Origin of the sequence: Sphaerisporangium rufum (assembly GCF_016863395.1) — a bacterium.
In the GTDB taxonomy this organism is placed as follows: Bacteria; Actinomycetota; Actinomycetes; order Streptosporangiales; family Streptosporangiaceae; genus Sphaerisporangium; species Sphaerisporangium rufum.
Genome location: NZ_BOOU01000013.1, coordinates 1 through 55,926, shown reverse-complemented (window position 1 = coordinate 55,926; position 55,926 = coordinate 1). Strand labels below are relative to the sequence as shown.

54 protein-coding genes and 1 riboswitch (1 of these 55 only partly in view) are annotated in these 55,926 nt (G+C 74.8%); of the genes, 21 read left to right on the top strand and 33 right to left on the bottom strand.

Annotation, left to right across the window (positions count from 1 at the left end):
* Positions 1-2,196 carry the 3' portion of a molybdopterin cofactor-binding domain-containing protein gene (locus Sru01_RS04575; protein WP_203982575.1) on the top strand. It extends 72 nt beyond the left edge of the window, so the window shows 2,196 of its 2,268 coding nt (coding positions 73-2,268); its start codon lies beyond the left edge, outside the window; it ends in the stop codon at positions 2,194-2,196.
* Here Sru01_RS04575 and Sru01_RS04570 read toward each other — a convergent pair.
* Positions 2,189-3,523 (bottom strand): excalibur calcium-binding domain-containing protein, encoded by a 1,335-nt coding sequence (locus tag Sru01_RS04570; protein WP_203982574.1) that lies wholly within the window; start codon positions 3,521-3,523, stop codon positions 2,189-2,191. The two genes, Sru01_RS04575 and Sru01_RS04570, sit on opposite strands and share 8 nt — an antisense overlap.
* A 326-nt stretch (positions 3,524-3,849) precedes the next feature.
* Between Sru01_RS04570 and ald the strand changes: the two genes are divergently transcribed.
* The gene (gene ald / locus Sru01_RS04565) at positions 3,850-4,965 is read left to right on the top strand and encodes an alanine dehydrogenase (RefSeq protein ID WP_203982573.1); all 1,116 of its coding nucleotides are present in this window, start codon (positions 3,850-3,852) and stop codon (positions 4,963-4,965) included.
* A 45-nt stretch (positions 4,966-5,010) separates the two neighbouring features.
* Here the strand turns inward: ald and Sru01_RS04560 are convergent, their stop codons facing one another.
* Positions 5,011-5,715, bottom strand: coding sequence for a thioredoxin-like domain-containing protein (locus Sru01_RS04560; RefSeq protein ID WP_203982572.1), 705 nt, complete (start codon positions 5,713-5,715; stop codon positions 5,011-5,013).
* A gap of 120 nt (positions 5,716-5,835) precedes the next feature.
* On the opposite strand from Sru01_RS04560, the gene Sru01_RS04555 reads away from it, so the two are divergent.
* A complete protein-coding gene (locus Sru01_RS04555) occupies positions 5,836-6,462 on the top strand; it encodes a DUF305 domain-containing protein (RefSeq protein ID WP_203982571.1) in 627 nt (208 codons plus the stop codon).
* Positions 6,463-6,490: 28 nt separating this feature from the next.
* On the opposite strand, the gene Sru01_RS04550 is transcribed toward Sru01_RS04555, so the two are convergent.
* From Sru01_RS04550 to Sru01_RS04535, 4 genes are all read right to left on the bottom strand, one after another.
* Positions 6,491-7,552 carry a threonine aldolase family protein gene (locus tag Sru01_RS04550; protein ID WP_203982570.1) on the bottom strand — a complete coding sequence of 354 codons (1,062 nt, stop codon included), beginning with the start codon at positions 7,550-7,552 and terminating at the stop codon, positions 6,491-6,493.
* On the bottom strand, positions 7,549-8,211 hold the full coding sequence (locus Sru01_RS04545) for an SDR family oxidoreductase (RefSeq protein WP_203982569.1): 663 nt from the start codon (positions 8,209-8,211) through the stop codon (positions 7,549-7,551). Before Sru01_RS04545 ends, Sru01_RS04550 begins: the two co-directional genes overlap by 4 nt.
* Entirely contained in the window at positions 8,208-10,268 is a 2,061-nt protein-coding gene (locus Sru01_RS04540; RefSeq protein ID WP_203982568.1) for a DUF6421 family protein, read from the bottom strand. Before Sru01_RS04540 ends, Sru01_RS04545 begins: the two co-directional genes overlap by 4 nt.
* A 111-nt stretch (positions 10,269-10,379) precedes the next feature.
* Complete coding sequence (locus Sru01_RS04535; protein ID WP_203982567.1) at positions 10,380-11,552, bottom strand: MFS transporter; 1,173 nt, start codon at positions 11,550-11,552, stop codon at positions 10,380-10,382.
* 70 nt (positions 11,553-11,622) lie between these two features.
* Here Sru01_RS04535 and Sru01_RS04530 point away from each other — a divergent pair, with 70 nt between their 5' ends.
* Positions 11,623-12,597, top strand: coding sequence for an ArsR/SmtB family transcription factor (locus Sru01_RS04530; RefSeq protein ID WP_203982566.1), 975 nt, complete (start codon positions 11,623-11,625; stop codon positions 12,595-12,597).
* A 116-nt stretch (positions 12,598-12,713) separates the two neighbouring features.
* Here Sru01_RS04530 and Sru01_RS04525 read toward each other — a convergent pair whose 3' ends face one another.
* A complete protein-coding gene (locus Sru01_RS04525) occupies positions 12,714-13,565 on the bottom strand; it encodes an alpha/beta fold hydrolase (RefSeq protein WP_203982565.1) in 852 nt (283 codons plus the stop codon).
* Positions 13,566-13,668: 103 nt separating this feature from the next.
* Here Sru01_RS04525 and Sru01_RS04520 point away from each other — a divergent pair, with 103 nt between their 5' ends.
* Positions 13,669-14,757: a TetR/AcrR family transcriptional regulator C-terminal domain-containing protein gene (locus Sru01_RS04520; protein WP_373869481.1), complete on the top strand. Its 1,089-nt coding sequence runs from the start codon at positions 13,669-13,671 to the stop codon at positions 14,755-14,757.
* 63 nt (positions 14,758-14,820) lie between these two features.
* Here the strand turns inward: Sru01_RS04520 and Sru01_RS04515 are convergent, their stop codons facing one another.
* Both Sru01_RS04515 and Sru01_RS04510 read right to left on the bottom strand, forming a co-directional pair.
* The gene (locus Sru01_RS04515; RefSeq protein WP_203982564.1) at positions 14,821-15,051 is read right to left on the bottom strand and encodes a DUF397 domain-containing protein; all 231 of its coding nucleotides are present in this window, start codon (positions 15,049-15,051) and stop codon (positions 14,821-14,823) included.
* A complete protein-coding gene (locus Sru01_RS04510) occupies positions 15,033-15,860 on the bottom strand; it encodes a helix-turn-helix domain-containing protein (RefSeq protein ID WP_203982563.1) in 828 nt (275 codons plus the stop codon). Before Sru01_RS04510 ends, Sru01_RS04515 begins: the two co-directional genes overlap by 19 nt.
* A 410-nt stretch (positions 15,861-16,270) precedes the next feature.
* On the opposite strand from Sru01_RS04510, the gene Sru01_RS04505 reads away from it, so the two are divergent.
* On the top strand, positions 16,271-16,687 hold the full coding sequence (locus tag Sru01_RS04505; protein WP_203982562.1) for an ATP-binding protein: 417 nt from the start codon (positions 16,271-16,273) through the stop codon (positions 16,685-16,687).
* 235 nt (positions 16,688-16,922) lie between these two features.
* On the opposite strand, the gene Sru01_RS04500 is transcribed toward Sru01_RS04505, so the two are convergent.
* From Sru01_RS04500 to Sru01_RS04460, 9 genes are all read right to left on the bottom strand, one after another.
* A complete protein-coding gene (locus tag Sru01_RS04500; protein ID WP_203982561.1) occupies positions 16,923-17,513 on the bottom strand; it encodes a V-type ATP synthase subunit D in 591 nt (196 codons plus the stop codon).
* 85 nt (positions 17,514-17,598) lie between these two features.
* A complete protein-coding gene (locus tag Sru01_RS04495; protein ID WP_239136907.1) occupies positions 17,599-19,020 on the bottom strand; it encodes a V-type ATP synthase subunit B in 1,422 nt (473 codons plus the stop codon).
* 9 nt (positions 19,021-19,029) lie between these two features.
* Positions 19,030-20,655, bottom strand: a complete 1,626-nt coding sequence (locus Sru01_RS04490; RefSeq protein ID WP_203982560.1) for a V-type ATP synthase subunit A — start codon at positions 20,653-20,655, stop codon at positions 19,030-19,032.
* Complete coding sequence (locus tag Sru01_RS04485; RefSeq protein ID WP_203982559.1) at positions 20,643-21,176, bottom strand: V-type ATP synthase subunit E family protein; 534 nt, start codon at positions 21,174-21,176, stop codon at positions 20,643-20,645. The genes Sru01_RS04490 and Sru01_RS04485 overlap by 13 nt, the downstream gene beginning before the upstream one ends.
* Positions 21,173-21,502 (bottom strand): hypothetical protein, encoded by a 330-nt coding sequence (locus Sru01_RS04480; protein WP_203982558.1) that lies wholly within the window; start codon positions 21,500-21,502, stop codon positions 21,173-21,175. The genes Sru01_RS04485 and Sru01_RS04480 overlap by 4 nt, the downstream gene beginning before the upstream one ends.
* Positions 21,499-21,852, bottom strand: a complete 354-nt coding sequence (locus Sru01_RS04475) for an ATP synthase subunit C (RefSeq protein ID WP_203982557.1) — start codon at positions 21,850-21,852, stop codon at positions 21,499-21,501. Before Sru01_RS04475 ends, Sru01_RS04480 begins: the two co-directional genes overlap by 4 nt.
* A gap of 12 nt (positions 21,853-21,864) precedes the next feature.
* Positions 21,865-23,085, bottom strand: a complete 1,221-nt coding sequence (locus tag Sru01_RS04470) for a V-type ATPase 116kDa subunit family protein (RefSeq protein ID WP_203982556.1) — start codon at positions 23,083-23,085, stop codon at positions 21,865-21,867.
* Positions 23,072-24,112 carry a hypothetical protein gene (locus Sru01_RS04465; protein ID WP_203982555.1) on the bottom strand — a complete coding sequence of 347 codons (1,041 nt, stop codon included), beginning with the start codon at positions 24,110-24,112 and terminating at the stop codon, positions 23,072-23,074. The genes Sru01_RS04470 and Sru01_RS04465 overlap by 14 nt, the downstream gene beginning before the upstream one ends.
* 94 nt (positions 24,113-24,206) lie before the next feature.
* Positions 24,207-24,635, bottom strand: a complete 429-nt coding sequence (locus Sru01_RS04460; RefSeq protein WP_203982554.1) for a hypothetical protein — start codon at positions 24,633-24,635, stop codon at positions 24,207-24,209.
* A gap of 238 nt (positions 24,636-24,873) precedes the next feature.
* Here Sru01_RS04460 and Sru01_RS04455 point away from each other — a divergent pair, with 238 nt between their 5' ends.
* Positions 24,874-26,313, top strand: coding sequence for a hypothetical protein (locus tag Sru01_RS04455; RefSeq protein ID WP_203982553.1), 1,440 nt, complete (start codon positions 24,874-24,876; stop codon positions 26,311-26,313).
* Positions 26,310-28,166, top strand: a complete 1,857-nt coding sequence (locus tag Sru01_RS04450; RefSeq protein WP_239136905.1) for a serine/threonine-protein kinase — start codon at positions 26,310-26,312, stop codon at positions 28,164-28,166. Before Sru01_RS04455 ends, Sru01_RS04450 begins: the two co-directional genes overlap by 4 nt.
* Here the strand turns inward: Sru01_RS04450 and Sru01_RS04445 are convergent.
* The 5 genes from Sru01_RS04445 to Sru01_RS04425 all read right to left on the bottom strand — a co-directional run bounded on the left by Sru01_RS04445 (position 28,156) and on the right by Sru01_RS04425 (position 32,768).
* A complete protein-coding gene (locus tag Sru01_RS04445; RefSeq protein ID WP_239136903.1) occupies positions 28,156-28,833 on the bottom strand; it encodes an adenosylcobinamide amidohydrolase in 678 nt (225 codons plus the stop codon). The two genes, Sru01_RS04450 and Sru01_RS04445, sit on opposite strands and share 11 nt — an antisense overlap.
* Positions 28,821-29,642, bottom strand: a complete 822-nt coding sequence (locus tag Sru01_RS04440; protein ID WP_203982551.1) for an ABC transporter ATP-binding protein — start codon at positions 29,640-29,642, stop codon at positions 28,821-28,823. The genes Sru01_RS04445 and Sru01_RS04440 overlap by 13 nt, the downstream gene beginning before the upstream one ends.
* Positions 29,639-30,634, bottom strand: a complete 996-nt coding sequence (locus Sru01_RS04435; protein ID WP_203982550.1) for a FecCD family ABC transporter permease — start codon at positions 30,632-30,634, stop codon at positions 29,639-29,641. Before Sru01_RS04435 ends, Sru01_RS04440 begins: the two co-directional genes overlap by 4 nt.
* A gap of 98 nt (positions 30,635-30,732) precedes the next feature.
* Complete coding sequence (locus tag Sru01_RS04430; protein ID WP_203982549.1) at positions 30,733-31,692, bottom strand: ABC transporter substrate-binding protein; 960 nt, start codon at positions 31,690-31,692, stop codon at positions 30,733-30,735.
* A gap of 68 nt (positions 31,693-31,760) precedes the next feature.
* Positions 31,761-31,897, bottom strand: a riboswitch (cobalamin riboswitch).
* A 34-nt stretch (positions 31,898-31,931) separates the two neighbouring features.
* A complete protein-coding gene (locus tag Sru01_RS04425) occupies positions 31,932-32,768 on the bottom strand; it encodes a Gfo/Idh/MocA family protein (protein WP_239136901.1) in 837 nt (278 codons plus the stop codon).
* Positions 32,769-33,261: 493 nt separating this feature from the next.
* On the opposite strand from Sru01_RS04425, the gene Sru01_RS04420 reads away from it, so the two are divergent.
* From Sru01_RS04420 to Sru01_RS04390, 7 genes are all read left to right on the top strand, one after another.
* Complete coding sequence (locus Sru01_RS04420) at positions 33,262-34,635, top strand: cytochrome P450 (RefSeq protein ID WP_203982547.1); 1,374 nt, start codon at positions 33,262-33,264, stop codon at positions 34,633-34,635.
* Positions 34,632-35,510 carry a terpene synthase family protein gene (locus Sru01_RS04415; protein WP_239136899.1) on the top strand — a complete coding sequence of 293 codons (879 nt, stop codon included), beginning with the start codon at positions 34,632-34,634 and terminating at the stop codon, positions 35,508-35,510. The genes Sru01_RS04420 and Sru01_RS04415 overlap by 4 nt, the downstream gene beginning before the upstream one ends.
* Positions 35,507-37,180, top strand: a complete 1,674-nt coding sequence (locus tag Sru01_RS04410) for a prenyltransferase/squalene oxidase repeat-containing protein (protein ID WP_239136897.1) — start codon at positions 35,507-35,509, stop codon at positions 37,178-37,180. The genes Sru01_RS04415 and Sru01_RS04410 overlap by 4 nt, the downstream gene beginning before the upstream one ends.
* A 191-nt stretch (positions 37,181-37,371) precedes the next feature.
* On the top strand, positions 37,372-40,002 hold the full coding sequence (locus Sru01_RS04405; protein ID WP_203982546.1) for a sensor histidine kinase: 2,631 nt from the start codon (positions 37,372-37,374) through the stop codon (positions 40,000-40,002).
* A 50-nt stretch (positions 40,003-40,052) separates the two neighbouring features.
* The gene (locus Sru01_RS04400) at positions 40,053-40,484 is read left to right on the top strand and encodes a roadblock/LC7 domain-containing protein (RefSeq protein WP_203982545.1); all 432 of its coding nucleotides are present in this window, start codon (positions 40,053-40,055) and stop codon (positions 40,482-40,484) included.
* Positions 40,481-40,870, top strand: coding sequence for a DUF742 domain-containing protein (locus tag Sru01_RS04395; RefSeq protein ID WP_203982544.1), 390 nt, complete (start codon positions 40,481-40,483; stop codon positions 40,868-40,870). Before Sru01_RS04400 ends, Sru01_RS04395 begins: the two co-directional genes overlap by 4 nt.
* A complete protein-coding gene (locus tag Sru01_RS04390) occupies positions 40,851-41,465 on the top strand; it encodes a GTP-binding protein (RefSeq protein WP_203982543.1) in 615 nt (204 codons plus the stop codon). The genes Sru01_RS04395 and Sru01_RS04390 overlap by 20 nt, the downstream gene beginning before the upstream one ends.
* Before the next feature lie 31 nt (positions 41,466-41,496).
* On the opposite strand, the gene Sru01_RS04385 is transcribed toward Sru01_RS04390, so the two are convergent.
* Positions 41,497-41,700, bottom strand: coding sequence for a hypothetical protein (locus Sru01_RS04385; protein WP_203982542.1), 204 nt, complete (start codon positions 41,698-41,700; stop codon positions 41,497-41,499).
* Between the two features lie 213 nt (positions 41,701-41,913).
* Here Sru01_RS04385 and Sru01_RS04380 point away from each other — a divergent pair, with 213 nt between their 5' ends.
* Complete coding sequence (locus tag Sru01_RS04380) at positions 41,914-42,351, top strand: ATP-binding protein (RefSeq protein ID WP_203982541.1); 438 nt, start codon at positions 41,914-41,916, stop codon at positions 42,349-42,351.
* Between the two features lie 56 nt (positions 42,352-42,407).
* On the top strand, positions 42,408-43,016 hold the full coding sequence (locus Sru01_RS04375) for a histidine phosphatase family protein (protein WP_203982540.1): 609 nt from the start codon (positions 42,408-42,410) through the stop codon (positions 43,014-43,016).
* Between the two features lie 63 nt (positions 43,017-43,079).
* Here the strand turns inward: Sru01_RS04375 and Sru01_RS04370 are convergent, their stop codons facing one another.
* The 3 genes from Sru01_RS04370 to Sru01_RS04360 form a co-directional block, all read right to left on the bottom strand.
* Positions 43,080-43,349, bottom strand: a complete 270-nt coding sequence (locus Sru01_RS04370) for a hypothetical protein (RefSeq protein WP_239136895.1) — start codon at positions 43,347-43,349, stop codon at positions 43,080-43,082.
* Positions 43,350-43,482: 133 nt separating this feature from the next.
* Positions 43,483-43,719 carry a DUF397 domain-containing protein gene (locus tag Sru01_RS04365; RefSeq protein ID WP_203982539.1) on the bottom strand — a complete coding sequence of 79 codons (237 nt, stop codon included), beginning with the start codon at positions 43,717-43,719 and terminating at the stop codon, positions 43,483-43,485.
* Entirely contained in the window at positions 43,720-44,586 is an 867-nt protein-coding gene (locus Sru01_RS04360; protein ID WP_507763311.1) for a Sco1979 family transcriptional regulator, read from the bottom strand.
* Positions 44,587-44,684: 98 nt separating this feature from the next.
* Here Sru01_RS04360 and Sru01_RS04355 point away from each other — a divergent pair, with 98 nt between their 5' ends.
* Both Sru01_RS04355 and Sru01_RS04350 read left to right on the top strand, forming a co-directional pair.
* A complete protein-coding gene (locus tag Sru01_RS04355) occupies positions 44,685-45,263 on the top strand; it encodes an ATP-binding protein (protein WP_307811962.1) in 579 nt (192 codons plus the stop codon).
* A gap of 520 nt (positions 45,264-45,783) precedes the next feature.
* On the top strand, positions 45,784-48,159 hold the full coding sequence (locus Sru01_RS04350) for a helicase-associated domain-containing protein (protein WP_203982538.1): 2,376 nt from the start codon (positions 45,784-45,786) through the stop codon (positions 48,157-48,159).
* A gap of 6 nt (positions 48,160-48,165) precedes the next feature.
* On the opposite strand, the gene Sru01_RS04345 is transcribed toward Sru01_RS04350, so the two are convergent.
* From Sru01_RS04345 to Sru01_RS04330, 4 genes are all read right to left on the bottom strand, one after another.
* On the bottom strand, positions 48,166-50,940 hold the full coding sequence (locus Sru01_RS04345) for a penicillin acylase family protein (protein WP_203982537.1): 2,775 nt from the start codon (positions 50,938-50,940) through the stop codon (positions 48,166-48,168).
* 123 nt (positions 50,941-51,063) lie between these two features.
* The gene (locus tag Sru01_RS04340) at positions 51,064-51,408 is read right to left on the bottom strand and encodes an ArsR/SmtB family transcription factor (RefSeq protein ID WP_203982536.1); all 345 of its coding nucleotides are present in this window, start codon (positions 51,406-51,408) and stop codon (positions 51,064-51,066) included.
* 45 nt (positions 51,409-51,453) lie between these two features.
* Positions 51,454-52,269, bottom strand: a complete 816-nt coding sequence (locus Sru01_RS04335; protein ID WP_203982535.1) for an SAM-dependent methyltransferase — start codon at positions 52,267-52,269, stop codon at positions 51,454-51,456.
* A 182-nt stretch (positions 52,270-52,451) separates the two neighbouring features.
* Positions 52,452-53,030 (bottom strand): DUF1349 domain-containing protein, encoded by a 579-nt coding sequence (locus tag Sru01_RS04330; protein ID WP_203982534.1) that lies wholly within the window; start codon positions 53,028-53,030, stop codon positions 52,452-52,454.
* Between the two features lie 95 nt (positions 53,031-53,125).
* Here Sru01_RS04330 and Sru01_RS04325 point away from each other — a divergent pair, with 95 nt between their 5' ends.
* Entirely contained in the window at positions 53,126-53,449 is a 324-nt protein-coding gene (locus Sru01_RS04325) for a GroES family chaperonin (RefSeq protein WP_203982533.1), read from the top strand.
* Positions 53,450-53,522: 73 nt separating this feature from the next.
* On the opposite strand, the gene Sru01_RS04320 is transcribed toward Sru01_RS04325, so the two are convergent.
* Complete coding sequence (locus Sru01_RS04320; protein WP_239136892.1) at positions 53,523-54,017, bottom strand: TIGR02611 family protein; 495 nt, start codon at positions 54,015-54,017, stop codon at positions 53,523-53,525.
* Positions 54,018-54,275: 258 nt separating this feature from the next.
* Between Sru01_RS04320 and Sru01_RS04315 the strand changes: the two genes are divergently transcribed.
* Positions 54,276-55,364, top strand: coding sequence for a hypothetical protein (locus tag Sru01_RS04315; protein WP_203982532.1), 1,089 nt, complete (start codon positions 54,276-54,278; stop codon positions 55,362-55,364).
* A 147-nt stretch (positions 55,365-55,511) separates the two neighbouring features.
* On the opposite strand, the gene Sru01_RS04310 is transcribed toward Sru01_RS04315, so the two are convergent.
* The coding region (locus Sru01_RS04310; protein ID WP_203982531.1) for a cellulose binding domain-containing protein at positions 55,512-55,926 on the bottom strand (415 nt) is incomplete at its 5' end.

Genomic DNA, 55,926 nt, shown 5'->3' with positions numbered 1-55,926 from the left:
CGGCCGGACGGCACCCTGAAGGTCACCGGCGAGTTCGCCTACTCCTCCGACCTGTACCTGGACGGCATGCTGTGGGGCGCCACGCTGCGCAGCCCGCACCCCTCGGCGTGGATCCGGTCGATCGACGTCGGCCCCGCCCTCGCCCTGCCCGGCGTGCGCGCGGTGCTGACCCACCAGGACGTGCCCGGCGAGCGGTTCTACGGCCTGGAGCACCGCGACCAGCCGGTCCTCGCCATCGACCAGGTCCGCTACCAGGGCGAACCGGTGGCCGTCGTCGCCGCCGACCACCCGGAGACCGCCCGCCGGGCCGCGGCGGCGATCGTGGTCTCCTACGAGACGCGCGAGCCGGTCACCGACGCGCGCCGGGCGCTCTTCGACCCCGGCTGCCCGGCGGTGCACCCGGCCGGGAACGTGGTCCGCCACCAGCCGGTCCGGGTCGGGCACCCGCCGCACCCGGGGATGGCCGAGGTGGTGGTGACCGGCGAGTACGAGGTCGGCATGCAGGACCAGGCGTTCCTCGGCCCGGAATCCGGGCTGGCGGTGCCCGCCGAGGACGGCGGGGTGGACCTGTTCGTCGCCACCCAGTGGCTGCACGTGGACCAGGACCAGGTGGCCCCCTGCCTGGGCCTGCCCAAGGACAAGGTGCGGCTGTCGCTGGCCGGGGTCGGCGGCGCGTTCGGCGCCCGGGAGGACCTGTCCATGCAGGTGCACGCCGCCATGCTGGCGCTGCGCACCGGCCGCCCGGTCAAGATGGTGTACGGCCGGGAGGAGTCGTTCTTCGGCCACGTGCACCGCCACCCGGCCCGGATGCGTTACGAGCACGGCGCCACCCGGGACGGCCGGCTGGTCTACGTCAAGGCGGAGATCGTCCTGGACGGCGGCGCCTACTGCTCCTCCACCCCCGCCGTCGTGGGCAACGCCGCCTCGCTGGGCGCCGGGCCGTACGAGGTGCCCAACATCGAGATCGACGCCTACGGCGCCTACACCAACAACCCGCCGTGCGGCGCGATGCGCGGCTTCGGCGCGGTGCAGGCCTGCTTCGCCTACGAGTCGCAGATGGACCGGCTCGCCGCGGCCTGCGGCCTGGACCCGCTGGAGATCCGGACCCGCAACGCCGTCGCCGAGGGCTCGCGGCTGGCGAACGGCCAGGTGATCGACTCCACCGCGCCGCTGGCCGGGCTGCTCGGCGAGCTGGCCGCGCTGCCGATGCCCGGGCCGGCCCCGGACGGCGACCTTCGCCACCTGCCCGGCGGGGTGGCGCAGACCACCCACGGCGAGGGGGTGCGGCGCGGCGTCGGCTACGGCGTCGGGATCAAGAACATCTGCTTCTCCGAGGGCTTCGACGACTACTCCACGGCCCGGGTGCGGGTGGAACTGCTCGGCGAGGAGCCGCACGTCCTGGTGCACACCGCGGCGGCCGAGGTCGGCCAGGGCCTGATCATGGTGCAGGAGCAGATCGCCCGTACCGAGCTGGGCGTCGACCGGGTGACCGTGGCGCCCGCCGACACCTCGGTCGGCTCGGCCGGGTCCAGCTCGGCCTCCCGGCAGTCGTACGTCACCGGCGGCGCGGTCAAGGCCGCCTGCGAGGCGGTGCGCGAGCGGCTGGACCGGCTGCGCGCCGAGCGTCCCGGCGCGCCGCTCGCCGAGGTGCTGGCCGCCGCCGGCCCGGTGGAGGAGACCCGGGAGTACCGGCACCGGCCTACGCGGCCGATGGACCCGGTCACCGGCCAGGGCGACTCGCACGTCCAGCTCGCGCTGTGCGTGCACCGAGCGGTGGTGGACGTGGACGTGGAGCTCGGCCTGGTCAAGGTGGTCGAGCTCGCCGCGGTACAGGACGTCGGCCGGGTGCTGAACCCGCCGGCACTGGAGGGGCAGATCCACGGCGGCACCGCGCAGGGCCTCGGGCTGGCGCTGATGGAGGAGATCCAGGTGCGGGACGGCCGGGTGCTCAACCCGTCGTTCACCGACTACTTGATCCCCACCATCCTCGACATGCCGCCGATGCGGGTGGTCGTCGTCGAGCACCCGGACCCGGCCGCCCCGTACGGGCTGCGCGGCGCGGGCGAGCCGCCGACGCTGTCCTCCACCCCGGCGGTCGCCGCCGCGGTGCGGGCGGCGACCGGGCTGCCGCTGCCCCGGGTACCGATCCGCCCGCAGGACATCGCGCTGGACCTTGTCCCGGGGCGGATCAGGTGATGTCGCCGCGCTCGCAGGCCACCCCGTCGTGGTCGCCGTCGACGTACCAGGCGTACTCGGGGTGCAGCCCCTTGGTGTAGGGCCCGTAACCGGCGGCGTTGGCCTCCCGGCAGCTCGCGAACCGCCGGTCCGGGGTGCGGCCGGCCCGGGGCGAGGCGGCGGCGGTGGACCGGGCCGCCGGGGTGCCTCCGGCGGACGGCCCGGTGGTGCGGGGCCCCAGCGAGCCGGCGGGCGGCGTCGCCCCCGGCCCGGTGCCGCCCTGCTGGTTCTGACCCGTGCCGCCCTGCTGGTTCTGGTCGGTGCCGGTGCCGCCCTGCTGGGGCTGACCGGTGCCGGTGCCCGGTGGCCCTTGGCCTGGATCCGGCTGTCCCTGACCGGTGCCGCCCGGCGGGCAGGTCGAGGCGGCGTCCGGCACTCCGGTACCGACCTGCGGCCCGGTCCCCTGCTGGCCGATGCCCGGCTGGCCCACGCCCGGCTGACCGGTGCCGGACTGGCCCTGACCCGTGCCCTGCTGGCCGACGCCCTGCTGGCCCGTGCCCTGCTGGCCCGTGCCCTGCGCGCCCTGGCCGGTGCCGGGCGGGCAGGTCGTCGCGGCGGCCGGCGGGGTGGCGCCGGGCGCGGTGGGACCGGCCGACGGGCCGGCGGTGCCGAGCAGCCGGGCCACCAGGGCGTCGGCCCGGGCCTGGTCCAGCCCGGCGATGCTCAGGCTGTCCTGCGTGATCGGCTGGTCGACCCGGGGCGCGGTGACGACCTTGTCGTCCACCACGACGGCCAGCAGCTTGCCGACGGCGTCCTTGGTCAGATCGGCCAGCCGGTCGCGGCTGTCGGGGGCGGGCACCAGGCGCACCGAGTAGCCCCCGTCCTTCTCCGCGACGGACTCCACCTTGATGACCGACGCCACGGTGACGCCCTTGTCCAGCTGGTAGCAGGTGGTGCCGGTGTCGTCCAGCACGGCCTCGGCGCCGGGGCACGGCGCGGCCCGGGTGCCGGTGACCGGGGCGAAGAACACCGGGGTGGCCAGGCGGCGCGGCGGCGCCGAGCCGAGCGGCACTCCGGGCCGGCTGGTCATGAGCACGGCGACGGTGCCGAGCACGCCGGTGACGACGACCACCACGATCAGCCCGGCGATCAGGACGGCGGTGGTCGCCCGGGTGGCCCGGGGCGGGCCGGGCTCGCCGCCGGGCGGCTCCTGCGGGCCGTCCGGCCCGCCGGGACCCGGCGGGTCTCCGGGCACGCCGGGCGGCGGCGGCTCCTCCGCCAGGAGATCGTCCGGCCGGTCCGCGGGCCCGGCCGGTCCGGCCGGCCCCTCCGGCGGCAGGTTTCGCATCCTCACCTCTGAGACTGACATCGCACCGGCGAGCCTACCGACGCGCGCGAGATCGGGCTAACCGCGGAATGTTTCATCCCGAGGTGCCCCTAGGCTGAAGATGTTCTGACAATGTGCCAGGGAGCCGAGGTAAATCCTTCAATTTTGCTCCATGGTCGACGCTTTTGCGGGAACGCAGAGTGGATAGAGGCCGGACCGGGAAGGGTTCGCCGGCCGCCATGGCAGGCGGGCGCGGCAGGCGGACGCGGCAGGCAGGCGCGGCGGCGGGCCCGCGCAGCACGGCGCGGCAGGGCACGGGCGACGGAGCCCGGCCGGGAGGAGGACTCATGAAGGTCGGAATACCCCGAGAGGTGAAGGACCACGAGTACCGGGTGGCCCTCACCCCCGCCGGTGCGCACGAGCTGTCCCGGGACGGCCACCAGGTGTTCGTGGAGGCCGGTGCGGGTGAGGGGTCGTCCATCCCCGACGAGGACTTCGCCGCGGCGGGCGCGGTCATCCTCCCCTCCGCCGAGGAGGTGTGGGCGGAGGGCGATCTGATCCTGAAGGTCAAGGAGCCCATCGCGTCGGAGTACCCGCTGCTGCGCGAGGGGCAGGTGCTGTTCACCTACCTGCACCTGGCCGCGTCCCGGAAGCTGACCCTGGCCATGCTGGAGTCCGGCGTCACCGGCATCGCCTACGAGACCGTGCAGACGGCCGGGGGCGCGCTGCCGCTGCTCGCCCCCATGTCGGAGGTGGCCGGCCGGCTCGCGCCGCAGGTGGGCGCCTACCACCTGATGCGGCAGGGCGGCGGCCGGGGCGTGCTGATGGGCGGGGTCTCCGGCGTCTACCCGGCCAAGGTGGTCGTGCTCGGCGCCGGGGTGTCGGGCATGAACGCCGCGGTGATCGCCCTCGGCATGCAGGCCGAGGTACTGCTGCTGGACAAGAACATCGAGCGGCTGCGGCAGGCCGACACGATCTACCGGGGTCACCTGCAGACGATCGCCTCCAACGCCTACGAGATCGAGCGGGCGGTGCTGGACGCCGACCTGGTGATCGGCGCGGTGCTGGTCCCCGGGGCCAAGGCGCCCAAACTGATCTCGAACGACCTGGTGGCCCGGATGAAGAAGGGCTCGGTGCTGGTGGACATCTCCATCGACCAGGGCGGGGCGTTCGAGGACTCCCGGCCGACCACGCACGCGCATCCGACCTATCGGGTGCACGACTCGGTCTTCTACTGCGTGGCCAACATGCCGGGCGCGGTGCCGCACACCTCCACCTACGCGCTGACCAACGTGACGCTGCCGTACGCGCTGGCCATCGCCGGCAAGGGGTGGCGGGACGCGCTGCGGGAGGACCCGGCGCTGGTGCCGGGGCTGAACACGCACGCGGGCACGCTCACCAGCCCGCCGGTCGGCGAGGCGCACGGGATCTCGGCCACCGACCCGGCGACCGCGCTGGGCTGACCGCCGGGCGCCCGCGGGAGCCGTCCGCGGGCGCCGGCGGCCCGGTCAGGAGCCCGGCGTGGCGGACGGTGCCGGCGACTCAGGGGCGGAGCTCGGCGGCGCCCCGGTCGGCGGGGTGGCGGGGATCGGCGCCTGCGCGGTGGTGGTGGTGACCGCGCCGTCGCCGCTGCAGGTGGCGCCGTACTCGGGCGTGGTGCTGGGGTTCTGCTTGTACTTCTGGATGTAGCGGGCCAGCCGCGGGTCGTCGGCGCCCTTGAGGGTGATCTGGTGGTTCCACGAGCTGGCCACCACCGGCGCCTTCAGGCCCGGGTAAGGGCTGAGCAGCAGGTAGTCGGAGGTGATCAGGCCCTTGAGCTTGTCGACCTGCGCCTTGGGCAGGTCGGGCCGGTAGGTGATCCACACCGCGCCGTGCTCCATCGAGTGCACGGCGTTCTCGTTGTTGATCGGCTGTTCGTAGGGGCCGCACTGCTGCCAGCGGTCGTTGTGCTCACCGCCGACCGGCGGGCTCTCCTTGTAGTTCACCTTGATCGGGGTGTGCGAGCCGGCCTTATAGGAGAACTGCGCCACCCCGTCCAGCGAGGTGGCGGCGCGCTCGCGGACGACGTAGAAGCCGACGAGGCCCACGATCAGGACGATGACGAACGCGCCCGCGCCCCACATGATCATCGCGCTACGGCGCTCCTTGCGCTGCTGCGCGGCACGCATCTGCGCGAGGTGTTCCCGCCGCGCCTGCGTCCTGTCCTTGGCCATCAGTCCTCCACGGCTGCGTATGACCGTTGAATGTCAAGTTCCGGTTACTTATGTGGAGGATAGTGGGTAAGAAATAATGTCTGCGTACGTTGCCGCGTACCGCCACTAACCTGGTGATTGATGATGACTTCCCGGACTCGCCTGATCCTTGTCGCGCTGCTCTCCGGCCTGCTGGCCGCGGCGGTGACCTTCTTCGTGATCGGCCGGGCCGGTCCGCCCGGCGACGGCTCGCCGGAGGCGGGGTTCGCCCGCGACATGGCCGTGCACCACGCCCAGGCGGTCGAGATGAGCTTCGCGGTGCGTGACGTGAGCGATGACCGGGCCCTCCGCGGGCTGTCCTACGACATCATCACCACCCAGACCGCCCAGCGCGGCGTCTTCATGGGCTGGCTGCAGCAGTGGGGCCTGAACCAGTCCGGCAGCCGGCCGTCGATGGCCTGGATGGCCGCGCACGCCTCGCACGGCACCCCGGCGGCGCCCGCCGCGATGCCGGGCATGGCGAGCCAGGAGGAGATGCGCCGGCTGGTGGCGGCGAAGGGGCGGGACGCGGAGGTGCTGTTCCTCCAGCTGATGATCCGCCACCACCAGGGCGGCGTGAAGATGGCCCAGGCGCTGCTCGACCTCAGCGACCGGGACGAGGTGCGCACCATGGCACGGCACATCGTCGACACCCAGGACGGCGAGATCGAGTACATGACCCGGCTGCTCGCCGAGCGGGACGCCCGGCCCTACCCCGCGCTCGCCTGAGCGACCGGCGCCGAACGGGCCGGCCGGCTCAGCCGCCGGACGCCTCGGCCGCCACCGCGACGGCGAAGGCGTCGACGTCCTCCTCGGTGGTGTCGAACGAGGTCATCCAGCGCACCTCGCCGGTGGTCTCGTCCCAGGTGTAGAAGCGGTAGCGCTTGCGCAGCCGGTCGGCCGTCCCCGCGGGCAGCACGGCGAACACCGCGTTGGCCTGCGGCTCCCGGGTCAGCGTGACGCCGGGGACCTGCCGGACGGCCGCGGCCAGCCGGGCCGCCATCGCGTTGGCGTGCCGGGCGTTGCGCAGCCACAGGTCGCCGCCGAGCAGCGCCTCGAACTGCACCGAGACGAACCGCATCTTGGAGGCGAGCTGCATGGAGCTCTTGCGCAGGTAGATCATGCCGCGCACCGCGTCGGGGTTCAGCACCACGACGACCTCGCCGAACATCAGCCCGTGCTTGGTGCCGCCGAACGTCAGCACGTCCACCCCGGCGTCGGTGGTCAGCGCCCGCAGCGGCACCTCCAGCGCCGCCGCGGCGTTGACCAGGCGGGCACCGTCCAGGTGCACCAGCATGCCGAGCCCGTGCGCGTGCCGGGCCAGCGCGGCGATCTCCTCGGCGGTGTAGAGGGTGCCTAGCTCGGTGCTCTGCGAGATCGACAGCACCCGGGGCTGTGCCCGGTGCTCGTCGCCGAAGCCCCACGCCTCCAGGTCGGCCAGCTCGGGGGTGAGCTTGCCGTCCGGGGTGGGCACCGCGCGCAGTTTCAGCCCGGCGCTCTGCTCGGGCGCGCCGCCCTCGTCGGTGTTGATGTGCGCGCTGGCCGGGCAGACGACGGCCTCCCACGGCGCGGTCATCGACCGCAGCGCGACAACGTTGGCCCCGGTGCCGTTGAACATCGGCCAGGCCTCCGCCTGCGGCCCGAAGTGGGCCTGGAACACGTCCTGCAGCGCCTGGGTGTAGACGTCCTCGCCGTAGGCGGGCTGGTGGCCGCCGTTGGCCAGCGCCAGCGCCGCCATGACCTCCGGGTGCACCCCGGCGTAGTTGTCGCTGGCGAACCACCGCGCCGCCGGGTCGTGCCGGAGCCGGGCCGCCGTCATGCCGTCAGGTCCAGCCGGGCCCCGTTGACCTCCTCGGCCGGGCGGTCCCACAGCCCGGCCACCGCGGTGGCCAGGTCGGCCACGTCGGTGAAGCCGGGGAACCGGCGCTCGGGGGCCGCGGCGCGCATCTCGTCGTTCACCAGGGCCTTGACCACCAGGATGGTGGCCGCGGCCGGGGTGTCGCGCAGCGCGTCGGCCAGGGCCAGCGTCCACGCCTCGGCCGCCGCCTTGGCGGTGGCGTAGGCGGCGTTGCCCTGGGTGGGCCGCCGGGCGCCGGTGGCCGAGACGATCGCGAACCGGCCCCGCTCGCTCGCGCGCAGCGCCGGCTCGAAGGCGAGCGTGACGTTCTGCAGGGTGCGGATCAGCCGCTCGTGCAGGAAGTCCCAGTCGGCCAGGTCGGTGTCGGCGAACGTCTTCGACCCCCGCCAGCCGCCGACCAGGTGGATCACGCCGTCCACGTGCCCGTGCCCGGCCACCGTGCGGCGCGCGAACTCGGTGACCGCGGCGGTGTCGGCCAGGTCGACGGCCACCTGGCCCTCTCCGGCGCTCCGGCCGGCCGCGACCACGGTGTCGCCGCGCGCCGCCAGCCGCTCGATCACGGCCCGGCCGCTCGGCCCGCCCGCTCCGGTCACCACGACCACTCGGCCCGGGGTGCTCATGCGCGGATGCCCTTCGTCGACTCGATCACGCCGGACAGCTTACGGCGCAGCGCCTCGTAGAACATGCTCAGCGGGAACTCGTCGGGCAGCACCGCGTCCACCACGGCCTTGGGGAAGCCCTCGACCGGCAGCGCGTCGGCGCCGCGCTGCCACACCGAGGCGGGGTGCGGGGCGACGTAGGCGGCGACCAGCCGGTGCGCCGACAGCCAGTGCGCCAGCTTGGACCGGTCGATGCCGTCGCGGTAGAGCTTCTCCACCTCGGCGCGCAGGTCGGCCACCCCGCCGGCCACCCGGTCCCAGTCGACGCTGAGCCGGTTGTCGGTCCACCGGACGATGTCGTTGCGGTGCAGGTAGGCGAAGAGCAGCTGCCCGCCCAGGCCGTCGTAGTTGCGCACCCGCTCACCGGTGATCGGGAAGCGGAACAGCCGGTCGAACAGGATGGCGTACTGCACGTACCGGGCGTGCGGCTCGCCCTCGGCCTCCAGCTTGACCGCCTCGCCGAACGCGGTCAGGTCGCAGCGCAGCTCCTCCAGCGAGTACAGCCAGTACGGCATCCGCTGCTTGATCATGAACGGGTCGAACGGCAGGTCGCCGTGGCTGTGGGTGCGGTCGTGCACCAGGTCCCACAGCACGAAGGTGTCCTGGGCCAGCTCCTGGCCGGCCAGCAGGCGGGCGGCGTCCGGTGGCAGGGCCAGCTTGAGCGTCTCGGCCGCGGCGGCGCTGACCACCCGGAAGCGGGCGGCCTCGCGGTCGCAGAAGATGCCGCCCCAGGTGAACCTCGGCGGGGTCTCCCGGACCGCCACCGTCTCGGGGAACAGCACCGCGCTGTTGGTGTCGTAGCCCGCGGTGAAGTCCACGAACGCGATCGGCACGAACATCGGGTTGTCGTAGCGCTCGCGCTCCAGCTCGGCGAGCCAGTCCGGCCACACGGTGCGGATCCACACCGCCTCCAGGTGGCGGGAGGGGTTGCCGTTCTGGGTGTACATCGGGAAGACGACCAGGTGCTCCAGCCCGTCGACCCGCTGGGCGTCGGGATGGAACGCGGAAAGCGAGTCCAGGAAGTCCGGCACGCCGAAGCCGCCGTCCCGCCATTTGCCCAGGTCGGCGCGGACCGCCGCCAGGTAGTCGCGATCGTGCGGGAAGTCCGGGGCCAGCCGCTCGACACCGGCGATGATCCGCTCGACGATCGGGCCGGCCGCGGCGGCGTCCTGCGCGGAGCCGTCCTTGGCGAGCAGCGGGCGCAGCTCCTCCACCGCGGCCTTCAGCTCGGCGAAGCCGGCGTCGGCCCGGCCGGCCGCGGCGGCGGCCTCCGGCACCCGGGCGGCCCAGGTGACCACGTTCTCCCACAGCCGGGCGTGCCGCAGGTCGTCGATGGAGTCGTCGCCGAACAGGTCGGAGTCGGCGAACGCCACGACCCGTCCGGCGCCGTGCCGCAGCGCCAGCGCGAGCGGCCGGCCGGCCGGATCGGCGGAGGCGGAGGTGGTGAACAGCACGGTGGCGCCGGGCGGCGCGGTGAGTACCCCTGACCGGTAGAAGCAGGCCTCGCGGGCCCCGGCGGTCAGGTCCTCGCCGGCGGCCGGCACGGCCCGGCCGCGCACCCAGGTGACCACCTTGTTGTAGCAGGAGCCGGGGTCCTGCACGGTGGTGTGCTCGATCCCGACGCCGAACCGGGCGAGCAGCTCGGCGAGGTTGTTGCCGTACTTCTCGTGCTCGTGCTCGGCCAGCACGATCAGGCCACCGCCCTCGGTGACGTGCCGCTCGACGGCGTCGATCTCCTCGGGTGCCAGCACCGGGCCGCCCTGGCCGGTGGTGCGCTCCCAGCGGTCGGCGGACGGGTGCGCGATCACCAGCACGTCCTGCCCGGCGAGCGCGGCGGCGTCCAGCGGGCCGCCGGTGTGCGCGGCGACGTCGTGCCCGAGCCGGCGCAGCACCGCGGCGGCCCGCGCGTAACTGTTGTCGTCGGGGTGCGCGGGGTTCATCGTCTCGGCGACCTCGCGGCGGATCGTCCAGGACTCGTTGTGCGCCTCGTCGAACAGCACGCGCGGAAAGGCTCTCATGCCGGGCGTCCCTCCGTTTTGCGAAATATCTACGGCCATGTCCCCCAATGCACGGAAAATATACACGCCACCGCCCCTGCTACGGAAAACCCCCCGCGCGCGCCCGCCGGCTCACCGCCGCCGGACCGCCGGCGCCAGCAGCACGGCCGACAGGCCGCCCAGCGCGCCCGCCACCGCGCACGCCCACCACAGCGCGCCGCCGTCGTACAGCGCGGCACCGGCCGACGGCGCGACCAGCGCGGCCAGCGCCCCGGTCCAGCCGTACAGGGCCTGGTAGGTGCCGTGCGCGCCCTCCGGGGTCAGGTCGGCGACCAGCGCCGCGCCGAAGCCGGCCATGCCGATCTCGCCGGCCGTCCAGACCACCGCCGCCAGCGCGTACTGCCACGCCGCGGCCGCCGGGCCGCTCAGCGCGAAGCCGGCGCCGATGAGCACCCAGGACACCCCGAGCATCGCGAGCCGGGGGAAGCGGGACGTCCACGCCACCAGCACCGGCTGGACCAGCACGATCAGCCCGGCGTTCAGCGTGATCAGCAGGCCGTAGGCCGAACCGGGCAGCCCGTCGGCCGCCATGGCGAGCGGCAGGCCGAACCGCTGCTGCTCGTAGACGAGCTTGCCGAGCAGCGAGAGGGCCAGCACCGCCACCACCACCCGGTCGCGCAGCGCGCGGCGGTAGCCCGCCGGGCGCCGGCGATCGCGGGCCACCGGGCGGTCCGGACGCACCCCGGCCGCGACGATCACGGCGAAGGCCAGGTTCGCGGCGGCGTCCACCGCCACCAGCAGCCAGTATCCGTGCGCGAGCAGCAGCCCGGCCGCCACCCCGGACAGCGCCGCGCCGATGTTGAACGCCCAGTGCAGCATGCCGAACGCCCGGGGCCGCGCCTCGGCGGGCACCGTGTCGGCGACCAGCGCGGCGGCGGCCGGATGGTAGATCCCGCCGGCCGCGCCGAGCGCGCCGGCGGTCACCGCCAGCGCGGGCAGGCCGCGGGCGGCCCCGAGCGCCACCAGGCACGCCGAGGTGGCGACCAGCCCGCCGATCAGCGTGGCCCGGCGGCCAACCCGGTCGGCGAGCAGGCCGCCCACCGGCTGGCCGGCCAGCCGGCCCAGCCCGCACGCGGACATCACCAGGCCGATCTGGGCGGCGGAGAACCCCCGGGCCACCAGGGTGGTGGCCAGGAACGGCAGCACCATGGCACCGAACCGGTTGACCAGCTGGCCGCCGAACAGGACCCAGAAGACCCGGGGCAGCCCGCCGAACAGCGGCCGCCGGGTGAGCGTCATCGACATGCGGGCCACGATCCGGCGCGGTGCCGGCCGGCGCGATAGATTCGGCTGCATCCGAATCTTCAGGAAGCCGATGTCCTCCCTGACGTTCTCGCTGCACGACGCCGTCTCGATCCGGTTCGCGTTCTCCCCGCTGAAGGAGGTCGTGGCCGCCGTCGGCGTGCTGCGCGACCCGGCCGGCCGCAGCCTGCACCTGCCGTGGGTCAAGCAGGTCCGCCCGCGGCTGGCCGGGCTGGACCTCGCCCCCCTCGGCGACCTCTGCCGCGGCAGGTACATCCCCGACTTCCTCACCCCGCCGCCGGCCACGCCAGTGCCCGACCTCGCCCTGGAGCTCGCCACGCTGCGGGCCACCCCGCATCGGGTGGTGCGCGCGGACCTCGACCGGATGACCTGCCCGCCCGCCGCCACCACGGCGGCGCTGCGCGACGACCCGGCCGGCGGGCTGGACCGGCTGGCCGCCGCGGTGCAGGAGTTCTGGGACGCGGCCTTCGCGCCCTACTGGCCGCGGATGCGCGACCTGCTGGAGGGCGACGTCCTCTACCGGGCCCGGCGGCTGGCCGCCGGCGGCCTGGACCGCCTGTTCGCCGACCTGCACCCCGTGGTGCGCTGGACCGGGGACCGGGTCATGGTGCACCGCTCCGGCCACGGCGCCGACCGGACGCTGGCGGGCGAGGGCCTGCTGCTCATCCCGTCGGTGTTCGTCTGGCCCGGCATGTTCTCCCGGCTCGCCTCGCCCGGCCAGCCGACCATCACCTATCCGGCGCGCGGCGTCGCCACCCTGTGGGAGACCGGCGCGACGCCGTCCTCGGACGCGCTCGCCGCGGTGCTGGGCCGGCCGCGGGCGCTGATCCTGGCCGAGCTGTCGTCCCCGCTGTCCACCACCGAGCTGGCCCGGCGGCTGCCGTACGCCCCGGCCAGCGTGTCCGAGCACCTGGCCCTGCTGCGGGCGGCCGGCCTGGTCATCGGGCACCGGACCGGCCGCTCGGTGCTGTACGTCCGGACACCGGCCGCCGACGCCCTGCTCGCCGCCCGCCCCGGCGACCGGTGACCGCCCGGCCGCCGGGTCCGGCGGGCGCGGGCGCGGCGCGGGGCGCCGGCCGCGGAGCCAGGGCCCGATGATCGGTAGGACCCCGGCGGCCGCGGGCGGCGAGCGCGCGGCCGGGGTCAGCCGGCGAGCCGGGCGCGCAGCCAGGGGTGGATGATCGGCAGCACCTGGCAGGCCTGCATCGCCCCCAGGTGATCCAGCCCGTCCAGCACGTGCACGTCCCAGCCGGATTCCTCGATGTCGGCGCGCCGCCGCAGCAGCGGCCCGGCGATGTCGACGGTGGCGCCGTCCCCGCTCGCGCCGTACCGGATCACGTCCGCCGAGCCGGCGAAGCACAGCCGCGGGCAGCTCACCTCCTGCTGCGCCTCGCGGTCGTCGAAGCCGCGCAGCGCCTGGTAGAGGGTGAGGAATTGGGCGGCCTGCTCCGGCGCCATGGTGACCTGGGCGCTCTCCCAGTCGCCGGGCACCGCCTCCCCGGCCGGCGCCGGCGGCGCGTCCCGGGCCTGGACCGCCTGCCGGTGGGTGGCGGCGGTGACGGTGAGCATCGCCTCGTACGGGCCGTCCAGCGGCGGGTACCCGCCCATGACCAGCGCGGTGAGGCGGCGGGTGCGGATGGCGAGCTGCAGGCCGAGCATGGCCAGCCACGAATACCCGTACCAGGCGAAGCGGTCCGCGCCCGCCGCGTCCGCCACGGCCAGGAAGTCGGCGGCCACGTTGTCCGGGGTCAGCGTGGCCGGCTTGGGGGCGGCGAGCACGTGCCCCTCGTAGTCGAAGGCGACGACCCGGAAGTCCGCCGCCAGCCCGGTGGCCAGCCGGTGCCCCAGGTCCGGGTCGGCACCCCAGGCGCGCATCGTCGCGGCCCGCTCGTCGTCGGCGGCGGGCGCCGGGTTCACCGGCAGCAGCACGGCCGGGCCGTCGCCGTGCGCCTCGAACTCGATGGCGGCCCCGTCGTGCAGGATCGCGGTCGGCATGATCTCTCCCTCCAGCGGCCGGGTCCAGCCCGGGCAAGATCTCTTTATGGCGTAAGCTGATGCTGTGCCGGCAGGAACTCTATATGCCGTAAGGAGATCTGTCATGGTGGTCTACGCCGGCCAGGGCGACCCGCGCAGGACCCTGGCCCTGCTGTGGCGGGACGCGACCCCGGGCGAGCCGCGGCGCGCCCCCGGGCCGAAACCCGCTCTGACGGTGGACGAGATCGTGGACGCGGCCATCGCGGTGGCCGACGCCGGCACGCTGGACGGGCTGTCCATGCGCGCGGTCGGCGAGCGGCTCGGCCGCACCGCCATGTCGCTCTACACCTACGTGCCCACCAAGCGGGAACTGATCGACCTGATGTACGACCGCGCCCACGCCGCCCCGCCCCCCGGCGGAAGCACGACCTCCGGAACCCGGACCGGTGAGAAAGCGTCCCCGGAACCCGGAGAGCCGGCCGGCGCCAAGGGAGACCAGGAAACCGGAGAGCCGGCAGGTCGGCATGCGGCGCACCGGTCACCGGCCGGCGGTCAGGCCGGGACCGCCGGCCGGGAAGGGGGTGCACCCGGGGACGGTGGCTGGCGGGTCGCGGTGGAGGCATGGGCGGCCTGGCTGCGGGCGCGCTACGTCCGGCACCCGTGGCTGCTCCAGGTGTCCCACGCCCGGCCGGTGCTCGGGCCGCACGAGCAGCAGGTGCTGGAGTCGGTCCTGGGTGCCCTGCACGGCACCGGCCTGCCCCCGGCCACCGTGCGCGCGGTGGTCGCCGCGCTGTTCGCCCTGGTCCGCGGGGCCGCCCGCTCGACGGCCGAGTCGGCCGCGGCCGCCGGCACGACCGGCACCTCCGACGCCGAGTGGTGGACGCTGCGCGCCGGCGTGCTCCAGGAACTCGTCCCGGACTTCGCCCGCCGCTACCCGCACTCCGCCGCACTCGCCGGCGCCGCCCCCGCTCCCCCGCCCGCCGCCGCTCCCCCGCCCGCGGCCCTGGAGTCACCGGCCCCCTGCCCGCCTGCGCGGACCCGGCGGCCGACCTCGGACGAGGATCCCGGCCCCGGCGGCGGCTCGAACGCCTGGGAGCAGCAGGCCGAGGCCGCCTTCACCGAGGGCCTGGCCATCCTCCTGGACGGCCTCCAGTCCCGCATCGACCGCGCATCCCGCACGTCCGAAGCCCGCACCGGCACCGAGCCGCCCTAACGGGTCGGCCGGGCGGACCGCCGCACATCGCCGGGTGATGGCACTACCCGAACGCCGGAAGCGTCAGACCAGGTCCTCCAGCGTGTCACTCCGCACACCGTCGAGAAACGATCGCCACCGGTCACGCGTGGTCAGCACGACCGGTCCACCGGGACGCTTGCTGTCCCGGACGGCGACGACCCTTGGCAGGCCGGTCGCGACCTCGACACACTGCGCACCGTTATTGCCGGAACGCACCGACTTCCGCCATACGGCCGTTGAGAGGTCAGCGGCCGTCACGTGTCCTCGGTCCATTTTCTCCTGGCTTCCCTGATCTTCGCGAGCGAGTCGATCGGGCGGTATGCCTCTGCCCGGAGTGTGTCATACCGGCCCCAGATCAGCGAGACGAGTTCATGATCAGTAGACACCTCGCCGTTCCCGGCCGAATCCACATAGACGGCGGTCGGCGCGTCGTCCAACTCCGCGATCGTGAAGGCGCTCAACAGGCCGTCGGTGCAAGGGGTGTCGGACGGAACCACCTGAAGAGTGACGTTGCGCCACTCGGCCACGAGCAATAGATGAGCGAGCTGCGCTGCCATCACCTCCCTACCGCCGATATTTCGATAAAGGACCCCTTCGTCAATCGGAATCCAGATTTCTGGTGGATCGTCGCGAGTCACCAGCGTATTGCGCATCATGCGGGCTTGCACCCTTTTATCCACTGCTTCCTCGGACAGCTTTCGGTGACCCCGGAAGACGGCCCTGGCATACTCCTCCGTCTGCAAGAAGCCGGGAATGAGCAGTGGATCCCAGCTTCGAAACACGCGCGCCCGAGGTTCGATCTCGTCCAGCCAACCAGCGAACCAGGTAGGCAAGAGCACAGAAGCGGAGAGTCCTCGACAGAGTCGGGTAAAACGCCCATCTGTTTTGAAAAGCTCATCGCATTTGCCAGCTACGTCGCATTTCAGGGTGCGTGCACCACGCTCCACATGAGCGACGAGTGACGGCGAGACGTCCAGGCGCGCAGCCAGCCGGGCCTGCGTGAGGCCGGCCTGATTGCGGAAGCGGGCCAATTCCCTGCCCACTCGCTGTGCCGGTGTCAGACGTGGATCTAGATCGCCCATCCCGATCACCTCCCGAATCGCCCCTCAGTGACACTGAACTGACACGAACTGACGTTCTGGTACGCCGACCCGAAGGTACCGTCACCGGATTGTCCGTCGAACTTACCTTCGCCTCAAGCGATTACGCGCCAATGTTGGAGGCCCAGCCAGTCATCCAGCAGCTTTTTGCACAGCGATGTGACAGCCACCGACAAGGCGCCATTGAACCTGCTCCAACCTGACAGGCGACTCCGGCGCGTAAACGTGAGAGATGGAGGGTGAACGTTGCACCCGGAAATGACACGGCGCCCCGACGAGTGCCGGGATCGCCCAGAGCACAGCGTCCCAGGGACCGGATGTTCCAACGCCGGAGAGACGATGGACTTCAGACGGCACACCTCGGTCACCGGGCCCGAAATGGAAGTCGCGGCATGACGACCGTCGGCACGCTTCTCGGCCGGGTCGACCTACTGGCCGATGACGGATCAACGAAGCTCGCCCGGGCGTACGTACGCTCGTTGCTGTGCCGGAACGGACACCGCGATGTGGACGACATCGAGTTGATGGTCAGTGAGGTCTTCGCGAACGCGGTTCGCCATTCGGAGTCGGGACGCGTGCGGGACGGCGTGGTCACCGTGCGCGTGTACGACGACGGCGAGACCGTTCGCATCGAGGTGACCGACGCGGGCTCGCCGAATGACTTTCCGGCGGTTCAGGCCCCGATCGACCCGCTCAGCGAAGGCGGGCGAGGCTTGTGGCTGGTGCAGGAGCTGTCCTCGTCATGGGGATGGCGACAGAACCCCAAGGGCCGCACGATCTGGTTCGAAGTCCGCGCTCAGGATTCCTGACGCCGTTCACCTCATTCGCGGCGGGATACCGATGATCGGTTGGGATCGGTACGAACGCCAGGAATCAGGAATCACCGGGACGTAGGCGGCCGCGGACGTGGATGCGCTCGCCCTGGCGGCCGAGGATGCTGAGGATCTCCGATGCCCGCCGGACCGCAGGCTCCACCTCCGGGGAACACGCGGCGGGCAAGCCCGGAGGGCTGGTTCACCACTCCGGGGACATGCCGGGCGGGGTTCACCGGTCCGAGGGGCGGCGGAGGCGGTCGGCTCGGTCTTGCTCCTCCAGGGTGAGGGCGCGGTCGGCCAGGGCGGCGGTCAGCGCCGGGATCCACCGCTCGCGCAGCGCGCGGACCCGGCGCCGGGTCCGATGGACCTCGGCCGCCACCAGCCGGACGGCCTCCTGGGCGGCGGCGTGCCGGACGGCCGCCGCCAGCGCGGCCTGGGCGGCCGCCCGGGCCGGGCCGAGAGCGGCGGTGAGCGGCAGCAGGTCCGGGGCGGCGGGGAAGCGGCAAGTCACCCGGCCGGGACAGCGGACGCCCAGCACGCCGGCCGGCTCGATGTCGACCTCCGCCCGGCCGGCCGGGGCGCCCAGGCGCAGCGCCCGCTCCCCGCCGAGCCGGGCCACCCGGCGCGTCCAGGTCTCTGAGTCCGCCAGCGCGGCCGCCCAGTCGCGGCCGGTCCGCGCGGCCGGGCGAACCAGCCGGTCGTGCTCCTGCTGGAGCAGCGCCAGCCGGCGGTCCAGCAGGTCGAGGGCGTGCTCGGCGGTGGCCAGCCGGCGGCGCAGCCACAGGTGACCGGCGCGTCCCGGGGGCGCGTGCACCCTCATCTCGGCTCCTCCCGGCGGATGCTCGTCATGCGGTGCCGCACCGGCACGGGCGCCGGCCGAGCGGGGCGCGGCCGGCGGAGCGCCTTCATCGCGGCTCCCGGTGGCCGGTGCCGATGCCGTCGGGCTCCTGAGGGCCGGGCTCGGGGGCGGCGGGCCGGTGGTGGGCGTCGAGGGCGGCGGCGCCGAGCATGGCCAGGTCGGCGCGCGGCAGGACCGACAGCACCCGCCAGGCGCGGGTGAAGGTCTCCTCCAGCGAGCGGGACTCGTCGCGGCGCTGGGCCACCAGGTCGCGGGCGAACGCGTCCGCGAGGTCGAGGTGGCGGCGGTCGGCCGGCCCGAGCGCGTCGGCGCCCACGAATTCGGCGAGCTCGCGGGCCCGCGCGGCCCGGGCCAGGGCGGCGATCAGCTGGGCCGCCAGGTCGGCGTGCTCCGGCCGGGTACGGCCGGCCCCCACGCCACCGCGCATCAACCGGGAGAGCGACGCCAGCGGATCCACCGGTGGGTACACCGAGATTTCTGATGAAAGCACGATCTGTCCTTCGGTGATGTAGCCGGTGAGATCCGGCACGGGATGGGTGATGTCACCGCCCGGCATGGTGAGCACGGGCAGCAGGGTGACCGAGCCCGGCCGGCCGCGCACCCGGCCGCAGCGCTCGTAGATCGAGGCGAGGTCGCTGTACAGGTACCCGGGGTAGGCGCGCCGGGCCGGGACCTCGCTGCGCGCGGCCGACACCTCCCGCAGCGCCTCGCAGTAGCCGGTCATGTCGGCCAGCACGACCAGGACGTGCCGGCCCAGGCCGAAGGCGAGGTGCTCGGCCACGGTGAGCGCGATCCGCGGGGTGAGGACGCGCTCGATGACGGGGTCGCCGGCCAGGTTGAGCAGCAGCACCAGCTCGCCGGCCGCGGTCCGTGCCTCCAGCGCGTCGCGCACCCCGGAGGCGTCCGCGTGGGTGAGCCCCATGGCGGCGAAGACCACGCCGAACGGCTCCCCGGCGGCGTGCGCCTGCGCGGCGATCTGGGCGGCGAGGTCGAGGTGCGGCAGGCCGGGCGCGGCGAAGATCGCGATCTTCTGGCCGCGGACCAGCGTGGTCAGCGCGTCGATCACCGACACCCCGGTGATGATCGGGTCGGCGGGCGGGAGCCGCCACGCGGGGTTGAGCGGGAGCCCGCCGGCCGGCGCGGTCGCGGTGCCGAAGACCGGCGGTCCGCCGTCCAGCGGGTCGCCCAGCCCGTCGCACACCCGTCCCAGCCAGCCCGGGCCGACCGGCACCCGGAACGGCGCCCCGGAGAAGGTGACGCCGATCCGGCCGGGCGCCAGGCCGGCGGTGCCCTCCAGCACCTGGACCAGCGCCAGGTCCCGGTCCACCTCCAGCACCAGCCCGTGCCGCGTCCCGCCGCCGGGCAGCCGGATGACCGCGAACTCGTCCCAGCCGACACCGGCGACGCCGCGCACGACGGCGAGCGGCCCGCGCAGCTCGGCCACGTCGGTGTACTCCAGCTCGATCACTGCCCCGCCTCACCCGGTTTCCTTCGCGCGCAGCACCGCGGTGAAGTCCCGGGACTCGATGTCCTCGGCCGGCACCCCGGTGGCGGCCAGGGCCAGGCAGTCGTCGATCGCCGCGAGCACGGTGCCGGCCAGGGCGAGGGTCCGCCCGGGCGAGCAGTAGGCGTCCGCCGGGCTGAGCGCGCTCTGCCGCAGCAGTCCTTCGCGCAGCAGCCGCCCGCCGAGCAGCACGACGCGCTCGCGGTCGGGCAGCGCCGAGGCGCCGACGAGTTCCGCCGTCCCGGCCAGCCGGCCGGCCTCGGCGAGCAGCGCGGCGACCCGGGCGCCGGCCGCCGCCCAGCCGGGCCGCCCCTCGCGGTCGTGCCAGGCGGACAGCGCGCCGCCGTCCCGGCTGAACGAGGCCTCGACCGACACCGCGGGGTAGTGGCGCGCGTAGGCCAGGTCGCGGTCCAGGGTCCACAGCGTCCGGACGAACCGTTCGGTGTGCGCGGTGACCGGCTCGGTCAGGTCGCCGCCCGGCGGGGAGACCGCGCCGAGCACCGTCACCGAGCCGGTCCGGCCGCCGAGCGTGGTGACCCGGCCGGCGCGCTCGTAGAAGGCGGCGATCGCCGAGGCGAGGTCGGCGGGGTGCCCCTCCTCGGCCGGCGGCTCGCCGGCGCGGGCGGCGAACTCGCGGCGGGCCTCGGCCCACCGGGACGTGGAGTCGGCGATCAGCACGACGTCGTACCCCATGTCGCGGAAGTGCTCGGCCACGGTCATCCCGGTGTAGACGCTCGCCTCCCGCGCCATCATGGGCATGTTGGAGGTGTTGGCGACCACCACCGTGCGGTCGGCCAGCCGGCCGCCGGTCCGCGGGTCGGTGATCCCGGCCAGGCCGGCGAGCACGTCGGCCAGCTCGTTGCCGCGCTCGCCGCAGCCGACGTACACCACGACGTCGGCGTCGCACCATCGGGCGATCTGCTGGAGCAGCACGGTCTTGCCGGTGCCGAACCCGCCGGGGACCGCCGCCGCGCCGCCGCGCCGGACCGGCAGCAGCAGGTCCAGGACCCGCTGCCCGGTGACCAGCGGCACCGGCTCGGCCAGCCGTTCCCGGCAGGGCAGCGCCCGGCGGACCGGCCACCGCCGGGTCATGGTCACCGCGGTGCCGCCGACGGTGGCGACCGTGGCGGTGGCCGGGTACTCCCCCTCGGGCCGGACGTCCCCGACGACGCCGCCGGGGGCGAGCACCAGGTAGGGCACCCGGCCCGCCGCGGCGACCGAGCCGACCGGCGTGCCGGGCGCCACCGGCCGTCCCGCGGCCACCAGCGGCGTGAACCGCCACGCCCCCGGCCCGGCGCCCGGCCGGGACCGGGGGTCCAGCCAGGCGGGGGCCCGGTCCAGCGGCCGCAGCAGGCCGTCGAACACCCCGCCGAGCAGGTGCGGGCCGAGCGGCGCCGACAGCGGCGCCCCGGTGGCCTCGACCTCCAGCCCCGGGCGCAGGCCGCCGGTGTACTCGTACATCTGGACGGTCGCCCGCTCGCCGCGCAGCGCGACGATCTCGCCGGGCAGCCCGCCGATCCGCACCAGGTCGTACATGGCGGCGCCGCCGAGCCGGTCCACCTCGACGAGCGGGCCGTTGACCCGGGTCACGGCAGCCACAGCCGGCACACCTCCCCGGCCAGGGAGTCCACCATCCGGTCGGCCAGCACGGGCAGGGTGGCGTCCACCCGGCGGCCCGGGCCCTCGCCGACGACGCCGCCGTCGGGGTGCTCGCGGATCGCCAGTTCGGTGCCGCCGCGCCGCCGGGCCGCCTCGGTCAGGGCGCGCAGCAGCGCGGGGTAGCCGGGGTCGGCGCGCAGGCCGCCGGCCGCCTCCCGGGCCCGGCGGCGGAACTCCTCCAGCGCCTGGCGCTGCGCGGCCAGTACGGCCCGCCGTCCCTCGCGCCGGGCCTCGGCCAGGGCCCGGGCCGCCTCGGCGGCGTGCTCGGCGCGACCCGACTCCCGGGCGGCGGCGAGCACCCGCGCCGCCTCCCGCCGGGCGGCGGCGTCGATGGACGCCGCCTCGGCCCGCGCCCGCGCGGCCGTCCCGGCCGCCTCCCGCCCGGCCCGGCGCAGCAGTTCGGCCGCGAGCGGGGCGAGCGCCCGCTCCACCGGGCTCCGGCTCACCGCTTCCCCGCTCACCGCTCCCCCGCCGCCCCGGGCCCGGCGCCGCCGAGTTCCCCCGGTCCCGCGTCCCCGGCTGGACCGGCCCCGCCGGATCCGCGCCTTCCGGCGTCCGCGCCCTCGCCGGGGCCGGCGGGCATGACCACGGTGAGCCGGCCGGTGACCGGGCCGAGCGTCCGGGCCGCCCACGCCGTGAGGATCACCACGGCGATCCCGTCCGGCAGGGCGTGCCAGGCCGCGCGCACGCCCGCCTCGTCGGCGGCCGGCAGCACCACCGCGCCGGCCAGGGCCGGCCCGGCCAGCCGGACGGGCTCCCCGATCACCGCCACGCCGCCGGTGATCACGCGCGTTCCATCAGGATGACCGCGACGACCAGGCCGTAGATGGCGATGCCCTCGGCCAGCCCGACGATCACGATGGCCCGGCCGAAGAGCTCGGGCCGCTCGCTCATGGCCGCGAGCGCGGCGGCGCCGGTGTAGGCGACGGCCAGCCCGGCGCCGATCGACGAGCCGGCCACCGCGATCGCCGCGCCGAGCAGCGCCGCCCAGTTCGCCGGTGCCGCCGCGCGCGCGGCGCCGGCCGGGCCGGTCGCGCCCGCCGGACCGTCGAGCAGGACCAGGGTGAGGACGCCGAGGGCGACCAGCAGGACGAGGGTGGCGGCGGCGAGCATCCCCCGGCGGGCCCGCGTGGACATGGCGTCGCCTCCTCAGCCGGCCGGCGGGACGTGCAGCGGCCGGAACGGGCGCCCCTCGGCCAGGAAGATCCGGGAGAACAGCTCGTAGTACTCCAGCCGCAGCGCCTGGACCGCCGCCACCAGGGCGGCCAGGGTGAAGGCGAGCAGGTTGCCCGCGATGAAGACCAGGACCGCGACGGCGGGCGCCGCCGGCCACAGCCCGCGGGCGGCCCGCCAGACGATCCCGCCCACCGCGGCGTGGGTGAGGCCGAAGGCCGCGAGCCGGGCGAAGGACGCCACGTTGGCGCCGATGCGCACGACGACGTCGAAGGACCGGACGGCGGCCTGGGTCACGCCGCCGCCCTCGGCCAGGAAGCCGGCGAACGCCAGGGCGAGACCGGCCGCCGCCATCGCCGCCCCGGCCGCCGCGGGCCACCCCCGGCCCAGGTACCAGCCGGCGGCGGCCAGGCCCAGGCCGGCGAACGCCAGCCCGCCGGCGATCCCGGCCGGCGAGTACAGGGCCAGCGGCGGCCCGCCCTCGCGCCACCGGTTGACCGCGCCCAGCAGGTAGGCGCCGCCGAGCAGGACGGTGCCCGCGCTGAGGCCGGCCAGCAGCAGGGCGACCGGGTGGGCCATCGGGGCCAGCCACAGCACCGGCAGCACGCCGGTCGGGCCGAAGAACTCCCCGTACAGCAGGCCGAACAGGACGCTCGCCAGGCCGGCGCCGGCCACGAACGGCCACCCGCCGCGCCACCGGGCGAGCCGGGCCGGCCGCCCGGCGCGCAGCGACACCGCCGCGGCGAGCAGCAGCAGGCCGTGCCCGGCGTCGCCGAACATCATCCCGAACATCAGCACGTAGGCGACCGCGGCCGCCGGCACCGGGTCGACGTCCGCGTACGGCACCGTCCCGTACATCTCCACCAGCGGGCGGGCCGACCCGCGCAGCCCCTGGCCGCGCAGCAGGGTGGGCGCCTGCAGCCCCGGCGGGCGCGGGAGCGGCACCACCGCGCCGCCGGCCGGCGCGAGCGCGCGGGCCAGCGCCTCGACCTCGCGCGCCGGGGTCCACCCGGCGACGGCGGCCACCCCGTCCCGGGTGAGCGCGCGCCCGGCGCACTCCTCGACGCCGGTCACGCCGTCCATGTCCACCCGGCCGGCTCCCGCCGCCAGGGCCAGCACCGCGCCGATGGCGTCCTGCGGCGCCGCCAGGGCGATCCGCCGCATCCGGACGGGCGCCAGCGCCTCACGCCGGCTCATCGTGGCCTCCTCCGTGCCCGGCGTCGCCGGAACCCCCGCCGTACGGAGCCGGGTCCCCGCGGTACGGAGCCGGATCCCCGCCGTAGGAAGCCGGATTCCCGCCGGCCGGTGGCTCACCGGGATCCCCTTCGTAGGCGGCCTCGTCGGGGTCTCCTCCGTACGCGGCGACCGCGCCGGCCAGGCACACCCGCCGGGCGTCGGCGGCGAGCACCGCCACCGCGCCGAGCACCGGGGAGGCGCCGAACCCCGGACCGGCCAGCAGCGCGGTGCCGTCCCGTTCGACGCGTTCCCACCAGCGGCCCTCGGCCCGCCACAGGTCCTGCGGCCGGTCCAGGCCGGCCAGGGCCCAGCGGGCGGCGGATGGCAGCGCCGCCGCCATGCCGGGCAGCGTGCCGGCGCGCGGTGCCGCGACCCCGAGCATGGCCTCGGCCCGGCGCCGGTCCGCCCCCTCGATGGGGCGGCCGTCCAGCAGCCGCTCGCGGGCCACCAGCAGCGCGGCCGCCCCGGCCGCCCAGGCGGCCGCCGGACGGATCCGCCCGTACACCTCGTGCGCCCAGGACAGGCGCATGCCGAGCTGGATCCGCCGGGGCGGCGCGCCGCCGGGCTCGCCATCGAAGGGCGCGGCGCGTACGGCGCGCTCGCCGGCCGGGCCGGTGACCGCCGCCGGCCGGGGCGCGGCGGTGCCGAGCGCACCGAGCCGGAACCGGGCCGGCCCGCCGCCCAGCACCTCGTCCACGTTGGCGATCTCGAACCACCGGGCCAGCAGCCGGACCATCACCTGCCCTTCGGCCGGCAGCCAGCCCGCCAGGACCCGCAGGTGCCACAGCAGGCAGGCCTGCACGGCGTGCTGGATCTCGGCCAGGTCCTGCCCCATGCGCACGTCGTGCCCGTAGGGGGTCTCCGCCAGCACGGCCGCCGCCCGCGCCGCCGAGCCGGCCGCCGCCACCCGCCGGGCGCCGCCGGGCCCGAGGCGGCGCCGCGCCAGCGCCCGGGCCCGCGTCGTCCCGGCCACCCAGGCGGCGCTCACCGGACGCCCGCCGGTCCGCGGATCATGCCCGTGGTGCCCCGCCGTCCTGCCGGCGGCCGGCGGACCGCCGGCAGCCCAGCCCCCGCCGGGCCCATCAGGCGTCCGCCAGTGCGCGGATCATGCCGACCACCCGGGCGACCTCGCCGGGCATGCGGCGCCCGGCGCGCTTGCGGACCGCCGCCACCTCGCGGCGGGCCGCCTCCGCCGCCGCGGCGCCCTCCCGGCCGCGGTCCTCGCGGGCGCGGGCGGCGAGCCGCGCCCGCTCGGCGGCGGCCTCGGTGCGCGCCGCCGCCACGACGGACGCGGCCCGCGCCCGGGCCCGCTCGACCAGCTCGCCGGCCTCCCGCTCGGCGTCCGCGCGGATCCGGGCGCACCGGCCGTGCGCATCCGCCAGCGCGGCGAACACCGGTGCCAGCTCGGCGGCGCGCTCGGCCTCCGGGTCGGCGGGCACGCCGGCCGGCGCGGCCCCGCCCGGCACCGCCACCCGGCGGAACCGGCCGAGGAAGTCGTGCAGCCCTACCATGGTCGCCCCCGATGATCCTCGCGCGGACGCCCTGTCCGTACCCTGGCCGGGCCCGGCTCGAAGGCCGCGGCGGGCCAAACCTCTGCCAAACCCCTCCCGGGCCGGCCCGCCGGTCGCAGGAGGGTCAACGGGCGATTGCACCGGCGTTGCCGGGGCCGCGCCCGCTCTTGATGAGGTCCCCTCGCGCTGCGACTCTGGAAGCGATCGGCTCCGTCGGGTCCGCAGAGAGGTGGCGGAGATGCACCGCCTGTACCACCTTGTCGCGGCGCTGAGCGTCCTCGGGCCGCTCGCGCTCCCCTCACACCCCCATCCCAGCGGCTCGACCGACCGGGTCACTCCTGGAACGGTCCGGATCGAGGCCCGCGCACACGTGAGCATCACGCTGCTCGACGACCGCGCGACGATCCGCCAGATCGTCCGCGAGTACGAGACCCCGATCGGTGAGGGCAGCGGCTTCACCGTCACCCCGGAGGGGGTGGTGGTCACCGCCACCGGCGTCGTCCGCGGCCGGTCCGATCCGGCGGTGCACGCGGCCAACCGGGTGTTCGCCGAGCATTTCAAGGTGAAGATCCCCGCCGATTTCGCCCGGCACCGGCTCAAGGACCCCGACCTGAACGCGCGGCTGCGCGCCTGCTACCCGCCGCAGCGGTCCGACTCCACCTGCATCGCCACCACGACCACGAAGATCACGGTGTTCCCTTACGCCGACCCGCCCGCGCCCGGCGGCCACCCGGCGGAGGTGCTGCGCCTGGGCGCGGCACCCGACTCCCCGGCGGTGCTGCGGCTGACCTCGGGCGGCGAGGAGGCGACGCTGCCGACGGTACCGCTCGGCACCGCGCTGCCCGGCGGCCTGGAGTCGGTCGACGTGGTGGGCACCCCGGCCCGGCCGAGCGCCGCCGCGCCGCCCAAGGTGGTGACCGCCCACCTGGACCCGCCGGGCGGGCGCACGTTCAAGAGCGCCGAGCGCGCCAAGCTCGCCGCGTTCGTCACCGCGGACGGCGCCGGAGCGGCGGTGATCGACGATGCCCGCAGCGAGGTGATCGGGCTGATGGCCGGCGGCGCGTCCCGCACCGTGACGCCGGTGGACGACGTGCGGGCCGCGCTGGTCGCCGCCGGGGTCACCCCGCGCCGCGGCCCGGTGGACGTGGTGTACGAGCAGGCGCTCGCGCCGTTCCACAACAGGTCGTTCGCGGCGGCGGTGCCGGTGCTGGAGCAGGTGCTGCGGCTGCGCCCCGACCACGCGGTGGCCCAGGACCACCTGCGCCTGGCCCGCAAACAGGCCGCCTCCGCGCGCCCCCGGTCCCCGGCCCCGGCGCCGAGCACCGCCGGGGCGTCCGCGGGCGGCCGGTCGCCGCTGCCGGTCGCCCTGGTGGCGGCGGCGGCCGTGCTGGCGGCGGCGGTGGCCGGCGTGCTGCTGCTGCGCCGGCGGACCGCGGCACCGGGCACCGGGCCGCCCGAGGCGGTGGCCGGCGCCGCGACCTGGCCGCCGCCCGGCACCCAGGTCATGACGGCGCCGGGCGCCGACGTCCAGCAGGCGCGGTCCGTCCCGCCGGATCCGCCGGGGGCGGAACCGCCGGCGGGGCCGGGCGGGCAGGTGCTGTTCTGCACCCAGTGCGGCATGCGGCTGGGCCGGGCGCACCGGTTCTGCGGCTTCTGCGGGCATCCGGCGGCGCCATGAGCGACCCGGGATTCTCCATGCCGCCGCTGGTCGGCGCCCAGGTCGGCGACTACCTGGTCGAGGCGGTCGTCGGGCGCGGCGGGATGGCCACCGTGTACCGGGCCAGGGACCGCCGCCTGGACCGGGTGGTCGCGCTCAAGGTGCTGGCTCCGCAGCTGACCCGCGACCAGCGGTTCCGCGAGCGGTTCGTCCGGGAGTCGCGGCTGGTGGCCAGCATCGACCACCCCAACATCATCCCGATCTACGAGGCGGGCGCCGGCGGCGACCTGCTGTTCATCGCGATGCGGTACGTGGACGGCGCCGACCTGCGCACGCTGCTGGCCGAGGGCGGGCCGATGCCGCTGACCCGGGCGTACGCGCTGTTCGCCCAGATCGCCGCGGCGCTGGACGCCGCGCACGAGCACGGCATGGTGCACCGGGACGTCAAGCCGGCGAACATCATGGTCGCCGGCGGGGCCGGCCGGGACGCCGAGCACGTCTACCTGACCGACTTCGGGCTGACCAAGAGCACCTTCTCCGAGGCCGGGCTGACCAGCCACGGCCACTTCATGGGCACCCCCCGGTACGTGGCGCCCGAGCAGATCCGCGGCCTGCCGGTGGACGGGCGCAGCGACCTGTACGCGTTCGCCTGCGTGGTCTACGAGGTGCTGGCCGGGCTGCCGCCGTTCCAGCGGGACACCGAACTCGCCCTGCTGTACGCGCACGTGTCCCACGATCCGCCGCCGCTCACGCCGTACCGGCCGGACCTGCCGCACGCCGTCAACCCGGTGCTGGCCCGGGCGCTGGCCAAGTCCCCGGTGGAGCGGTTCACCTCCTGCGGGCGGTTCGTCGCCGCGCTGCGCGACGCCATCAGCGGCGAGGACGCGCCGGCCGGCACGGGCCCGTCCGGTGCCCGGTCCCCCGGGGCCCGGCCCGGCGGGGCGCCGGCCGCCCCGCCGGGCTCCTGGCCGCCCGGCGGCGCGGCGGTGGTGCCGGAGCCCCATCCGGGGTCCTGGCCGCCCGCCGGTAGGGGCACCCCGGACGGGCCGCGCGGCTCCTGGCCGCCGGCCGGCGATCCGGCGGGCCGGGGCGGGTCCTGGCCGCCCCCCGGCGCGGACCCTCCAGACGGGCCGCGCGGGTCCTGGCCGCCGGATCCGCAGCTCACCACGTCGCTGCGCGTACCCGCCCCGCGGGGATCGGCAGGGCGGGGCGCGGGCGCGCCGCCGGCGGCCGCCGGGCGGCGCGGCCGGCGGGTCGGCAGGCCGGCCGTGGTGGCGGCGGCGCTGGCGGCGGTGGCCGCGGTGGCCGTCGCCGCCGTGGTGCTGTGGCCGGGCGGCGGGCCGGTGGCCTCGAAGGACGGGCGCTATCCGGGGAGCACCGCGGCCCCGGTGGCCTTCGACCATCCCGGCGGCTGGCAGGCGCGCACGCACGCCGACGAGTACGCCGTGGTGTCCCCGGCGGCGGCCGAGTTCGACGCGCTGTTCTCGGTGCCGATCGCCGCGGACTGGACCGCGGTCGACGCGCTGCTGCGCGCGCAGCCGGACCGGGCGACCGGGGTGCTGATCGAGGTCAGCGACACGATCTCCATCGCCGACCCGCCGGAGACCCTGAAACGCAGCCTGGGCTTCGTGCTGCCGGGGCCGGCCGACTTCGCGGCGGCGCCCACCACCGCCACGGTGGCCGGGCGGCCGGCGTTCCGGCTGGCCGGGGTGGTGAACGACCCGGCGCAGCAGGGCCGGCTGGACCTGGTGGTCTACGTGGTCGGCCGCGGGGCGGGGCAGCCGGTGGCGCTGATCGTGTTCTTCTGCGCGCCCGGCCACTGGGACCCGGCGGTGGCCGACCGCATCCTCACCGGCATGCGCTTCACGTCCTGACGCCGGCCGCACCGGCCAGGCCCGACCAGTCGCGGGCGCCGTCCAGGACGGCGCGGTGCACGGCGCGTGCGACGCGGGCGCCCCACCGGGAGCGCGGACCGCCGAACTGCTCCGGCTCGCCCGCCTCGGCCACGACCACGCAGACCGCGTCGGAGGCGGTGCCGGTGCAGGCGAAGCCCGCCTCGGCCAGGGCCTGCGCCTTGGCCTCGGTCACGGTGATCACCGTGTTGACCAGCGCGGCGTCGGACATCGCCACCGGGAGGGTGACGACGATGTTGATCGTCCCCGGCGGGACGGCGGGCCGGTCCAGCCGGACGGGACGGAGTTCGGGGTCGGCGACGCCTTCGGGGGCGGCGGCCCAGGTGGGCACCCGCAGGCCGACGGTGGCGACGGCGTCCGCCCCGCCGTCGCGCGCCCGGGTGAACCGGGCCACCGAGGCGGCGGTCATCATCCCGACGCCGGGGCCCGCCGGCGCGAGTTCCAGCAGGTGCTCGGCCGGGTCCATCCGGGCGTACCCGCCGACCACCTGGGCGTTGAGCACCCAGGCGACCGGGCCGATGCCGCCGCCGACGATCGCCGAGGAGATCGCTCGGCGGCCGGGGCCGAACTCCCACAGCAGCGACGCCAGCCGGGCGCCGTCCTCGTGGCGATGACTCAGGGACGGCACGGGTCCTCCTGGGGGGCGGGACGGCCGGGCCGGCACAGGGTGACCAGGGCGCGGCCGCCGGGGCCGGGGGTGACCTGGACGCGGGCGCCGAAGTGCCGGGCGATCAGCGGCTCGGTGAGCACCTCCGCCGGCGGCCCGGCGGCGACCCGGCGGCCGGCGGCGAGCAGCAGCATGGAGTCGGCGTACTGCCCGGCCAGGCCGAGGTCGTGGATGGTGGTCACCACCGTGAGGCCGTCGGCGAGCCGCAGCCGGTCCACCAGCTCCAGCACCTGCTGCTGGTGGCCGAGGTCGAGCGCGGTGGTCGGCTCGTCCAGCAGCAGCACCGGGGCCCGCTGCACCAGGGCGCGGGCCAGCACGACGCGCTGGCGCTCGCCGCCGGACAGGTGGCCGAGCGGCCGGCCGGCGAAGCCGGTGAGGTCCAGCCGCTCCAGCACCGAGGCGGTGATCTCGGCGTCCTGGCGGGTCTCCCGGCCCAGGTAGGGGATGTAGGGGGTGCGGCCGAGCAGGGCGTACTGGAAGACGGTGAGGTCCGGCGGCAGCACCGGGTCCTGCGGGGCGTAGGCGAGCAGCCGGGCGCGCCGCCGGGGCGGCAGCCCGCGCACGGTGACGCCGCCGGCCAGCACCTCGCCGCGGGCGGCGGGCAGCCCCGCCAGCGCGCGCAGCAGGGTGGACTTGCCGGCGCCGTTCGGGCCGATCACCGCCAGCCAGGCGCCGGCGGGCACCGCGAGGTCCACGCCGGACAGCACCGGGCGGCCGTCCAGCTCGACGTGCAGGTCGCGCACCTCGATGGCGCTCGCCGGCCCGCTCACGTGGCGACCGACCGGGTGGCGCGCAGCACGGCGACGAAGAACGGCCCGCCGACGAACGCGGTGATCACACCGATCGGCAGCTCGGCCGGGGCGATCACCGTGCGGGCGGCCAGGTCGGCCAGCACCAGGAAGGCCGCGCCGGCCAGCAGCGACAGCGGCAGCACCACCCGGTAGGAGCCGCCGGCCAGCCGGCGCACCACGTGCGGGATCACGATGCCGACGAAGCCGATCAGCCCGCTGACCGCGACCGCGGCGGCGGTGGCCAGCGAGGCCGCGCACAGCACGACCAGCCGGACCCGGGTTGCGCTGACGCCGAGGCTGACCGCCTCGTCGTCGCCGACCGACAGCACGTCCAGCAGCCGCCCGTGGGCCAGCAGGACGCCCGCCGACAGCACGGCGTACGGGGCGACCAGCCGTACCTGCGACCAGTCGGCGCCGACGCCGCCGAGGATCCAGGCGTAGATGCGCTGCAGCTGCTCGGCACCGAGCTGCTGCACCAGCGTCTGCACCGCGGACAGGAACGAGGCCACCGCCACCCCGGCCAGCACCAGGGTGGCGGTGCCCCCGCCGCCGCGCCGGGTGGCGTTGCCGAGCGCGTAGGCGAGCAGCACGCCGCCGACCGCGCCGGTGAAGGCGGCGGGCGGCACCAGGGCGTCGACCTGGCCGAGCACGATCACCAGGGTGGCGCCGAGGCCGGCGCCCGCGGCGGCGCCGAGCAGGTAGGGGTCGGCCAGCGGGTTGCGGAAGACGCCCTGGTAGCCGGCGCCGGCCATCGCCAGCAGCCCGCCGACGATCCCGGCCAGCACCACCCGGGGCAACCGCAGTTCCATGATCAGACCGCGCTCGACCGGGGACAGCCCGGAGTCGACGGACACCAGGGGCAGGTGGTCGAGCAGTTCCAGCACCGCGCCCTTGACCGGGATGCCCGCCGCGCCGGCCAGCAGGCCGGCCAGCGCGCAGATCGCCGGCACGGCGAGCGCCGCGGCCAGCATGACCGGCCGCGGCGCCGCGCGGCGCCGGGCGGGGCCCCCGGCGCGGTTCTCGGCGGGGTGCCCGGTGGTGGGTTCGGTGCCGGTGTCGATGGCGGTGCTCAGCTCGCGACCTTGCCTACGGCCCCGCTCACCGTCTCGATGAGATCGACCACACGCGGCCCCCAGCGGGAGGCGATGTCGTCGTCCAGGTTCACCACGCGGTCCTTCCGGATCGCGGTCAGGCCGGACCAGCCGGGGCGCTTGGCCAGGGTCGCGGCCGACTGGCCGCAGCACTTGGTGTCGCCGAGGAAGATCAGGTCCGGGTCGGCCTTGGCGACGAACTCGGTGGACAGCTTGGGGTAGCCGCCGGCCAGGTCCGGGGCCTTGTCGGCGATGTTGACCAGGCCGAACAGTCCGTAGACCTGGCCGAGGAAGGTGTCGGAGGTCACCGAGTACGGCGTCTGGTCGAGTTCGTGATAGTAGGTGAGCTTCTTCCCCTTGGGCGCGGCGTCGACCAGCTCGCCGATCCGCCGCTTCATGCCCGCGACGACCTCGTCGGCCTTGGCCGTGTTGCCGGTGGCCTGCCCGAGGTCGGCGATCTGGTCGTAGGCGCCGTCCAGCTTGGTGGCCGCCTGCTCCAGCAGCACCGGGACGCCGACCTTGGTCAGCGCGGCGACGATGCCGCCGAGGTCGTTGGACACGATCACCAGGTCGGGCTTCTCGGCGATGATCGCCTCGGCGTTGGGCTTGAAGCCGGACAGCTTGCCGCGGGGCGCCTCGGCCGGGAAGTTCGACTGGTCGTCCACCGCGGCGACCTGCGGCCCGGCGCCCACGGCGAACAGGCCCTCGGTGGCGGTCGCCGACAGCGAGATGATGCGCTCCGGTCGGCGGGTGATGGTGACGTCGCCGTTGTCCGCGCGCACGGTGACCGGGAAGCCGGCGGCGGGGGCGGATGCGGGGGTGGACGCTGCGGGGGAAGCGGCGGGGGCGGCACCGGTCGTACCGGTGGACTGGCCGCATCCGGCCAGCACCAGCACGCCCAGCAACGCGCCCGCGACGGCCGTGCGTACGGGCCTCACGAGGTCTCCTTGTCGCCGGGAAACGGAGAGACCCGTTGGCTGACGGATCACCCTTTTCCACGAGGGTCGATGGCGTCGGCGCGGCGGCAGGCGACCTGGCTCGGCCCGGGGAGGGCATCACAGTTGCGGGACAGCGCCGGAATCACACCGGACTTCGCTGCACGCCACGCGTCAGGCAAACGGTACCAATGCCCGGCGGTTCCCGGCGTCGGGGGTGGAACGGGGCACCGGCCCGCCGGTCAGCGCAGCTGCGCCTCCGCGGCGGTGATGATCTCCTGCAGCCGGAGCCCGTGCCGCGCGTCCAGCGGGTGGCCGCCGCCCCGGCGCACGGTGGCGGCGAACTCGGCGACCATGGCGGGGAAGACGTCGTAGCCGAGGTCGCCGCCGTCGAGCACCTCGCTGCCGTGCCGGCCGAAGACGGCGACCTGCGAATGCCCGCGCTCGACCCGGGCGGCCATGGACAGCGACGCCTCGCTGACCGCGCCGGTCTCGTGCTCCAGCAGCAGGCCGGTCCAGCCGAGCGGGTGGCCGTGCGCGCGCACCGAGGCGACCGGGCCGAGCGCGGCGCCCAGCATGTCGATCATGTGCGGGCCGACGTCCAGGACGGCGCCGCGCTCCTGGCGCCACGGGGACTCGATGCTGTGCAGCGCGCCGGAGATGTTCAGCGCGTACCCGCCGAACGGCTCGATGGCGCGCACCCGTTCCAGGAAGGCCCGGGTGGCCGACGAGTAGCGGAAGGTGAGCACCATCTGGGAGGCGACGCCCGCCTCGGCGACCGCGTCGGCCAGCCGGCGGGCGCCGTCCAGGTCGGCGGCCAGCGGCTTCTCCAGCAGCAGGGCCTTGCCGGCGCGGGCGGCGCGCGGCGCGATCTCGGCCTGCACGCCGGGCGGCACGCAGAACGCGACGGCCTCGCAGTGGTCGAAGAGCTCCTCGATCCGCTCGTAGACCGGCGCGCCGAGCCGGGCCGCGGCGCGCGGGCGGCGCGCCCACACGCCGGCCAGCCGGGTGTGCGGTCCCGCGGCGAGCGTGGGCGCGTGTACGGCCTCCGCCCAGGGGCCGGCTCCGACGAGTCCCACCGCGACCGGCTCCATGATTGGCTGGGCCCTCCCTGCTTTGTCACGCTTTGTGATGGCTGCTTCGGCGAGACTAGCTGAGCTCATCCGGCGATGTGCCGCTTTTTGACAGCCGGTCACGGTGCGACGGCGGACACCGGGCCCACCTGCGCTTCTCCCTCTCCGCCCGATCGACGGGCCGTCACTCTGGGGTACCCCTGTCACGCGCGATCTGACAGTCAAGTCTTGATCGTGGTCAATGATCGTGATAATTCATGGAGGATGTGGCGGTTTGCCACAAGAGTTACCTTTGCGACTCTTGTGGCCGCTTGCCGCACGGGCGCGCCGGCGAGCCCGGGGATCCACTCCGCGCGATCGGTTCCGGATCGGATCGGTGCCGCGCGGCCCGGGAGGACGGTCGCGACACCGCGCGGCCGTTCCGCCCGCCACATCCGGGACCATCCGGGGAACCGCCCGACCGGCGGTTCCCCTTCCTGACGGTTGGAGAAAACACCCGATGTCGGTCGTCACCGGCCCCCGCCAGGCCACAACCATCCCTTACCTGCGCCTCGCCCCCGGGCTCGTCCGGGATCCACTCGGCACCCTGGTCAGACACGCGCGGCACAACTCCGGGCGCATCGTCCGCCTCATCGGCGGGTCCACCCCCGTCTACCTGTTCAGCCACCCCGACGACGTGCAGCATGTCCTGCGCGACGCATGGGAGCGGTACCCGCGCCAGGGCATGTTCTGGCGCCCGCTGCGCCCCCTGCTCGGTGAGGGGATCTTGAGCGATGGGCCCGCCTGGGAGTCGGCCCGCGCCATCCTGCAGCCGCTGTTCAACGCGCGCGCCGTCACCGCGATGACCGATGGCCTGGCCCGGATGATCTACGAGCGGACCGGCGAGCTGGAGTCGTACGCCCGGTCCGGCCTGCCCTTCGACGCCGGTCGCGAGCTGGCCGACGTGATCAACGACACGGTGATCAACCTGCTCTTCGGCGGCAGGCTGTCCCGCGAGGACGGGCGGCGGCTGGCCGGCTCCTACGACCTGGCCGCCCGGTCCATCACCGGCCGGCTGCTGCTGCCCAACATGCCCGAGACCGTGCGCCTGCCCGGCGACCGCGCGATGGCCCGCGCCGTCGCCGACGTCGATCAGGTGGTGCTCCCGCTGGTCGCCGACGCCCGCCGGGCGCCGGCGGACGCCACCGACGTGCTCTCGGCGCTGTGCCGCGCGCGGGCGCAGGAGGGCCGTCCGGATCTGGACCGGCAACTCCGCGACGACGTGGCGGACCTGTACGGGGTCGCGGCGGAGACCACCGTCACCACCATCACCTGGATGTGGCCCCTCCTGGACCGCCATCCGGAGGTCACCGCGCGGCTGCGCGCCGAAGCGGAGGAAGTGGTCGGCGACGGCCCGCTGCGCGCGGCGCACCTGGCCGACCTGACCTACACCCGGATGGTGCTCCAGGAGGTCATGCGACTGTTCCCGGCCGGTTGGCTGTTCCCCCGGATGGCCGCCCGTGCCGAGACGGTGCGCGAGGTGGCCGTCGAGGCCGGCGCCCAGGTGCTGATCAGCCCGTACGTCACCCACCGGCTGGACGAGTTCTGGGAGCGGCCGCTGGACTTCGATCCTGAGCGCTTCGCCCCGGGGCGCGAGGAGCGCCGGCACCGGTACGCCTATTACCCCTTCGGCGGAGGACCGCACCAGTGCATCGGCCGGCACCTCTTCGACACCGCGGCGCCGCTCGTCGTCGCGGCGATCATGAGCCGGTTCAAGCCGGTGCTGCGCCACCCCGGCCCGTATGTCGCCGCCCCGGCCGGCACGCTGCGCCCGCGCCGGAAGGTCGAGCTGATGCTGGTCCCCTCGATGCGCGCGCTGTCGGTGGCCCGGTGACGGCCGTCGAGGCGGAGGCGCACCCGGCGGCGTTACCCTCGGGGGCGATCTGCGCCGTCGCCGGCCGGTCCCAGCGGCAGATGGCCGAGTGGACCGCCGCCTACCCCTCGCTGTTCGCCGCCCCGCCCTTCGATGCCGCGCTGTACGCCACGGTGTCGATGGCCATGGCGTTCAGCGGGCCCTGGCTCACCGCCGACGAGCTACGGATGGCCAACAAGGCGACCCTGTGGGCGTTCGCGCTGGACTGGCTTGTCGACCACGAACACCGCTCGCCGGCCGAGGCGCGCGCCCTGGTGGACGGCTGCCTGGCGGTGGCCGCCGGAGCCGCCCCGGCCGCCGGGGACGAGCTCGCCCGCATGCTCGCCGACATCCGCGACGAGCTCGCCGCGGCGCCCGCCTTCGCCGAGCTGGGCGGGATGTGGCGGGAGGAACTGCGGCGCACCCTTACCGCGATGCTCCGCGAGTGGGAGTGGAAGGCCGCCGGCCTGACGCCGTCGCTGGACGACTATCTGGGTAACGCCGACAACCACGGGTTCTGCTTCGTGTTCGCCTGCCACTGGATCGCCACCGGCGGCCCGGCGGCGGCCGGGCGGGATCGGGTGATCGCGGCGAGCCGGGCCGTCCAGCTGGTGATGCGCCTGCTCAACGACGTGAGTTCCTACCGGCGCGACCTGGAGTGGGGGGACCTGAACGCGCTGCTGCTCGACGTCCCGCGCGAGGAGGTCACCCGGCGGATCACCGACCACGGCGCGCGTACCCGCGCGCTGCTCGCCGAGGCGCGGCAGGCGCAGCCGAGGCTGGCCGACTACCTGGAGCGGCAGCTGGACTTCTGCGCAGGGTTCTACCGGACCGGCGAGTACTGGGGTGCCCGGTGACGGCCCTCAACCCATGTCCGGCCACCATCACAGCGCCATCCCTCCCGGCCGGAGGCATCCAGGCGGGCGGGACGGGCCCGCAGCGCGATCAGGCCGCCCTGGACGCGCATCCGGACGAGATCACGGCGGCGGCCCGCGAACTGGTCGCCGGCCTGGGCACGCGGCCGCTCGGCCAGGTGTCGCCTTCGGTGTACGAGACCGGGCGGCTGGTGACGCTCGCGCCCTGGCTCACCGGGCACGCCGAGCGGGTGCGCCACCTGCTGGTCACCCAGCGGACCGGCGGCGACTGGGGGGTGCACGACGGCTACGCCCTGGTTCCCACGCTCAGCGCCACCGAGGCGTTGCTGGCCGAGTCGCGGCGCCGGTCACCCGGTCACGCCCGCGACCGGCCGGCCGCGGCGGCGGACCGAGGGCTGCGCGCCCTGCGCGAGCCGCTGCGGCGGGCATCCGGCGAGGGGATGCCCGACCTGCCGGCCATCGAGCTGATCGTTCCGTACCTGGTCACCGCGATCAACGGTCATCTGCGCGCCGGCGCGCTGCCCGGTGCGGCACCGCTGGCGCCTCCGTCCGGCGCCGCCGCGGACCGGGTGGCGGCGCTGGGCGCGGCGCTGCGGGCCGGTGCCACCCCGCCCGAGAAGCTGTTGCACGCGCTGGAGGTGACCGGTACGGCCGCCCATCGGGCCCCCGGGGTGCGGCCCGCCGCCGGGACGGTCGGCGCCTCCCCGGCCGCCACCGCCGCCTGGCTCGGCGTGCCCGGAACGGCCGGTCTCGATGCCGCGGCGGTGCGGCATCTGGAGGAGGCGGCCCGCCCGCACGGCGGGCCGGTGCCCTGCGGGCTGCCGATCACCGTGTTCGAGCGCGGCTGGGTGCTGAGCTGGCTGGCCCGGGCCGGCATCCGGGTCACGGTCCCCGCCGTGTTGACCGAGAGCCTGGCCGGCGCGCTCGCTCCCGGCGGCGTGGCGGCCGGACCGGGGCTGCCGGCGGACGCCGACACCACCTCGGTCGCCCTCTACGCCCTCACCCTGCTCGGCCGGCCGGCCGATCCGGAGGGCCTGTGGCCCTTCCGGGCCGGCCCGCACTTCCAGACCTGGCGAGGCGAGGACGGTGCGTCCACGACGGTCAACGCGCACGTGCTGGACGCCTTCCGCGCGCACGCCGCCCGGTACCCGGACGCCTCCCCCCGCTACGCCGCCGCGATCGCCGAGGTGGCCGGCTGGCTGCGCGCGGCCCAGCGGCCGGACGGTGACTGGACCGACCGGTGGCACGTCTCTCCCTACTACGCCACGATGAGCTGCGCGCTGGCGCTCGACGAACTGGGCGGGCCGGCACCGGAGGTGGCCGCGGCGGTGCGCTTCGTGCGCGAGTCACAGCGGGACGACGGCGGCTGGGGGGCGTGGCGCTCCACGGCCGAGGAGACCGCGTACGCCCTGCACGTGCTGACCCTGACCCGGGCGGGCCGCCGGGATCCGGGGCGGCCGCGGGCGTGCGCGGCAGGGCGCGATTTCCTGCTGCGGACCGCCGAGCATGCCGTCCATCCTCCGATGTGGGTGGACAAGGACCTGTACGCTCCGTCAGCGATCATCCATGCCGCGGTGCTCGGTGCGCTGGCGCTGACCGCTGGGCTCGATGCCGCGGCGGCCGGCCATCCGCCCTCGAGAATTCCGACATAGCGCCACAATTAGACATTTTACGTAAAAGCCGCCGGAGGCGCTGGTGAGGTTTTTTGCTCGTGCTAGAGTTTCGCGGGTGAGATGCGCAAATTGCCGGTCAAGTCGGTTGTGTCCCGGCATTTGACATAATTTCTGGCATCCGCTTAGGAACCGCTGCAAACCGCACGCCTGACATTCGCAGGGATGGAGTTATGCGCCCACGCAACTCGCGGGTCCGGGCCAAGGTGACGGCCCTGCTGATGTCGCTGGTGGCACTGTGGGCCTTCGCGGCGCTCGTCACGCTCCGCGAGGGCCTCGACCTGCTGTCGGTCAACACGCTGTACTCCAAGGTCTCCCAGCCGGCCGAGCGGCTGACGGCGGAGCTGCAGCAGGAGCGCCGGCTCAGCCTCGTCCATCTCGGCACCCCGGACGGCACGGGCTCCCGGACCGCACTGCGCGCCCAGCGCGCCCGGACCGACGTCGCCGGCGCCGCCTTCCAGCAGGTGCTGACCGATGACAGCGTGCGGGATACGGCCAGTCCCGGCGTCATGCAGCGCATTGTCACCACCGACCAGGCCTACCGGCGCCTGGTCGGCCTGCGGCCGGAGATCGACGAACACCGGGCCGGCCGGTACGCCACCGAGGAGGCCTTCGCCGGCGTCATCGAAGGGCTCTATCACATCCACGACGGCCTGTCCGCGCTGGACGATGACCAGCTGGCGCAGGACACCCGGGCACTGCTCGCCCTGGCCCGGGCCCGCGAGCTGCTGTCCCGAGAAGACGCCCAGGCCGCCGGCGCGCTGGCCACCGGCGGATTCGACGTGACGGACGGCGTACGCTTCGCGCAGGCCGCCGGCGCCCAGCGGCTGCTCCTCGCCCGGGCCGGCGCCGACCTGCCCGAAGACGTGCGCCCGGGGTTCCGCCAGCTCGCCGACGGCGAGTCCATGCGGCGGCTGCGCACCTTGGAGGACCGGCTGATCCAGAACAGCTGGGCCGGCGAGCGGATCAGGGTCGATCCGGCGAGCTGGGACACCGCCACCAAGGCCGTCATCTCCCGCCTGGATAAACTGATCACGGCCGGCGGCGACACGCTGGTCGATCGGGCCACGCCGCTGGCCTTCGGCGTCATCGTCCGGCTGGTGCTGGCCGGCGGTCTCGGCCTGCTGGCCGTCATCTTCTCCATCATCCTGTCCATCACCACCGCCCGCGACCTGGTGCGGCGCCTGGAGCAGCTGCGCGGCGCCGCCCTCGACCTGGCCGGCCGCCGGCTGCCCGGCGTGGTCGCCCGGCTCGGTCGCGGCGAGGACGTGGACGTCGCCACCGAGGCGCCCCCGCTGACGGTCGGCAACGACGCGATCGGCCAGGTCGGCCAGGCGTTCAACACCGTGCAGGAGACCGCGGTGCGGGTCGCGGTCGAGCAGGCCGAGCTGCGCCGCGGCTACCGCGCCATCCTGCTCAACCTGGCCCGGCGCACCCAGTCGCTGGTCCACCGCCAGCTCGGCATCCTGGACGCGATGGAGCGCCGGGCCACCGAGCCGGCCGAGCTGGCCGACCTGTTCCGGGTCGACCACCTCGCCACCCGGATGCGGCGCAACGCCGAGAACCTCATCGTGCTCTCCGGCGCCTCCCCCGGCCGCGCCTGGCGGCGCTCGGTCCCCATGGTGGACGTGGTGCGCGGCGCGCTCGCCGAGATCGAGGACTACACCCAGGTCACCCTGATGCCGATGGGCGAGGCCGAGCTGGCCGGCCGGGCGATCGGCGACGTGATCCACCTGCTCGCCGAGCTGATCGAGAACGCCGTCTCCTTCTCCCCGCCCTACGCCACGGTGCAGGTCAGCGGCCAGGAGGTCGGCAAGGGCTACGTCGTGGAGATCGAGGACCGCGGGCTCGGGATGAGCGAGGCGGACCTGGCGGTGGCGAACGCCCGGATCGCCGAGCCGCCGGAGTTCCGGCTGACCGACACCCCGCGCCTCGGCCTGTTCGTGGTGAGCCGGCTGGCCGCCCGGCACGACATCCAGGTGACCTTGAAGTCCTCCCCGTACGGCGGCACCACCGTCATCGTCCTCATCCCGCGGGAGTTGATCAATGGCGACAGCGAGGCGGAGCCCGGCATGGACGCCATGACCGAGCGGGCGGGCGCGCCGGGAGAGCCGGGCCCGGGCGGCGCGGTGGTGCCGTCCCAGGGACGCCAGGCCCTCCCCCCGGCGCCGCGCGACGGCGTGAACGGGGCCGGCGTGAACGGGGCCGGCGTGAACGGGGCCGGCGTGAACGGGGCCGGCGTGAACGGGGCCGGCGTGAACGGAGGCGGCGTGAACGGAGGCGGCACGCCGCACGACGTCCCCGAGACCGTCCAGGCCGGCGATCACGTCCCGGCCGAGTGGGCGCAGGAGTGGTCCGGCGGCGCGACCGCCGGCGGCCTGCCCCGCCGGCGAGCCGCCCGTCCCGCCCCCGCCCCTGCCCCGGCCGGCTCGCCGGACGCCGGGGAAGCCGCTCCCCCGGCCATGGCCGGCCACGGGCCGGTCGCCGATGGCGGGCCGGTCGCCGCCACCGGGCCCGGCCCGGTGGCCGACGGCGGGCCGGTGGCGCCGGCGGGCGCGTCCGAACCGGCCTTCACCCCCTCCGGGCTGCCGCGCCGGGTCGCCCAGGCCAACCTGGCGCCCGGGCTGCGCGAGGATCCGCCACCGCCGCCGGAGGCCACGGCGCAGGAGGACGACGGACTGTCCCCCGACGACCTGCGCCGGCTGATGGCCTCCTTCCAGAGCGGCACCGAGCGCGCCCGCTCCGAAGCGGCCGGCCGGCCCCGGCCGGCCGCCGAGCCGGAGCCCCCGATCGCCCCGAGGTGACGGCGGCCGCAGACCACCCGACCACGAGAGCCGGTGAAAGAGGACCGCAAGTGACGCAACGCACGAGTTCCCCCGCCGATCTGACCTGGTTGCTGGACGACCTGGTGGAACGGGTGCGGGAGGTCGAGCACGGCATCGTCCTGTCCACCGACGGGCTCCTGCTGGCCGCCTCCCGCGGCCTCGGCCGGACCGACGCCGAGCACCTGTCCGCGGTGGCGGCGGGCGTGCAGAGCCTCGCCCAGAGCGCCGGTGAGCGGTTCGAGGGCGGCGCGGTCCGGCAGACCATCATCGCGATGAAGTCGGCGTACCTGGTGGTCACCGTGGCCGGCCAGGGAGCCTGCCTGGCCGTCCTGTGCGCGCACGACTCCGACGTCGGCCTGGTCGGCTACGAGATGACCATGCTCGTCGCGCGGGTCGGGCAGTACCTCACCTCCCCGGCCCGCGGCGAGCACCCCGAGACCAGGAACGAGGGCGTGTTATGACGAACCTCTCCGGTGACCCCACGGGCGAGCAGTGGATCGACGACGAGGCCGGGCGCATCGTCCGCCCGTACGTCATGACCCGCGGGCGCACCCAGCCGAGCCGCGGGAAGATCGATCTCATCACCCTGGTGGTGTCCACCGGCCCGGCCGCGGCGGCCGAGCCCGGCCTCGGTCCCGAGCACCACGTCATCGTCAAGATCTGCGAGCGCCCGCTGTCGGTCGCCGAGATCTCCGCCCACCTCGACCTGCCCGCGGGGACGGTGCGCGTCCTGCTCGGCGACCTGGTCGACCGCGGGCTCGTCGCCCTGCAGGAGCCGGTCCAGGAGACCGGCGTGCTGGACCTGGAAACCTACAAGGCGGTGCTCAATGGACTCCGGACGCTCTGACCGCGACGCCGGGCGGGTGAAGCTGCCCACCGCGATCAAGATCCTCATCGCCGGCGGTTTCGGGGCCGGGAAGACCACCATGGTGGGCTCGGTCTCCGAGACCCGCCCGCTGCGCACCGAGGAGACGCTGACCGACCGCGGCGTCGGCGTGGACGACCTGTCGGGGGTGGAGGCCAAGCGGACCACCACCGTCGCGATGGACTTCGGCCGCATCTCCATCGGCGCCGACCACGTGCTCTACCTCTTCGGCACCCCGGGGCAGCAGCGCTTCTGGTTCGTCTGGGACGAGCTGGCCCTGGGCGCGATGGGCGCGGTGGTGATCGCCGACACCCGGCGGCTGGCCGACTGCTTCCCCTCGGTCGACTACTTCGAGCGGCGCGGCACGCCCTTCATCGTCGCGGTGAACTGCTTCGACGACGCCAAGAGGTACGAGGTGGCGGAGATCCGGATGGCCCTGGACCTGCCACCGGACGTCCCGGTGGTGCTGTGCGACGCCCGGGTGAAGGAGTCGAGCAAGACCGTCCTGGTCACGCTGGTGGAGCACGCCATGGCCGCCCGGCTGCGCACCCGCCCCGAACAGCCCGTCACCCGGTGATCTCCGCCAGCCAACCGGCCGGCTCTTTGGCTCACCGGGCCTCGAGCTCGTCCAGCCACGCGCCGTCCCGTTCGAGAACTCCGGCGACGAAGGACGCCGCGGCGGCCCGTTCGGCGTCGAGATCGCAGACGATCAGAGTCGTGACGTAGTCCTGAACCGTCTGCCGGCGTTCGGCGGCACGGATCTTCATCCGCTCCAGCACCGTCTCCGGGACCCGGATGTTCAACTGTCTCACGCTCCCAAGCTAGCTCTGGCTAGCATCTCCTTCCGGCATCATAAAGTAATGGAGTCATCACGAAGAGCCATCCGCGCGACGGGATTCCGATCGGCGCTCAAGTGGGACTCCACCGTCTTTGCCGAGAATTGATGAACGAACCCGACTGAATGACCCAGAGATGGACAGACTATGGTCTTCGGGGTTATAGACGGCAAGACATCGAGGACGACGATGAGCGGCAGTACGGACGGGCAGCACGCCGTCCGCTGGAACGTCCCGCAGGATCCCACGGTGCTCGGGGACCTCCGGGACATGATGCGCCGCACGCTGGCGGACTGGGGCCTGCGCGATCCGGCCGACGTGGCCGATGACATCGTGCTGGCCGCCACCGAAGTGCTCGGCAACGCGGTCCTGTACGGTCTCGGCCCGATCACCTTCACCCTGCGGGTGACCGGGGAGACGCTGTGCGCGGAGGTCACCGACCACGGCGCGGGGCGGCCGGTGTACGGAGGCACCGGCGCGGACGACGAGCACGGCCGCGGCCTGGTGATCGTGGAAGTGCTCTCCGACGAGTGGGGGGTCTCCCCCGGTCCGGGCGGCACCGCCAAGACCGTCTGGTTCCGCAAGCGCTGCCCGGCCGCGGCCGGCTGGACGCTGCCGGTCCGCTGACGCGCGCGCCCCGGAAAGGCCGTGACCCGCGGGCCGGGCGGGGAAGGGGCCGACCCATGGACGAACTGATTCTGCTGCGGCACGGCGCGACCGAGTGGAGCGTCTCGCGCCGGCACACCGGCCGTACCGACGTCCCGCTCACCGAGCGGGGCGAGGAGCAGGCGCGCGCCCTCGCCGCCGTGGTCGCCAGGGCCGACCCGTCGCTGGTGCTGGTGAGCCCGGCCCGCCGGGCGCGGCGCACCGCCGAGCTGGCCGGGCTGGCGGACTACGAGCTGGACCCCGACCTGTGGGAGTGGGACTACGGCGGCTACGAGGGGATCAGCACCTCCGACATCCGCGAGCAGCGCCCCGGCTGGTACCTGTGGCGGGACGGCGTGGTGCCCGGGGACGCCGCCCATCCGGGCGAGACCGCCGCGCAGGTCGGCGCGCGGGCCGACCGGGTGATCGGCCGGGCGCTGGAGGCGGCCGGGACGGTGGCGCTGGTGGCGCACGGCCATCTGTTGCGGGTGCTGACCGCCCGCTGGCTGGGACTGGCGCCGCAGGACGGGCGGCTGTTCGGGCTGGACACCGGCACGGTCTCGGTGCTGGGTTTCGAGCACGACGAGCGGGTGGTGCACCGCTGGAACGCGCCGGCCGGCGGATTCGGGCCTCCTTCCGGCCACTGATCCGGCGCCGCGGCCGGTGTGACCCGGCCGACGGCACGGCGCGTGAGCGGCCGGCCGGCGCGGTCAGCCGGCGACGGCGGCGGGGGGCTGCGGCTGGGGGCCACGGCCGGTCAGCCATTCCAGCACCTTGCGGTGCCCGTGGCGGGCGTCCTCGAAGTGGTGCCAGCGCCAGTAGCGCGGCTGGTCCCGGACCCCGGTCACCCACGTGCGATAGGAGACCGGCCCGGCACCGTCATCCTCCGTGGAGGCCGCGGACGCGACCCCGTAGGTGCGGATCACGACGCGGCCCCCCGGCGCGAACAGCACGTCGTCGGCGACGGGATACAGAGTCATCCGGTCCAGCATCACGGCCCCCACACGAACTTCACACGAAGCGGACGGAACCAGTGTGCCGGATGGACGAATGCCGCCTGTTACGCGCTCGGCTTCCCCCGGTTAACCGGCGGCGGGGTATGTTAACCGGACGTTAAGCGACGAGGTTGTCGAACTCGCCGTCCTTGACGCCCAGTACCAGTGCCTTGATCTCGTCACGGGTGTAGATGAGGGCCGGGCCGTCCGGGAAACGGGAGTTGCGGACGGCGACGCCTCCGTCGGGCAGCTTGGCGAGCTCGACGCAGTTGCCCTGCGAGTTGCTGTGCGCACTCTTGCGCCAGGCGACGCCGGTAAGGCTCGTGGCGGGCATTCCGTTATAGGGCTCGTTCATCTAGATCTCTCTGAGTATTTCGCCGAGTATCTCGGCGGTGCCCCCGGGCGTTGTGCTCTCGATGCACAGTTGTTCCATGGCGGTGAGGTACGGATCGATGTCCTCACGCTTGTCCAGGTAAAGGGCACCCCACAGCTGCTCGACATAGACCACGTCCGAAAGATCGGACTCCGGAAAACGCAGGATGGTGAACGCTCCACCCTCGGCGGCGTGCATGCCGAACTGGAACGGCATCACCTGCAGCGTGATGGCGGGCAGTCGGGATACCGCCATCAGATGCTCCAGCTGCTCGAACATGATCTCCTTGCCCCCGATGGGCCGCCGCAGCGCGGCCTCGTCGATGACCGCCCAGAGCCTGGGGCCGTCGTTCCGGGTGAGGCGCTCCTGCCGCTGCAGGCGAAGATGCACGCGGCGCTCGATCTCCTCATCCGGGACGTCCGGGAAGCCCAGCCTGATCACGGTCCGGGCGTACGCGGCGGTCTGGAGCAGGCCGGGGACGAACTGCACCTCATAGGTGCGGATCACCGAGGCCGCCTCTTCCAGCCCCACGTACGTGGAGAACCAGTTGGGAAGCAGGTCACTGTACTTGTGCCACCACCCAGGGGTGTTCGCCTCGCGGACCATGTCGAGCAGCGCGCGCCGTTCTTCGTCGTCATTGACGCCGTACAGCGTGAGCAGATCCTCGACGTCCCGCGTCTTGAACCCCACCCGCCCGAGCTCCATCCGGCTGATCTTGGACTCCGAGGCGCGGATGTGGAACCCCGCGACCTCGCGGGTGAGTCCGCGTTCCTCCCGCAATCTGCGCAGGCTGGCGCCCAACATGATGCGCCGGACGGTCGAGCCGGAACCGGGCGGGTCGATGGACACGTGCTTTCCTCCGGTTGTGGACTGGTTCACAGTCTGTCAAAGATCGCGCGGTTGGTCCCCCTTCGTTACCTCCGGGCTAACCGTAGCGCTTGCACGAGGTGTCTGCACGTGCATTCGCCCTTGCACCTGCACATGAGTTGACGCATGATGATCTGGTGCACTCCACGGACCTGACACGTGGGCGAGACCAGTGGTCGGCCTTCGATTGGTGGCCCCCGCTCGGCTGGTGGCCCCACCCCGCGCGCGACCTGGCCCCCCTCGACGCCGGCACTTCCAGTGCCACCTTCGTCTTACCTCCACACCCCGAATCAGTACATTCGGCCAGAAGCTACGCTTCCGGCAGCCTGCACGGCTGGGGAATGGCGGATCTGGCCGAGGATATGGAGCTGGTCGTCTCCGAGCTCGCCACCAACGCCCTGCGGCACGGCCTGACGCCCGAGCCCGGCGGCGCGCGGTGCGCGGGGCGCGAGCCCATCCGGATGTCGATGATCCGCCGCGGCACCCTGGTCACCTGCGTCTTCGCCGACCCCGGATCGGCCGCCCCCGTGCTGCGGGACCCCACGCCGCTGGAACCCGGCGGCATGGGCCTGCACATCGTCGCGTCCATGAGCCTGCGCTGGGGGTGGAACCCGCTGCTGCCCTGCGGGAAGGTCGTCTGGGCGGTACTGAAGAGCTGATCCGCCCGCCGTCGCCCCGACAGCCGGAGTCCGCGATGTCCGCGATGTTCGCCACAAGGTCCGCCACGAGGTTCGCCACAAGGTCCGCCACGAGGTTCGCTACAAGGTCCGCCACGAGGCCGCTCGCCGGGTTGCCCGCGATGTTCGCCAAGTGCACGATGTTCCCGCCGACCCGCTGCCATACTCGAATCGACCACCCGCCAACCGAACACCTCGGTCGCGCATCTCCGGGGACCTGATCGCCGACGGCGCCGAACCCGTCCCCGGCCCTCCTGCCGGCGCACCGAGGGGTCCGCGCGTCACATATGCCCGGCCGCCTGACCGGCCGGACGACCGGCTGCGGTCCGGCGCCCGAACGTCCCGGCGACCGGCGGCCCCGGCACCACCCGTGCCGCCGCCACCGACCGGTGATCGCGAGGGCATGGATTCGCCGCCATTCCGCAACGTCGCCCCCGCCGGACGGCCCCGCTGCACTACGGTGGCCTCCTGGTACTCCCGCGAGACCTTCGAGAGAGCCGTGATGGACGATCACCTGCTCGACTGGTTGACGACCCTCGACGAAGACCGCCTCGCCCGCGTGCTGGCCACCCGGCCGGACGCCATCGCGGCGCCCTGGCCGCGCCGCCTCGACACGCTCGCCCGGCGCCTCGGCGACGACTTCGCCGTCATGGAGGTCATGCGCGGCCTCCCGCTGCCCTCGCTGGAGATCCTGCAGGCCCGGCTGGTCCTCGGCGACCGCGCCACCGCCGACGGGCTGGCCCGCTTCCTCGGCGTCACCCCGGCCGGGCTGCTGCCCTGGCTGGACGGGCTGCAGGACCACGCGCTGGCCTGGCCGGGGCGGGACGGTCACCTGCGGGTGGCCGGCGCGGTCAGCCGCTGGTGGACCGCGCCCTGCGGGCTGGGCGAGCCGCTCGGCGCCTACCTGGACTCCTGGACCATGAACACCGAAGGGCTGCGCCGGATGTGCCGCACGCTGGGGCTGGCGGCGCACGGCGGCCGCCGGCAGCTGGCCGGCCGGCTCGCCGGGCTGCTCGGCGACGCCGACCGCCTGGCCGCGCTGCTCGCCGACGCGCCCGAGGGCACCGTCAGCCTGCTCGACGAGTTCGCCTGGGACGGGCCGGTGCGCGGCGTGGACGGCAACCGCTTCCTGGCCGCCGGCACGCCCGAGCGATGGGCGGCCGACCGCGGCCTGCTCTACCGCACCCAGTGGGACATCGCCGAGATGCCGCGCGAGGTGGCCCTGGCGCTGCGCGGCCCGGACTACCACCCGGCCTTCACCCCCGAGCCGCCCCGGCTGGGCGCGGTGCCGGTCGACGACGAGGCGACCGGCCACGCGCTGCGCCTGGCCGCCCCGCGGGTCCTGGACCGGGCGGCCGCGCTGCTGGAGAACCTGGACAAGACGCCGCTGCCGCTGCTCAAGGGGGGCGGTGTCGGCGTGCGCGAGGTGCGGCGGATCGTCCGGGAGACGGCCTGCACCGAGGAGGAGACCCGGCTGCTGCTGGAGATCTGCGCCGTCGCCAGGCTGCTCGCCTTCGACGAGGCGGCCAAGGGCCTCATCCCCACCAAGCGATTCGACGTCTGGCGGCTGGAGGACGCCCCGTCCCGGCTGCGCGTGCTGCTGGCAGCGTGGTGGCGGATGGAGCGGTCCTCGCTGCGCCGCGCCGCCGGCCGCTACCCGACCGTGCTCGGGGACGATCCGGCCGGCGAGACGGTGGCCCGGGTGCGCCGCGCCGTGCTGGCCACCCTGGCCACCCTGCCGGCCGGCACCGCGGTGGCCAGCACCCCCGAGCTGCTGCAGGCGGTGCGCTGGCGGTCGCCGCTGCTGGACGGCGGTCTGGTCGCCGACTGCGGCCCGGCCGTGCTGGCCGAGGCCCGGCTGCTCGCGCTGGTCAGCGGCGACGCGCTGACCGACCTCGGCCGGGCGCTGGCCGGCGTCGGCGCGCCGGCCGGTGACGAGCAGGACGAGAGCGTGCCGGAGGTCGAGCGCGATCCCGGCCTGGTCGAGGCGTCGGCGCGGGCGCTGGCCGGCGCGCGGCGGACCGCGCTGTTCGGCGCGGACCTCACCGCCGTGGTCACCGGGCCGCCGGCCGCCGAGCTGTCCGGCCTGCTGGACCGGGCCGCCGACCGGGAGTCGGAGGGCACCGCCTCGGTGTGGCGGTTCACCCCCGCCTCGGTGCGCCGCGCGCTGGACGCCGGCCACACCGCCGACGGGCTGCTGGACGAGCTGCGGGCCGCCGGCGGCGTCCCGCAGGCCCTCGCCTACCTGGTGCGCGACGTGGCACGGCGGCACGGCGAGGTCACCGTCAGCACGGTGGGCTGCATCGTGCAGGGCTCCGACCCGGTGCTGCTCGCCGAGATCGCCGCGCACCGCAGGCTGTCCCGGCTGGGGCTGCGGCTGCTCGCCCCCACCGTGCTGGCCGCCACCGCCCCGGCCGACCGCACGCTGGCCGCGCTGCGCGACGCCGGCTACGCGCCGCTGCCGGTGGACGACACCGGCGCGATCGCGGTCCGCCGCGAGCCGTCCGGCGGCCGGCTGATCGTGCTGCCCGGCGGGCGGGTCGCCGAGCTGGAGGAGCCGCCGCCGGTGTTCGAGACGGCCCCCGACCCCCGCGAGCACGCCCGCCGGCTGGTGCGCACCCGGGGCGAGGAACCGCAGCCCGGCCAGACATGGGCGGTGATCGGGCGGCTGGCCACCCGGCTGCCCACCGCCCAGCAGTCCCTGCTCGGCTTCGTCGTCGACCGCGGGGTCCGCGCCCTGATCACCCTGGCCGATGGCCTGACCGCCACGGTCAGCCACGGCGAGCTGCGCCGCGGCGTGCTGGACGCCTGGTGCGAGGAGGCCGGCGACTACCTGGAGTTCCCGCTCGCCGAGATCGCCTCGGTCACCAGCGGCTGACCCCGCTCACGGGGTGAGCGTGAGGGTGTCGCGGGCGTCGGCGCGGACCGCGCGCTCGGTCTGCCGCATCGGCACGGTGCCGCCGGTGGCCCACCGGTCCGCCTGATCGTGGTAGGCGGGGTGGAAGGGGTGGCCGGAGGCGCCGGTCAGGTTGATCCAGCGGGAGCGGTCGAGGTCGGCCAGGTCCACCACCATGCGCATGGACGGGATCCAGTCGACCGCGTACCCCTCGGTGGCGGTCCAGCCGGTGGCGTCGACCGCGTCCTTGCCGCCGGAAAGGCGCAGCGGCCCGCGGTTGAACAGCCACTCGATCGGGCCGATGCCCGAGGTGCCGAAGGTCTCGTGGGTGAGCTCCAGGGTGTGCAGGTCGCCCCAGCGCCACTCCCGCGGCGAGTCGCCCAGCCGGTCGCGCAGCTCGGCGGCGGCGCCGGCGGCCGCCGCGGCCAGCACCTGGTCGCGGGTCTCCCGTACGCCCGCGGTGCGCACATCGTCCCACCAGGGGTCGTCCGGCCGGTCCAGCAGGGCGCGGACCACCTCGAACCACCGGTCGCCGCCGCCGGGGCGGGCGCCCTCGGGCAGCTCGTCGTGGAAGGTGCGCTGGAGCAGGTGCCGCCAGGTGGCGTTGAAGAAGGCGGCCGGCGCCGAGTCCCGGTCCTGGGCGAAGTCCCAGCCGGAGAGCAGCCGGGTCTCCGGCGTGCGGGCGGCGGCCCGCAGCAGGTGCGGGACCAGCACGGGCGCCAGGCCGCTGGCCGAATCCTGCTGGATCTCGCCCATGGTGCCGGCCGACACCTTCCCGGCGGCGATGGCGCCGTTGAGCCGGTCGGCGATCCGTCGCGCGCGGTAGCCGTAGGACCAGTCGCCGGTGAGGAACCGATCGTAGGAGGGTCCGATCGCCGCGTTGTTGGCGGTGACGATGAACCCCTCCGGCGGGTTGTAGGACATGGGCAGCTCGGCGAACGGGATGAATCCCGTCCACTCCTCCTCGCCGGTCCAGCCCCGGGCCGGCCAGGCGCCGTCGCCGCCCGCCCGGACCGGGATCCGGCCGGGCGCCTGGTAGCCGATGTTGCCGGCCACGTCCGCGTAGATCATGTTCTGCGCCGGGGCCTCGAAGGCGGCCGCCGCCCGGCGGAACTGCTCGAAGTCCTGGGCCGTGGCCAGCATCAGCAGGGAGTTGGCGGTGCGCCCGGGGTCCAGCGCGGTCCAGCGCAGCGCGATCTCCAGGTCCTGGCCGCCGGCCCGGACGCGGCCCGGCGCCGGCGTGGGGCCGGCGGCGGGCGCCGGGGTCTGCCCGGCGTGCCCGGCGGCACCGGGCAGCGCGCTTGCCGCGTCGCCGAGCACCCCGGAGATGATCGGGCCGTGCCCGGTCGACCGGACGACCAGCCGCTCGGCGGGCCGCCCGGCGATCTTGATCTCCTCGGTGCGGGTGACGAGCGGCACCCGGCGCCCCTGGTACTCGTAGGTGTCGCCGGAGGTCCGCTCCAGGTAGAGATCGGTGACGTCCGGACCGAGGTTGGTGAACCCCCAGGCGATCCGGGCGTTGTGGCCGATCACCACGCCGGGCAGCCCGGAGAAGGTGAACCCGACCACGTCGTAGGGGCAGGCCGCCGACCTGGTCCGGCAGTGCAGCCCGGCCTGGTACCAGATGGACGGGATGCGCGGCCCGAGATGCGGATCGTTGGCCAGCAGCGGCCGGCCGGTGGCCGTGTGCGCGCCGCCGACGACCCAGGAGTTGGAGCCGATCCCGGCCCGGTCGCCGCCGGTGCCGAGCGGCGAGGGCGCCGCGCGCAGCGTGCGGGCCGCGGCGGCCAGCGCCCGCGCGGCGGCGGGGTCCGGCGCCGCCGCCTCGGCCCGGGCCGGCCCGGCGGCGGGGCGGTCGGCCCCGGCCGCCGGGCCGGGCCGGGCCGCGGTCGCGGCGGTCGCCGCCGCGGACGTGGCGGTGGGCCTCGTGGTAGGGGTCAGGGCGGGCGTGGCGGTAGGCGTCGCGGCGGGGGTCGCTGCGGGCGTCGCGGTGGGCTTGGTGCCGGGCGGGGCGGTGGGGCGGAAGGCGCCGTCGCGCACCGCGCCGCCGGTGACGATCGCCGGGTGCCGGTCGTAGGGATAGGGCGGGAACAGCTGCTCGACCCGGTCGGCGGGCAGCACGGCGGCGGAGATGGCCCGTTCCAGCTCGCTGTCCATGTTGGACCGCAGGTCCCAGGCCATCGCCTTCAGCCAGGCCAGCGAGTCGGCCGGGGTCCACGGCTCGGGCTCGTAGCCGCCGGCGGTCAGCGCGAGCACCGCGTACTCCAGGCCGCGCCCGGCGAAGCCGTCGTTGGCCGCCAGCCAGGCGTTCACTCCGGCGGCGTAGTCGGTGAACGCCTGCCGGGTCGGCGCGTCGAGCAGCGCGACCTCCCGCTCGGCGGTGCGCCGCCAGCCGAGGGTGCGCACCACCTTGTCCACCTCCAGCGTGGCCGGGCCGAACAGTTCCGACAGCCGGCCCGCGGTGGTCTTGCGGCGGAAGTCCATCTCCCAGAACCGGTCCTGGGCGTGCACGTAGCCCTGGGCCATGAACAGGTCGTGCGGATCGTCCGCGTAGATCTGCGGGATTCCGTACCGGTCGCGCAGCACGGTCACCGGCGCGCGCAGTCCGGGCAGCGCCAGCTCTCCGTCCGTCTGCGGGAACGACCGCCGCACCGTCCAGGTCACCAGGCCGGCGAGCAGCAGGGCCAGGACGAGCAGGACGGTGAGCACCCGGGCCGCCCACCGGAGGGGCGCGGGAAACCGGGCGTAAGGAGCAATCCTCAAGATTCACGGACCTTTCATGACACGCAGCCGCATCACAGTAGTCCGTGGGCTCCGCCGCCCGGTCACCGGGCGGCCACCGTTCGGCCACGGGTCCGACCGGCCGGCGAGGTGCCGGCCGGCGGCTCAGCCCTCCGGGCGGGCGGCCAGATGCCGCTCCAGCGCGTCCAGCCCGCCGGCCCACATCCGGCGGTAGGGCTCCAGCCAGGCGTGCACCTCGGCCAGCGGCTCCAGGCGCAGCTCGTACACCCGGCGCTGCGCGTCCGCCCGGGTGCGGACCAGGCCGGCCTCGCGCAGCACCCGCAGGTGCTTGGAGGTGCCGGGCTGGGTGAGCCCCAGCTCCGCGACCAGCTCGCCGACGGTACGGGGCCGCTCGCGCAGCAGGTCCAGGATGCGGCGGCGGTGCGGCTCGGCGAGTACAGCGAAGACCGCCGCCCCGGCGGGCGGCCCGGTCGGGACGCCGGCGGACATACCGCGATGATAACCCGTCGGGCATATAGCCTGCCAGCGCTGAGATCAGTCGCGCTTACGGCCGACCGCGCCCGCCATCCACACCTGCTCGGGGTGCCGCACCGCCCAGGGGCTGTCCGGCCGCCACTGGCGGACCCACACCAGGCCGGGCTCGATCAGCTCCCAGCCGTCGAAGAACCGCAGCACCTGCTCCCGGGTCCGCCGGGCGCTCTCGGTGTGCTTGAAGGTCCGCTTGTAGATCTCCAGGATCGGGGCGAAGACCTCCGGGCGCACGTCGAACAGCGCGTGCACGAGCACCAGGTGGCTGCCGGCCGGCAGCATGTCACGCAGCTCGGCGATCCGCTTGACCGGCTCGTCCTCCTCGGGGATGAAGTTCAGGGCGCCGGGCACCAGGACGGCGACCGGCCGGGCCGGGTCGAGCACCCGGCGCAGCTCGTGGTCGGCCATCAGCTCGGCGGGGTGCAGCACGTCGCCCTCCACCACCGCGGTGCCCGGATGCCCGGCCAGCAGCGCCCTGGCGTGCGACAGCACCACCGCGTCCCGGGCGGCGTAGACCAGCCGGGCGTCCGGGTCGGCCGCCCGGACCTCGTCGTAGCTGTCGTGCCGGCTCGGCAGCCCGACACCCAGCACCAGGAACTGTCGCATCCCCTCGGCCAGCAGGTAGCGCAGCACGCGGCCCTGGAAGGCGTGCGTCTCGGCCGCCATCGCCCGCACCTCGGGGGCGATGGCCAGCACGGCCTCGGCGGCCTCCCGGTCGGCGGCGAAGTTGTCCTTGCCGCCCAGCAGGTAGTCGTGCATGCGCGCGGCGTTCGGAACGCTGGTGTCCAGCCCGCGTCGAGGTCGGCGGGGTTCCTCGCTCACGCTCGACCTCCTCACCGTCCGGGCGGCGGCGGGGCGGCTCGTGGCGGCGACCCCGGGAAACCAAATTCCACCGCACGTCCCAACATATACGTATCGACGGTTTCGGTCGCCCCGGCGGGCCGCTGGATATCGCTGTTCCGTCCTAGATTTCCCGACATAACGTCATTAAGGACCACATAATTCTAGGAAATTGGCCGCTCGTCAACGGTGACGGCGGTGAACCTGGTCTGGAACCCGCCACCCCGGGGCGCGGCGCACATGACCCCGGCGAGCGCCTCGGCACCGGGCGGGAAGTAGGCCAGCCGGACCATCTCCCGCGGCTCGGCGCCGTCCAGGCCGTACCGGACGGTCACCGCGCCGCCGGTCCGGTCCAGCTCCAGCGTCACCGCGCCGGGCGGGCCGGGCAGCGGCAGCACCGACCAGTCGGAGAAGTCGCGCGTCACCACCGTGCTGAGGGCGTGGCCGCCGTCCACGTACTCCACACCCGCCTTGATCCAGTGGTGCGCGTCCACCCGCAACACCGCGCCCGCCTGGTCGTACTGCTCGGCGTAGTCCGCCTCGAACGTCACCCGCACGCGCGCGTCGCCGGTTACCGGCCGCCCGTACATGTGCGCGGTGTCGAAGGAGTAGCCGTAGTGCGTCACCTGCCACAGGTCGGTGCCCGGGCCGGCGGTCACCCGCAGCACCCCGCCCGCCGAACGGTCCGCCGACCAGTCCGCCGGCTCGTTGACCCACCGCCACCCGCCGAAGTCGTCGATCATGGCGGCACCCTAACCGGCCGGGTGATGAGAGCGCTCTCACCCGCGGGGCGGCGAAGAGGTCTCCACCCCGTCCCCGGGCCGAATAAGCTTCGAACGTGGCAGACCCCAAGTTCGAGATCCAGATGCTGCACGACCGAGTCATGGTCAAGGTCGAGCCGGACCGGGAGGAGCGCCGCAGCTCGGCCGGCATCGTGATCCCGGCCACCGTGTCGATGGCCAACCGGCTCGTCTGGGGACAGGTGTGCGGCACCGGGGCGAGCACCCGGCTGGTCAAGGTCGGGGACAAGGTGCTGTTCAACCCCGAGGACCAGTACGAGGTGGAGGTGCACGGCCAGGTGTACCTGGTCATGCGCGAACGTGATCTGCACGCGGTGGCCACACCGATGCAGTCCGAGCAGGGCACCGGGCTCTACCTCTGAGGTTCCGGCTCCGGCGTTCCCGCGCCGCGGGCCGGGCTTACCGGGGGTTCGGCCGGCCCTGGCGGACCGCCGGTCAGGACGTCCGGGCCAGGAACTGGCGGGCCTCGGTGACCAGGTCGACGCCCATCGTCAGCCGGAGCATGAGATAGACCAGCGCCGCGGCGCAGGCCAGCGTCACCGCGCCCACCAGGATGCGCACCGCCCAGTTCTGCCGTTTGAGCCACTCGGTCCACGCGGCCAGCGTCCGCTTGGCGAACTCCAGCAGGCGGTGCGCCCAGGTGAACTCGACGGCCAGCACCGCCAGGCCGGCGAAGACGATCAGCCATCCCGGGCCGGGCAGCGGGACCAGCACCAGCCCGCCGATCACCAGCGCCGCGCCCAGCACGCCGACCACGATCTTCAAGGTGAGCCGGCCGGTCCGACTGGCGCGCACGCCGTCCAGCCAGCTCCCGCCCGCCCGGCGGCCCTCGGGCCCGCCGGCGCTCTCGGTACCGGGCATCACGTCGCCCCTGCCGTCGCCCGCCGCGTCGTTGATGGGGCCACCCCGCCCGCTTCCGGTCACGGCCACCGATGCACCCCCATTGCTCGCCGCCGACCCTGTCCACAATAGTGCGGATCGCCACGAATGCCGGGACCCCGGATCGGTGCGGCGTCCGGTCCCGGCCACCTGCCCGCTTGGGTCTTCTCAGCGAGGGTGCGCTCAGGTTATCAATGGCCGTGGAAGACCTGTGAGCCCAGCACTCACTCCATCCCATGGATCCGGCCGCCGGCCCCGCCGGCGTCGCGATTACGTATCACTCCCGACCTGACCTGGATGGAGCACGAAATGCGACGATTACTCGCTGTGCTGGGCCGGCTGCTCATCGCGGCCGCGCTGCTCGCCACCGGCCTGGCCGCCACGGCCGGCCCGGCCGGTGCCGCCGTGCCGGACAACTGGGGCTTCGCCCTGGTCGACACCACCTCCGGCGTACCGGATCCGAACCACCAGGCCGGCAGCTGGCCGGCGCCGGACGTGGTGACGGTCTTTCCGGGCGGCCCCGGGCAGACCTATGTGAAGTTCCCGAAGATCGCCTCGAAGAGAGGCGTCGCGCACGTCACCGCGATCTCCCAGACCGGCCAGTGGTGCCAGGTGCAGAAGTGGGGCCCCTCCGGCAGTGACGAGATCGTGGTCGTGCAGTGCTACCTGTACGGCGGCACCCCGGCCTGGAGCCGCTTCACCGTGGTGTTCGAGGAGAGCAGCGGCGCGCTGCCGGCGCCGGAGGCGTTCGCCACCATCGCCTGGGACGGCGGTTCCATCATCTCCGAGTACAACTCGTCGCTCGGCGTGAACACGGTCACCCCGACGTCCACCGGCGTATGGACGGTCTGGCTGCCCGGCGTCGGCTCCAGCGGCCAGGCGGGCGACATCCAGGTCACCGCGGTGGACAGCTCGGCCCCGGCCCGGTGCAAGGTATCGGCCTGGTCGCCGTCGCTGGGCGGGCAGAAGATCCAGGTGCGGTGCCACGACGCGACCAGCATCCCCTACAAGACCGGCTGGAACCTCACCTACCACCGGGAGCGGGCGGTCACCGGGGCGGCGATCCCGCCGAAGTACTTCGGCTATGTCTTCGACAACATGCCGGCCAACCCCGGGCCGTACACGCCGGTGCCGGCCGGGGTCAGCTACAACTCGGTGGGCTCGTTCAACGAGATCCGCAGCGCCGCGGTCGGGCAGCGCCTGGTGACCTTCCACAAGATCGGCGTGCTGCCCGACCACGTCCAGGTCACCGCGTTCGGCCCGGGACCGGAGTACTGCAACCTGGTGACCACCTGGGCCACCTACGGGATGGAGGTCATCGTGCGCAACGTCGTCTGCTACAACGGCGTCACCCGGGTGGACCAGGCCTCGATGGTCACCTACACCTCCGCCTACTGATCTCGCCTACTGATCCCGCCGCCGAGCGGCCGCCGGCCGCGTGCCCGAAGTGGGCGCGTGGCCGGCGGGGACGGGCCCGGTGCGGTGGTACCGGGCCCGTGCCGGTCCGGCGGGCCGGGGCGGCGGCCCGCCGGACCGGAGTGCTGATCAGCTCGCCGTGCAGGTCACCCCGGTCGGCAGCCCGTTGGTCCCGGTCCAGGTGGCCTGGAAGCCGAGCAGCGCCGAGGCCCCCGGCTGCAGGGTGCCGTTGTAGCCCGCGTTCTTCACCGTGACGTCACCGCCGCTCTGGGTGTAGGTGCCGTTCCACATGGTGGTGATCTTCTGGCCGTTCGGGAAGGTCCACTTCACCGTCCAGCCGGCGGTCGCCTTGGTACCGGTGTTCTGCACCGTCACCTCACCCTGGAAGTTGCCCTGCCAGGAGTTGGTCACCTTGTAGGCGGCGCTGCACCCGCCACCGGTGCCGCCGGAGGTGGTGGTGAAGGTCACCGCGCCGGAGGGCGGCGAGCTGTTGCCGGCCGCGTCCCGGGCGATCACGTAGAACTGGTACTGCGTGCTCGGCGCC

What these genes read in the sequence shown, in the direction of transcription:
- Sru01_RS04570 (WP_203982574.1), bottom strand. Translation starts at nt 3,523, where the DNA reads ATGCGAAACCTGCCGCCGGAGGGGCCGGCCGGACCGGCCGGGCCCGCG.
- ald (WP_203982573.1), top strand. Translation starts at nt 3,850, where the DNA reads ATGAAGGTCGGAATACCCCGAGAGGTGAAGGACCACGAGTACCGGGTG.
- Sru01_RS04560 (WP_203982572.1), bottom strand. Translation starts at nt 5,715, where the DNA reads ATGGCCAAGGACAGGACGCAGGCGCGGCGGGAACACCTCGCGCAGATG.
- Sru01_RS04555 (WP_203982571.1), top strand. Translation starts at nt 5,836, where the DNA reads ATGATGACTTCCCGGACTCGCCTGATCCTTGTCGCGCTGCTCTCCGGC.
- Sru01_RS04550 (WP_203982570.1), bottom strand. Translation starts at nt 7,552, where the DNA reads ATGACGGCGGCCCGGCTCCGGCACGACCCGGCGGCGCGGTGGTTCGCC.
- Sru01_RS04545 (WP_203982569.1), bottom strand. Translation starts at nt 8,211, where the DNA reads ATGAGCACCCCGGGCCGAGTGGTCGTGGTGACCGGAGCGGGCGGGCCG.
- Sru01_RS04540 (WP_203982568.1), bottom strand. Translation starts at nt 10,268, where the DNA reads ATGAGAGCCTTTCCGCGCGTGCTGTTCGACGAGGCGCACAACGAGTCC.
- Sru01_RS04535 (WP_203982567.1), bottom strand. Translation starts at nt 11,552, where the DNA reads ATGTCGATGACGCTCACCCGGCGGCCGCTGTTCGGCGGGCTGCCCCGG.
- Sru01_RS04530 (WP_203982566.1), top strand. Translation starts at nt 11,623, where the DNA reads ATGTCCTCCCTGACGTTCTCGCTGCACGACGCCGTCTCGATCCGGTTC.
- Sru01_RS04525 (WP_203982565.1), bottom strand. Translation starts at nt 13,565, where the DNA reads ATGCCGACCGCGATCCTGCACGACGGGGCCGCCATCGAGTTCGAGGCG.
- Sru01_RS04520 (WP_373869481.1), top strand. Translation starts at nt 13,669, where the DNA reads ATGGTGGTCTACGCCGGCCAGGGCGACCCGCGCAGGACCCTGGCCCTG.
- Sru01_RS04515 (WP_203982564.1), bottom strand. Translation starts at nt 15,051, where the DNA reads ATGGACCGAGGACACGTGACGGCCGCTGACCTCTCAACGGCCGTATGG.
- Sru01_RS04510 (WP_203982563.1), bottom strand. Translation starts at nt 15,860, where the DNA reads ATGGGCGATCTAGATCCACGTCTGACACCGGCACAGCGAGTGGGCAGG.
- Sru01_RS04505 (WP_203982562.1), top strand. Translation starts at nt 16,271, where the DNA reads ATGACGACCGTCGGCACGCTTCTCGGCCGGGTCGACCTACTGGCCGAT.
- Sru01_RS04500 (WP_203982561.1), bottom strand. Translation starts at nt 17,513, where the DNA reads ATGAGGGTGCACGCGCCCCCGGGACGCGCCGGTCACCTGTGGCTGCGC.
- Sru01_RS04475 (WP_203982557.1), bottom strand. Translation starts at nt 21,852, where the DNA reads ATGTCCACGCGGGCCCGCCGGGGGATGCTCGCCGCCGCCACCCTCGTC.
- Sru01_RS04470 (WP_203982556.1), bottom strand. Translation starts at nt 23,085, where the DNA reads ATGAGCCGGCGTGAGGCGCTGGCGCCCGTCCGGATGCGGCGGATCGCC.
- Sru01_RS04460 (WP_203982554.1), bottom strand. Translation starts at nt 24,635, where the DNA reads ATGGTAGGGCTGCACGACTTCCTCGGCCGGTTCCGCCGGGTGGCGGTG.
- Sru01_RS04455 (WP_203982553.1), top strand. Translation starts at nt 24,874, where the DNA reads ATGCACCGCCTGTACCACCTTGTCGCGGCGCTGAGCGTCCTCGGGCCG.
- Sru01_RS04450 (WP_239136905.1), top strand. Translation starts at nt 26,310, where the DNA reads ATGAGCGACCCGGGATTCTCCATGCCGCCGCTGGTCGGCGCCCAGGTC.
- Sru01_RS04435 (WP_203982550.1), bottom strand. Translation starts at nt 30,634, where the DNA reads ATGCTGGCCGCGGCGCTCGCCGTGCCGGCGATCTGCGCGCTGGCCGGC.
- Sru01_RS04420 (WP_203982547.1), top strand. Translation starts at nt 33,262, where the DNA reads ATGTCGGTCGTCACCGGCCCCCGCCAGGCCACAACCATCCCTTACCTG.
- Sru01_RS04405 (WP_203982546.1), top strand. Translation starts at nt 37,372, where the DNA reads ATGCGCCCACGCAACTCGCGGGTCCGGGCCAAGGTGACGGCCCTGCTG.
- Sru01_RS04395 (WP_203982544.1), top strand. Translation starts at nt 40,481, where the DNA reads ATGACGAACCTCTCCGGTGACCCCACGGGCGAGCAGTGGATCGACGAC.
- Sru01_RS04390 (WP_203982543.1), top strand. Translation starts at nt 40,851, where the DNA reads ATGGACTCCGGACGCTCTGACCGCGACGCCGGGCGGGTGAAGCTGCCC.
- Sru01_RS04380 (WP_203982541.1), top strand. Translation starts at nt 41,914, where the DNA reads ATGAGCGGCAGTACGGACGGGCAGCACGCCGTCCGCTGGAACGTCCCG.
- Sru01_RS04375 (WP_203982540.1), top strand. Translation starts at nt 42,408, where the DNA reads ATGGACGAACTGATTCTGCTGCGGCACGGCGCGACCGAGTGGAGCGTC.
- Sru01_RS04370 (WP_239136895.1), bottom strand. Translation starts at nt 43,349, where the DNA reads ATGACTCTGTATCCCGTCGCCGACGACGTGCTGTTCGCGCCGGGGGGC.
- Sru01_RS04365 (WP_203982539.1), bottom strand. Translation starts at nt 43,719, where the DNA reads ATGAACGAGCCCTATAACGGAATGCCCGCCACGAGCCTTACCGGCGTC.
- Sru01_RS04350 (WP_203982538.1), top strand. Translation starts at nt 45,784, where the DNA reads ATGGACGATCACCTGCTCGACTGGTTGACGACCCTCGACGAAGACCGC.
- Sru01_RS04340 (WP_203982536.1), bottom strand. Translation starts at nt 51,408, where the DNA reads ATGTCCGCCGGCGTCCCGACCGGGCCGCCCGCCGGGGCGGCGGTCTTC.
- Sru01_RS04330 (WP_203982534.1), bottom strand. Translation starts at nt 53,030, where the DNA reads ATGATCGACGACTTCGGCGGGTGGCGGTGGGTCAACGAGCCGGCGGAC.
- Sru01_RS04315 (WP_203982532.1), top strand. Translation starts at nt 54,276, where the DNA reads ATGCGACGATTACTCGCTGTGCTGGGCCGGCTGCTCATCGCGGCCGCG.